This is a genomic window from Nocardiopsis oceani (genome assembly GCF_054777395.1).
Genome location: NZ_BAAHAR010000035.1, coordinates 1 through 55720 on the forward strand (window position 1 = coordinate 1; position 55720 = coordinate 55720).

At 69.5% G+C, this 55720-nt stretch carries 54 protein-coding genes and 1 pseudogene (1 of these 55 cut by a window edge); 39 read left to right on the forward strand and 16 right to left on the reverse strand.

Annotated elements, in window-relative coordinates; genetic code table 11:
• Nucleotides 1–332: 332 nt before the first annotated feature.
• Nucleotides 333–1181, reverse strand: a complete 849-nt coding sequence (locus ACYVDG_RS20960) for a hypothetical protein (protein ID WP_460755967.1) — start codon at nucleotides 1179–1181, stop codon at nucleotides 333–335.
• A gap of 383 nt (nucleotides 1182–1564) precedes the next feature.
• Between ACYVDG_RS20960 and ACYVDG_RS20965 the strand changes: the two are divergent.
• Nucleotides 1565–1801: pseudogene (locus ACYVDG_RS20965) on the forward strand (ISL3 family transposase); the annotation flags it as partial.
• Between the two features lie 178 nt (nucleotides 1802–1979).
• Nucleotides 1980–2759: an ISL3 family transposase gene (locus tag ACYVDG_RS20970; protein WP_460755971.1), complete on the forward strand. Its 780-nt coding sequence runs from the start codon at nucleotides 1980–1982 to the stop codon at nucleotides 2757–2759.
• Here the strand turns inward: ACYVDG_RS20970 and ACYVDG_RS20975 are convergent.
• Both ACYVDG_RS20975 and ACYVDG_RS20980 read right to left on the reverse strand, forming a co-directional pair.
• On the reverse strand, nucleotides 2709–3146 hold the full coding sequence (locus ACYVDG_RS20975; RefSeq protein ID WP_460755975.1) for a hypothetical protein: 438 nt from the start codon (nucleotides 3144–3146) through the stop codon (nucleotides 2709–2711). The genes ACYVDG_RS20970 and ACYVDG_RS20975 overlap by 51 nt on opposite strands.
• A 177-nt stretch (nucleotides 3147–3323) precedes the next feature.
• The gene (locus ACYVDG_RS20980; protein ID WP_460755979.1) at nucleotides 3324–3710 is read right to left on the reverse strand and encodes a hypothetical protein; all 387 of its coding nucleotides are present in this window, start codon (nucleotides 3708–3710) and stop codon (nucleotides 3324–3326) included.
• A gap of 438 nt (nucleotides 3711–4148) precedes the next feature.
• On the opposite strand from ACYVDG_RS20980, the gene ACYVDG_RS20985 reads away from it, so the two are divergent.
• Nucleotides 4149–4583: a hypothetical protein gene (locus ACYVDG_RS20985; RefSeq protein ID WP_460755982.1), complete on the forward strand. Its 435-nt coding sequence runs from the start codon at nucleotides 4149–4151 to the stop codon at nucleotides 4581–4583.
• A 465-nt stretch (nucleotides 4584–5048) separates the two neighbouring features.
• Here ACYVDG_RS20985 and ACYVDG_RS20990 read toward each other — a convergent pair whose 3' ends face one another.
• Together ACYVDG_RS20990 and ACYVDG_RS20995 are read right to left on the reverse strand one after the other, a co-directional pair.
• Nucleotides 5049–6554, reverse strand: a complete 1506-nt coding sequence (locus ACYVDG_RS20990) for a glycoside hydrolase family 32 protein (RefSeq protein WP_460755985.1) — start codon at nucleotides 6552–6554, stop codon at nucleotides 5049–5051.
• 62 nt (nucleotides 6555–6616) lie between these two features.
• Complete coding sequence (locus ACYVDG_RS20995; RefSeq protein ID WP_460755988.1) at nucleotides 6617–8293, reverse strand: putative PEP-binding protein; 1677 nt, start codon at nucleotides 8291–8293, stop codon at nucleotides 6617–6619.
• A 99-nt stretch (nucleotides 8294–8392) separates the two neighbouring features.
• On the opposite strand from ACYVDG_RS20995, the gene ACYVDG_RS21000 reads away from it, so the two are divergent.
• From ACYVDG_RS21000 to ACYVDG_RS21030, 7 genes are all read left to right on the forward strand, one after another.
• Nucleotides 8393–9154 carry a DeoR/GlpR family DNA-binding transcription regulator gene (locus ACYVDG_RS21000; RefSeq protein ID WP_460755991.1) on the forward strand — a complete coding sequence of 254 codons (762 nt, stop codon included), beginning with the start codon at nucleotides 8393–8395 and terminating at the stop codon, nucleotides 9152–9154.
• Nucleotides 9151–10095 (forward strand): 1-phosphofructokinase, encoded by a 945-nt coding sequence (gene pfkB / locus ACYVDG_RS21005; RefSeq protein ID WP_460755994.1) that lies wholly within the window; start codon nucleotides 9151–9153, stop codon nucleotides 10093–10095. Before ACYVDG_RS21000 ends, pfkB begins: the two co-directional genes overlap by 4 nt.
• Nucleotides 10092–10541 carry a PTS sugar transporter subunit IIA gene (locus tag ACYVDG_RS21010; protein WP_460755999.1) on the forward strand — a complete coding sequence of 150 codons (450 nt, stop codon included), beginning with the start codon at nucleotides 10092–10094 and terminating at the stop codon, nucleotides 10539–10541. Before pfkB ends, ACYVDG_RS21010 begins: the two co-directional genes overlap by 4 nt.
• Nucleotides 10538–12034: a PTS fructose transporter subunit IIC gene (locus ACYVDG_RS21015; RefSeq protein WP_460756002.1), complete on the forward strand. Its 1497-nt coding sequence runs from the start codon at nucleotides 10538–10540 to the stop codon at nucleotides 12032–12034. Before ACYVDG_RS21010 ends, ACYVDG_RS21015 begins: the two co-directional genes overlap by 4 nt.
• Before the next feature lie 25 nt (nucleotides 12035–12059).
• Entirely contained in the window at nucleotides 12060–12341 is a 282-nt protein-coding gene (locus ACYVDG_RS21020) for an HPr family phosphocarrier protein (protein ID WP_460756006.1), read from the forward strand.
• A gap of 17 nt (nucleotides 12342–12358) precedes the next feature.
• Nucleotides 12359–13975, forward strand: coding sequence for a glycoside hydrolase family 32 protein (locus ACYVDG_RS21025; protein ID WP_460756010.1), 1617 nt, complete (start codon nucleotides 12359–12361; stop codon nucleotides 13973–13975).
• A 309-nt stretch (nucleotides 13976–14284) separates the two neighbouring features.
• Complete coding sequence (locus tag ACYVDG_RS21030) at nucleotides 14285–14716, forward strand: OmpA family protein (RefSeq protein ID WP_460756013.1); 432 nt, start codon at nucleotides 14285–14287, stop codon at nucleotides 14714–14716.
• Nucleotides 14717–16266: 1550 nt separating this feature from the next.
• Here the strand turns inward: ACYVDG_RS21030 and ACYVDG_RS21035 are convergent.
• Complete coding sequence (locus ACYVDG_RS21035) at nucleotides 16267–17106, reverse strand: hypothetical protein (RefSeq protein WP_460756016.1); 840 nt, start codon at nucleotides 17104–17106, stop codon at nucleotides 16267–16269.
• 300 nt (nucleotides 17107–17406) lie between these two features.
• On the opposite strand from ACYVDG_RS21035, the gene ACYVDG_RS21040 reads away from it, so the two are divergent.
• Nucleotides 17407–17958, forward strand: coding sequence for an NUDIX hydrolase (locus ACYVDG_RS21040; RefSeq protein ID WP_460756020.1), 552 nt, complete (start codon nucleotides 17407–17409; stop codon nucleotides 17956–17958).
• Nucleotides 17959–18350: 392 nt separating this feature from the next.
• On the opposite strand, the gene ACYVDG_RS21045 is transcribed toward ACYVDG_RS21040, so the two are convergent.
• Nucleotides 18351–19211: an alpha/beta fold hydrolase gene (locus ACYVDG_RS21045; protein ID WP_460756023.1), complete on the reverse strand. Its 861-nt coding sequence runs from the start codon at nucleotides 19209–19211 to the stop codon at nucleotides 18351–18353.
• 509 nt (nucleotides 19212–19720) lie between these two features.
• Complete coding sequence (locus ACYVDG_RS21050) at nucleotides 19721–20575, reverse strand: SDR family oxidoreductase (protein ID WP_460756027.1); 855 nt, start codon at nucleotides 20573–20575, stop codon at nucleotides 19721–19723.
• Nucleotides 20576–20740: 165 nt separating this feature from the next.
• Here ACYVDG_RS21050 and ACYVDG_RS21055 point away from each other — a divergent pair, with 165 nt between their 5' ends.
• The 8 genes from ACYVDG_RS21055 to ACYVDG_RS21090 all read left to right on the forward strand — a co-directional run bounded on the left by ACYVDG_RS21055 (nucleotide 20741) and on the right by ACYVDG_RS21090 (nucleotide 28705).
• Complete coding sequence (locus ACYVDG_RS21055) at nucleotides 20741–21637, forward strand: helix-turn-helix transcriptional regulator (protein WP_460756030.1); 897 nt, start codon at nucleotides 20741–20743, stop codon at nucleotides 21635–21637.
• Between the two features lie 428 nt (nucleotides 21638–22065).
• Nucleotides 22066–22908, forward strand: coding sequence for an oxidoreductase (locus ACYVDG_RS21060; RefSeq protein WP_460756034.1), 843 nt, complete (start codon nucleotides 22066–22068; stop codon nucleotides 22906–22908).
• Nucleotides 22909–23024: 116 nt separating this feature from the next.
• A complete protein-coding gene (locus tag ACYVDG_RS21065) occupies nucleotides 23025–23957 on the forward strand; it encodes a helix-turn-helix domain-containing protein (RefSeq protein WP_460756037.1) in 933 nt (310 codons plus the stop codon).
• Nucleotides 23954–24583, forward strand: coding sequence for an Atu4866 domain-containing protein (locus tag ACYVDG_RS21070; protein WP_460756041.1), 630 nt, complete (start codon nucleotides 23954–23956; stop codon nucleotides 24581–24583). The genes ACYVDG_RS21065 and ACYVDG_RS21070 overlap by 4 nt, the downstream gene beginning before the upstream one ends.
• Nucleotides 24584–25064: 481 nt before the next feature.
• Nucleotides 25065–25880: a sigma-70 family RNA polymerase sigma factor gene (locus tag ACYVDG_RS21075; RefSeq protein ID WP_460756047.1), complete on the forward strand. Its 816-nt coding sequence runs from the start codon at nucleotides 25065–25067 to the stop codon at nucleotides 25878–25880.
• 285 nt (nucleotides 25881–26165) lie between these two features.
• Complete coding sequence (locus ACYVDG_RS21080; RefSeq protein ID WP_460756051.1) at nucleotides 26166–26840, forward strand: GAF and ANTAR domain-containing protein; 675 nt, start codon at nucleotides 26166–26168, stop codon at nucleotides 26838–26840.
• Nucleotides 26841–27124: 284 nt separating this feature from the next.
• Nucleotides 27125–27850: a GAF and ANTAR domain-containing protein gene (locus ACYVDG_RS21085; RefSeq protein WP_460756054.1), complete on the forward strand. Its 726-nt coding sequence runs from the start codon at nucleotides 27125–27127 to the stop codon at nucleotides 27848–27850.
• 90 nt (nucleotides 27851–27940) lie between these two features.
• Nucleotides 27941–28705 carry a GAF and ANTAR domain-containing protein gene (locus ACYVDG_RS21090; RefSeq protein ID WP_460756057.1) on the forward strand — a complete coding sequence of 255 codons (765 nt, stop codon included), beginning with the start codon at nucleotides 27941–27943 and terminating at the stop codon, nucleotides 28703–28705.
• A gap of 9 nt (nucleotides 28706–28714) precedes the next feature.
• Here the strand turns inward: ACYVDG_RS21090 and ACYVDG_RS21095 are convergent, their stop codons facing one another.
• Nucleotides 28715–29119 carry a DUF397 domain-containing protein gene (locus tag ACYVDG_RS21095; RefSeq protein ID WP_460756060.1) on the reverse strand — a complete coding sequence of 135 codons (405 nt, stop codon included), beginning with the start codon at nucleotides 29117–29119 and terminating at the stop codon, nucleotides 28715–28717.
• A gap of 324 nt (nucleotides 29120–29443) precedes the next feature.
• On the opposite strand from ACYVDG_RS21095, the gene ACYVDG_RS21100 reads away from it, so the two are divergent.
• Entirely contained in the window at nucleotides 29444–29716 is a 273-nt protein-coding gene (locus ACYVDG_RS21100) for a hypothetical protein (RefSeq protein WP_460756063.1), read from the forward strand.
• 27 nt (nucleotides 29717–29743) lie between these two features.
• On the opposite strand, the gene ACYVDG_RS21105 is transcribed toward ACYVDG_RS21100, so the two are convergent.
• On the reverse strand, nucleotides 29744–30550 hold the full coding sequence (locus ACYVDG_RS21105) for a hypothetical protein (protein ID WP_460756066.1): 807 nt from the start codon (nucleotides 30548–30550) through the stop codon (nucleotides 29744–29746).
• 659 nt (nucleotides 30551–31209) lie between these two features.
• Here ACYVDG_RS21105 and ACYVDG_RS21110 point away from each other — a divergent pair.
• The 6 genes from ACYVDG_RS21110 to ACYVDG_RS21135 are packed head-to-tail and all read left to right on the forward strand — an operon-like array spanning nucleotide 31210 to nucleotide 36651.
• Complete coding sequence (locus ACYVDG_RS21110; protein ID WP_460756071.1) at nucleotides 31210–32739, forward strand: sensor histidine kinase; 1530 nt, start codon at nucleotides 31210–31212, stop codon at nucleotides 32737–32739.
• Nucleotides 32739–33149 (forward strand): roadblock/LC7 domain-containing protein, encoded by a 411-nt coding sequence (locus ACYVDG_RS21115; protein WP_460756076.1) that lies wholly within the window; start codon nucleotides 32739–32741, stop codon nucleotides 33147–33149. Before ACYVDG_RS21110 ends, ACYVDG_RS21115 begins: the two co-directional genes overlap by 1 nt.
• A complete protein-coding gene (locus tag ACYVDG_RS21120; RefSeq protein WP_460756275.1) occupies nucleotides 33149–33553 on the forward strand; it encodes a DUF742 domain-containing protein in 405 nt (134 codons plus the stop codon). The genes ACYVDG_RS21115 and ACYVDG_RS21120 overlap by 1 nt, the downstream gene beginning before the upstream one ends.
• Nucleotides 33554–33581: 28 nt before the next feature.
• A complete protein-coding gene (locus ACYVDG_RS21125) occupies nucleotides 33582–34133 on the forward strand; it encodes a GTP-binding protein (RefSeq protein ID WP_460756081.1) in 552 nt (183 codons plus the stop codon).
• Complete coding sequence (locus ACYVDG_RS21130; protein ID WP_460756085.1) at nucleotides 34130–35413, forward strand: cytochrome P450 family protein; 1284 nt, start codon at nucleotides 34130–34132, stop codon at nucleotides 35411–35413. Before ACYVDG_RS21125 ends, ACYVDG_RS21130 begins: the two co-directional genes overlap by 4 nt.
• Nucleotides 35404–36651: a cytochrome P450 gene (locus tag ACYVDG_RS21135; RefSeq protein WP_460756089.1), complete on the forward strand. Its 1248-nt coding sequence runs from the start codon at nucleotides 35404–35406 to the stop codon at nucleotides 36649–36651. The genes ACYVDG_RS21130 and ACYVDG_RS21135 overlap by 10 nt, the downstream gene beginning before the upstream one ends.
• A 23-nt stretch (nucleotides 36652–36674) precedes the next feature.
• Here the strand turns inward: ACYVDG_RS21135 and ACYVDG_RS21140 are convergent, their stop codons facing one another.
• From ACYVDG_RS21140 to ACYVDG_RS21150, 3 genes are all read right to left on the reverse strand, one after another.
• Entirely contained in the window at nucleotides 36675–37160 is a 486-nt protein-coding gene (locus ACYVDG_RS21140; RefSeq protein ID WP_460756092.1) for a flavodoxin family protein, read from the reverse strand.
• Nucleotides 37157–37594, reverse strand: coding sequence for a hypothetical protein (locus ACYVDG_RS21145; protein ID WP_460756096.1), 438 nt, complete (start codon nucleotides 37592–37594; stop codon nucleotides 37157–37159). Before ACYVDG_RS21145 ends, ACYVDG_RS21140 begins: the two co-directional genes overlap by 4 nt.
• A gap of 160 nt (nucleotides 37595–37754) precedes the next feature.
• Nucleotides 37755–37949 carry a DUF1918 domain-containing protein gene (locus tag ACYVDG_RS21150; RefSeq protein WP_460756101.1) on the reverse strand — a complete coding sequence of 65 codons (195 nt, stop codon included), beginning with the start codon at nucleotides 37947–37949 and terminating at the stop codon, nucleotides 37755–37757.
• A 129-nt stretch (nucleotides 37950–38078) separates the two neighbouring features.
• On the opposite strand from ACYVDG_RS21150, the gene ACYVDG_RS21155 reads away from it, so the two are divergent.
• Nucleotides 38079–38285, forward strand: a complete 207-nt coding sequence (locus tag ACYVDG_RS21155) for a hypothetical protein (protein WP_460756107.1) — start codon at nucleotides 38079–38081, stop codon at nucleotides 38283–38285.
• Nucleotides 38286–38289: 4 nt separating this feature from the next.
• Here the strand turns inward: ACYVDG_RS21155 and fdhA are convergent, their stop codons facing one another.
• On the reverse strand, nucleotides 38290–39510 hold the full coding sequence (gene fdhA / locus ACYVDG_RS21160; protein ID WP_460756110.1) for a formaldehyde dehydrogenase, glutathione-independent: 1221 nt from the start codon (nucleotides 39508–39510) through the stop codon (nucleotides 38290–38292).
• Nucleotides 39511–39678: 168 nt separating this feature from the next.
• Here fdhA and ACYVDG_RS21165 point away from each other — a divergent pair, with 168 nt between their 5' ends.
• Together ACYVDG_RS21165 and ACYVDG_RS21170 are read left to right on the forward strand one after the other, a co-directional pair.
• Nucleotides 39679–41199 (forward strand): MFS transporter, encoded by a 1521-nt coding sequence (locus ACYVDG_RS21165; RefSeq protein WP_460756115.1) that lies wholly within the window; start codon nucleotides 39679–39681, stop codon nucleotides 41197–41199.
• Nucleotides 41200–41206: 7 nt separating this feature from the next.
• The gene (locus ACYVDG_RS21170) at nucleotides 41207–41869 is read left to right on the forward strand and encodes an acyl-CoA-like ligand-binding transcription factor (RefSeq protein WP_460756122.1); all 663 of its coding nucleotides are present in this window, start codon (nucleotides 41207–41209) and stop codon (nucleotides 41867–41869) included.
• 21 nt (nucleotides 41870–41890) lie between these two features.
• Here the strand turns inward: ACYVDG_RS21170 and ACYVDG_RS21175 are convergent, their stop codons facing one another.
• Complete coding sequence (locus tag ACYVDG_RS21175; protein ID WP_460756125.1) at nucleotides 41891–42337, reverse strand: hypothetical protein; 447 nt, start codon at nucleotides 42335–42337, stop codon at nucleotides 41891–41893.
• Nucleotides 42338–42477: 140 nt separating this feature from the next.
• Between ACYVDG_RS21175 and ACYVDG_RS21180 the strand changes: the two genes are divergently transcribed.
• The 4 genes from ACYVDG_RS21180 to ACYVDG_RS21195 all read left to right on the forward strand — a co-directional run bounded on the left by ACYVDG_RS21180 (nucleotide 42478) and on the right by ACYVDG_RS21195 (nucleotide 45609).
• Nucleotides 42478–43272: a DsbA family protein gene (locus ACYVDG_RS21180; protein ID WP_460756131.1), complete on the forward strand. Its 795-nt coding sequence runs from the start codon at nucleotides 42478–42480 to the stop codon at nucleotides 43270–43272.
• 6 nt (nucleotides 43273–43278) lie between these two features.
• On the forward strand, nucleotides 43279–44208 hold the full coding sequence (locus ACYVDG_RS21185) for a cytochrome c biogenesis CcdA family protein (protein WP_460756136.1): 930 nt from the start codon (nucleotides 43279–43281) through the stop codon (nucleotides 44206–44208).
• A gap of 79 nt (nucleotides 44209–44287) precedes the next feature.
• On the forward strand, nucleotides 44288–44665 hold the full coding sequence (locus ACYVDG_RS21190; protein WP_460756139.1) for a BlaI/MecI/CopY family transcriptional regulator: 378 nt from the start codon (nucleotides 44288–44290) through the stop codon (nucleotides 44663–44665).
• Nucleotides 44662–45609, forward strand: a complete 948-nt coding sequence (locus tag ACYVDG_RS21195) for a M56 family metallopeptidase (RefSeq protein WP_460756144.1) — start codon at nucleotides 44662–44664, stop codon at nucleotides 45607–45609. Before ACYVDG_RS21190 ends, ACYVDG_RS21195 begins: the two co-directional genes overlap by 4 nt.
• Nucleotides 45610–45758: 149 nt before the next feature.
• Here the strand turns inward: ACYVDG_RS21195 and ACYVDG_RS21200 are convergent, their stop codons facing one another.
• Nucleotides 45759–47267 (reverse strand): glycoside hydrolase family 30 protein, encoded by a 1509-nt coding sequence (locus ACYVDG_RS21200; protein WP_460756147.1) that lies wholly within the window; start codon nucleotides 47265–47267, stop codon nucleotides 45759–45761.
• Between the two features lie 233 nt (nucleotides 47268–47500).
• Here ACYVDG_RS21200 and ACYVDG_RS21205 point away from each other — a divergent pair, with 233 nt between their 5' ends.
• The 6 genes from ACYVDG_RS21205 to ACYVDG_RS21230 all read left to right on the forward strand — a co-directional run.
• Nucleotides 47501–48130, forward strand: a complete 630-nt coding sequence (locus ACYVDG_RS21205) for a TetR family transcriptional regulator (protein WP_460756152.1) — start codon at nucleotides 47501–47503, stop codon at nucleotides 48128–48130.
• A 75-nt stretch (nucleotides 48131–48205) separates the two neighbouring features.
• Complete coding sequence (locus ACYVDG_RS21210) at nucleotides 48206–48331, forward strand: hypothetical protein (RefSeq protein WP_460756155.1); 126 nt, start codon at nucleotides 48206–48208, stop codon at nucleotides 48329–48331.
• A 469-nt stretch (nucleotides 48332–48800) separates the two neighbouring features.
• On the forward strand, nucleotides 48801–51089 hold the full coding sequence (locus ACYVDG_RS21215; RefSeq protein WP_460756158.1) for a TOMM precursor leader peptide-binding protein: 2289 nt from the start codon (nucleotides 48801–48803) through the stop codon (nucleotides 51087–51089).
• Nucleotides 51086–53050 (forward strand): TOMM precursor leader peptide-binding protein, encoded by a 1965-nt coding sequence (locus ACYVDG_RS21220; RefSeq protein WP_460756161.1) that lies wholly within the window; start codon nucleotides 51086–51088, stop codon nucleotides 53048–53050. Before ACYVDG_RS21215 ends, ACYVDG_RS21220 begins: the two co-directional genes overlap by 4 nt.
• A gap of 86 nt (nucleotides 53051–53136) precedes the next feature.
• On the forward strand, nucleotides 53137–54774 hold the full coding sequence (locus ACYVDG_RS21225) for a SagB family peptide dehydrogenase (protein WP_460756164.1): 1638 nt from the start codon (nucleotides 53137–53139) through the stop codon (nucleotides 54772–54774).
• Nucleotides 54775–54808: 34 nt separating this feature from the next.
• Nucleotides 54809–55720, forward strand: partial view of a lantibiotic dehydratase gene (locus ACYVDG_RS21230; protein ID WP_460756168.1) — the beginning only. Its footprint extends 1935 nt past the window's final position; 912 of the gene's 2847 nt are visible here — the first part of the coding sequence; the start codon lies at nucleotides 54809–54811; the stop codon falls past the right edge of the window.

Consider the following 55720-nt stretch of genomic DNA (forward strand, 5'->3'; position numbering starts at 1 on the left):
ACCAGCGCGGCGAGCTCCTCGTAGGAGGGCGCGGTCTGGTCGGAGGAGGTCACGGGTTCATCGTTGCAGCCCAGGGGTCCCTCTCGCAGGCGAACCGATCAACTCACCCAAAGACCTGAACAGTCACGATCAGTTTTACTCCGAGAGTTATGGAGGCATTGATGTGCAGGGGGCGCTAGCTGTCAATCTCGCAGTGCTAGAACCATTTCATTCGGGTGTTGTGTGTCAGTGGGATGGTGCACTAGCTCAAGACACCAGAGGCGGCCCCAGGTGTGAAAAGTCGTGGTTGCGTTCGACAGCCGAGTTTGTATGGCACGGATGGCAATATCAACTCAGATCTTGCCCCGGCGCTGGACGTTTCCCGAGGCGAACCATGACACCAGCGTGGCGGCAAGCGCGACTCCGGCTCGCGCCTCCTCTTGGTTTACGTCCCGATAGTCGTCCTTGCCGTGACGGTCCACCTGGCCCCTGTACAGGGTGCGCAGCATGTCGACCAGCATCGTGGCAGTCGGCGAGTGCTGGTGCTCGCGGAGTGGCAACCGCCAGTCGCCGTGATTCTGCATCACCGACGCCATGCTGCCGAGCGTGGCCTCCAGGTTGTTTGGCTCGACCAGGGGCTGGGCCGCTGTTTCGACAGCACGGACCGCGTCGGCGTACGCACCCGGAAAGTCAGATGTGAAGGCGTGCACTTTACTCCAGGCACGCGCGAGAATCTGTCCGGAAGTGCCCGAGGAACTGATCGTCGCCTCGACTATGTCTTGCACACCCTCCGGCTCGCGCGCCACCAGACCGGGCTTGCCCATGCGTGTGCCTATCATCCATTTGGAACGGCAGAGCCTAAGTGCATAGTCCAGATCCGTTGTCCGAGTTCCGTGCCACTCCACTGAGAGTGTTGCGTCCACTACCCGGAGCAAGGTTCGATCGTCCATCCTGCGCAAGATACTCGTGTATTCGCTCCACTTGCGGTAGGCGTTCTCACGTACCCCCATTTCAATGCCCGTAAGCATCTCCAAATGTCGACTTCGATCGTTGCGTAGTCGATCGAACTTCGCATGCGACAAGATATGCTCGAACCACGCAACAATCGGCTCACGTAGCGGTCTCGGTACTCCGTCTACCAACACCCTGTACTGCTCGGCATCGTCCTGGCTCAGTCCGAAGGGGACCCATTCATCGATCACGTATTCATCGTACAGGTTGCCTCCGCCAGGTACCGAAACGTGAACTCAATGTCGAGTTCGATTTCGGCTTAGCGGGTCTTCGAAGTTAATGGGGGTGGGGCGGTGACAGGCGGGCTTTCCGGTCACGCTGTGTGAGGCAGTCGGGGGCAGGCGCCCCGGATGCAAGAAGCCCGCAGGTCTTCGTGATCATGGCTGTTGTCGAAGCAACCAAAACGAAAACCCACGGGCTTGAACACAGACGATCCCTCAACCCTGACGCGGCAACACTCCTACTCGGGCTCGAGGGGGCTAGTGTGACCCACTTCAAAGCCGACAGTGCAGGCCAATCGACGGTCTACACCGTCACCAGCGACGACTGCGCACAGGCCTGCCCCTCCTGCGGGATGCTGGCCACCCGGCGCAAGGACTACCGCACCACCACCCCCAGGCATCTGTCCCGCGGCAGCACAGCGGTGCGCATCCGCTGGCGCAAAGCCCGCTGGTACTGCACTGCAGATGTGTACACCCGCGGCTCTTTCACCGAGGCGATCCCGGCAGTGCCCGCCCGGATGCGTACCACCACCGCCCTGCGCGACGCGGCCGGGGCCGCGGCCTGTGACACCGGCCGCACCGTGGTCCGGGCCCGACGCGACCTGGGCCTATCCTGGCCCACCACCTGGCGCTGTTTCACTGACTACGCCGCCCGCCTCCTGCCCGAGGACCCACCCCACACCGAGGCGATCGGGATCGACGAGACCCGCCGCGGCAAGCCGGTCTGGCAACAGAACCCGCACACCCACACATGTGAACTGGTGGCCGATGCCTGGCATATCGGGTTCGTCGACGCCATCGGCGGGCAGGGCCTGTTCGGCCAGGTCGAGGGACGCGGGCGCGGCCCCGGTGGCCGACGGGCACCTGGCCCAGCCCGCCGCCTGGCGCGCGCAGGTGCGCCACGTAGCCATCGACCTGTGCGCCCCTTTCCGCACCGCGATCAACCAAGCTCTGCCCCACGCGCGGATGGTCGACGACTGCTTCCACCTCGTCCAACTCGCCCAGCGCCGCCTCGCCGACCTACGCCGGCGCCTGACATGGAAGCAGTACGGGCGCCGGGCTCACAGGGGTGATGCCGTCTATGCCGTGCGCAGGCTCTTGCGCCGCAACGCCGAAGAACTCAGCGCCGACCAACGCACCTTCCTGCAGGTGACGTTGGAGCACATGGGCACCTACGGCCGACAGATCTACGCCGCCTGGCAGGCCAAGGAACTCCTACGCGATCTGCTGGGCCTGGCCGTAAGCCGTACCCGCGTGAGTCCCGATCGCTCCGCGATCAGCGCGGCCCGCTACCGCTTCCTCTCCCACGTCGCCGACCATGCGCACCTGCCCGAACTCCGCATCCTGGTCCAGACCGTCGAGCAGTGGTGGGACGGCATCGAGGCCCACCTGGCCACCGGGATCACCAACGCCGCCTCCGAGGGCAACAACCACCTCATCAAGCTGGAGGCCCGCAATGCCTTCGGTTTCCGGAACCGGGCCAACCAACGGCTCCGGTCACGCTGTGCAACCACCCGCCGGAGTCGACGAGAGGCCCACCCCCATTAACTTCGAAGACCCGTGTTGGCGGCGCTGGGACAGTTGGCGGGAGATGATGCCTCGGCGCCAGAGGGGGACTCCGTCTTTTTGAGTGTCGCCGTGCTTGGGGGTGAGGCGGCCACGGGAGAGGTCGGAGCGGATGGTGCTGGGGGAGAGGCCGGACTCGGCTGCGATTTCGGCTTTGGTGAGGAGTTCTTCGGGTGGGCCGGTGTGGATGGGCAGGGTGGTGTCGGCCTTGAGGTTGGCTTGGACCCAGGTGTGGACGGCGGTGTGGTCGTACTCGAGGTACCGTCCTCGTCGGCCGGTGGGGGAGGGAAAGCCCTTTGCGCGGGTCCATTCCTTGCTCACGGTGTGCGGGCTGCGGCCGTAGCGGCGGGCGATCTCTGGAACGGTCACGCCCGGCCGGTCTACCATGGACTGGGCCTCTCTTCGGGGTCTCAACTGGTGAGGGTCGGCGCTCTGTGACCCCCGGGCTCGCTCGGGGAAAGCGTCGGCCCTTCATAGTGTGCCCGGCGTGCGGGTGGATGGCATAGCAAAGCCCCGGACCTGGTGGCCCGGGGCTGATCGGGGTCTCTAGGAGGCTTGGGGCTTGGTGCTGGCTTCCTGGTGGTCGTAGTTCTGGATGAAGTGCGCGATGCGTGCGGAGCAGATCTCGGCGGAGATCAGCCGAAGCTTGGTGTGGCCGCACTCCTCGAGAGTGGCCACCAGTTCGTAGAGGGTGTTCCACTCCACGGCCGCGGCGCAGAGCCGGGCGCGCTGGCCGTTCTGCAGCGGCATCTCCCGCAGCAGGTCCATCGTGCCCTCCAGGGCATCCAGGACCGCCATGTGTTCCTCGGGCTCATTGCCCAGGGGCGGGAGTGCGATGGGCAGGGGCAGTGCGGCGAGCCGATCGGCCAGGGTGGCGTAGAGGCCGTGCAGGACCCTCCTGATGCAGGCGAAGCGCTCCTCGAAGGCGTGCATGCGCTATTCCTCTCTTGAGTTCTCAACTGGTCCTGGCTATGGGCTGTGACCCCCGCGGCCAGACACTTCTCATCATGCAGCAATTGATTCTGGTTTTGCAGCGCTTGTGGATAACGCCGGGCTAGGAAGTCGGCCCATGGGTGGGTGTGTGTTCGGTCAAGGGTGGGTCGGGATCCGAAGGCACATGAGGTGGCGGCGGGGGTCGTCGGGGGGTCGTTGGTGTGTGGGGCTGGCAGGCGCTGACATCCCCTGTGGGGTAAGGGTTTGCGGATGTTTGTCAGAAACCCGACATAGATCTCTTCTCTTCTTGAGATCTCTATGAGGGCTGGGGTGAGTGCGGGGGGCTCCTGGAGGTTTTTCGCTGGAGGGCGTCCAAATCGAGGGGGCCGATGGCTTCTTTACGGGGTGAAGGACTTTTCTCAGCGAGGAGGCGATCCCATGCGGCGGTTGGACGAGATGCGGCGGTGCCAGCACCAGAGGCGGATGTACTCGGTGCGCTCTGACGGCCACCACGGCGTGTCCCGGGTCTGGACCAGCTGTGCCGAGGCCGAGGGGTCGGCGGTGCAGGTGGCCGACCAGGTGGAGCGTCGAGGGCTCCTGGAGGATATGCGGGCGATGGTGGTCTTTATGGAGGCCAACCCGCACCTGCCGGTGGGAGAGATGGCCAAGGTGGAGCTCACCTACTTCCCCGAGGGCTGCGATGGGCACAAGGAGGGCGAGGTGGAGCGACTGGCCGCACTCATGGGGGTGGCTCCGCGGTGGGAGGGGGCGCACTTCGTGTGTGAGAAGCGGATCGGCCAGGCCTTCTACCGGGTGGTGGCCATCCCGGAGGCCGTCAGGACGAAGGAGCGGGCATTCCGCTGGGGGAGCTGACCCTTCACGCATCGGGGCCCTGGGCGTCGCCCAGGGCCCTTTCTTTTTCGTGCTGGGCAGAATAGGCGATAACTGTTTTTCGGGTAGTCTGTCCACAGGCATTATTTGAATCGCTTGCGGGAACAGGAACGGAAGCCTAAGCTGAAAACAGATTTCGCCTGAGGGTTGTCCATCCCCTTTGAGAGCGGCGTTTTCGCAGGTCGGATGTGCCCCAATGAGTTATCGCCTTGTAAGCGATAGGTTAGGGGTTCAAGTCCCCTCGTCGGCTCTCACATTGCCTGACCTGGTATCACTCCCATGGCGAGGTCGCTACCACGTAGCTTCGTCGCCTGGAGAGCTATCGCCTATGGGTACCCAGCGTGTTCGTCGGGGGCCGCGCAACATGGCCGCTGGACCCCTGAACCTCCACATCAAGTCCTTCTTATCCGCCTATCCCGTGCTGCTCTGGGGAGCGTGAGCGTGCAGTCAGCGGATCTGCCCCATGGGATGGATCGTCAGGGACTCCAGGTGAGCCCTGCCCCCGGAACTGTAGAGCGTGATCCCGTCGTCGCCAGGGTCGGGGTAGGCGAGCATGGTCCCCGTGAGTGAACCGTCGTCGACGAAGACCTCCACGGAGGACTCGTCCACGTAGCCGCGCATGCGCAGGACCCCGTCCTGCGGCTCGTGGTCCCAGGAGCGCCGTACCCCGAAGTCGACCTCCTCCAGTTCAGGGTCGTACAGCGTCTGCGGGCCGCCGTTGGCGCGGTCCATCACGAACTCGCCGTGTTCGGTGTTGGCCCCCACCGCGAACCACGACTCCTGACCGGAGGCCTCTCCGTCGAAGACCCTCAGGCCCGCCTCTTCGGCCCCGCCCAGGTCGATCTCGGCCTCGAACTCGAAACTGCGCCCCTCGAAGTCCACCGGGCGGAGCCCGTCGATTTCGCCTTCGGGCACGTGTACCGGGTCCCCGCGCAGCTCGTCGAGTTCGGGGACCGGCTTCTGCGCGAGTTCCAGGTCGCCCTCACCGGTGGGGCGCAGCGACAGTTCGCGCGGCACGCTCATGTGGTTGGTCCACCCTTCGGTGGGGGCGGCGTAGGGGTGGGCCCAGTTGCCGACCCAGCCGAGCCACACACGGCGGTCGTCGGGAGCTTCGGCGAAGCTCTGCGCGGCGTAGAAGTCCTGACCGGCGTCGACGATCCGCTCTCGTTCGGGAGGGTCGTGGCTGGTGAAGGACTCCCCGTCGAAGTCGCCCACGAAGTACTGCGCGGTGGAGCCCCCGGTCTCCTCGGAGGCGCCGACGCTGACCGCGAGCACCCACTCGGTGCGTTCGGGGTCTCCCTCAACGGGCAGCTCGAACAGCTCCGGGCACTCCCACACGGCTGTCTGCAGCCCTTGATCTTGGCCGAACTCCGAGAGTTTGTCCCACTCCAGGAGGTCGGGGGAGCCGAAGATCTCTACCGCCGATCCGGTGGCCACGACCATGATCCAGGACTCGCTCTGGTCGTGCCAGAACACCTGCGGGTCGCGGAAGTCCTCACGGCCGTCGTTGGGTACGACGGGGTTGCCTTCGTGGCGCTCGAACGTGCGGCCGCCGTCGGTGCTGTGGGCGATGCTCTGCGCCTCGCCGCCCTCGGTGTTGGTGTAGGCCGCCACGATGCCGCCCTCCCCGTCCGGGAAGAGGCCGCTGGTGTTGTGGTGGTCGACCACCGCGCTGCCCGAGAGAGCCTGGCCCAGCTCGTCGTGCTCCAACGCGGTCGGCAGCTCCTCCCAGTGCACCATGTCGGGGCTGACGGCGTGGGCCCACGTGCCCCACTGCTGGTGGAAGAGGTGGTATTCGCCCGCGTGGTAGACCAGCCCGTTGGGGTCGGCCATGTCCCCCTCGGTGGGGGAGTAGTGGAACTGCGGGCGCAGGTCCTCGGTGTAGGCATCGGGCCCGGTTTCCTCGGTCGGCGGTGCCTCGTCCCCGCCCGGCAGGCTGCAGGCGGTCGCCATCACCGACAGCGACAAAAATGGACAAATAAGGGCATATCTACGCACTCGGTTCACGGTGCCGGTCAGACCCCGCCCTCGGTCTCGGCGGCGAGTTCCCGGGCCGCTGCCTCACGCGCTTCCTGCGGGGAGTCGGCCGCCAGCGCAGCCCGTGCGGCCTGTTCGAAGCCCTTCATGGTGTGGCCCGAGAGCGCGGCGCCCACGGGGGCCAGAGCCGTCGCGGACATCGACAGGCTGCCCACCCCGGTCCCCGCCAGCACCCCTGCCAGGTGCGGGTCGGCGGCGGCCTCACCGCACACGCCGACCGGTACTCCGTGCTCGCGTCCGGCCCGGGCCAGACCGGCCACCAGCCGCAGCAGGGCCGGCTGCCACGGGTCGTTGAGCTCGGCCAGGGCCCCGCTGAGCCGGTCGGCGGCGAACGTGTACTGAGCCAGGTCGTTGGTGCCCACACTGACGAAGTCCACCGCCTCGAACAGGGCGGGGCCGGCCAGCGCGGCCGCGGGGGTCTCCACCATCACCCCTACCCGGTCCAACCCGGCAGCGCGGGCCCGTTCCGCGAACCAGCGCGCCTCGGCAGCCGTGGCCACCATCGGCGCCATCACACTCACCCGCGCTCCGGTGTCGGACGCGGCGCCGGCGATCGCGGCCAGCTGGCGCTCCAGCAACCCGGGCCGGTCGAAGGCCACCCGCAGCCCCCGCACACCCAGCGCGGGGTTGGGCTCTTCGCCCATGGACAGGAACGGAAGCGGCTTGTCGGCGCCCGCGTCGAGCGTGCGCACGATGACGGGCAGGCCCGCGAGAGGTTCCAACACCGCGCGGTAGGCCTCGCGTTGGGCCGCCTCGGAGGGCTCCGCGGCCGCGTTCAGGAAACAGAACTCGGTGCGGAAGAGGCCCACTCCCTCGGCTCCGCCGGCCGCCGCTGCCCGGGCGTCGGCGGGTGAACCCACGTTGGCCAGGACCCGCACCGGGTGCCCGTCGCGTGTGTGTCCCGTACCGTCCCATTCCACGTCCGCCGCTTCGACGGCCCGCGCGGGCACGGGACGGCGGTGGAGGGCGACCTCCCCGGTGAGGCCGTCCACGACCGCGCCTTCGGCCGGGTCCTCCAGCAGGCCGCGGACCGCGACCACGGCGGGGATGCCCATCGCCCGGGCCAGTACGGCGGTGTGCCCGGTCGGGCCCCCTTCCTGGGTGACCAGGGCCAGTACCAGTGACGGGTCCAGGCCGGCGGTGTCGGCCGGGGCGAGGTCCCGGGCCAGGAGGACGCACGGTTCGGTGAGGTGGGGGACCCCGGGCGGGTTGGTGCCGCGCAGTTCGGCCACGATCCGGTCGCGCACGTCGAGTACGTCGCGCACCCGTTCGGCCATGAGTCCGCCGGCGGCCCTCAGCATCTCGGCGAAACCGTCCGCGGCCTCGTGCACGGCACGTTCCGCGGGCAGTCGGTTCTCGGTCACGAGTGACTCGGCCTTGGCGGTCAGGGAGGGGTCGGCGGCCATCTCGGCGGTGGCCGCCAACACCGCCGCGGCCTCTTCGGTGGTCGCCGTGCGCTCCCGAAGCGACCGGGCGACCGTATCGGCGGCCGGTCGGATGCGGGCCGCCTCGGCCGCGGGCTCGTCCGGGGCCGGGCCGACGGCCGGTTCGGGCTGGCGTTCGGTGACGCGCACGATCGGCCCCGCTGCTGTTCCGGGGCTCACACCAGCCCCGTGCAGCACTGAACTCGGGTGGGGGAGCGAACCGTTCGCCATGGTGCCTCCGTGTTTTTCGAGCGTTCACCGATCCTTGACAATATGGCAACACCAGGCAGAATTGGTCAACATCAAACCGGACAACGGAGGGAATCGGGCATGTACGGGGCCGAGCGCCGACAACTTTTGGCGCAGAAGGCAAGCCGGGACGGACGCATCGACGTCTCGTCGGCCTCTGAGGAACTCGCCGTGGCACCGGAGACGATCAGGCGGGACCTCAGTGTCCTCGAACGGCAGGGTGTGGTCCGCCGGGTCTACGGCGGCGCGATCGCCGTCGAACGCCTGGACTTCGAACCCAGCGTCACCCTGCGCGACCAGACCAACGAGGCGCAGAAGGAGCACATCGCCAAGGCCGCGGTCGCCCAACTGCCCCGACGCGGAACCATCCTCCTCGATGGCGGCACCACCACCGCCCGCCTGGCTGGGCACATGATCGACGGTGGCGACCTCACCGTCGTCACCAACTCCCTCCCCACCGCCCAGCAACTCGTGACCCGCCAGGGCTGCGAAGTCCACCTCATCGGGGGCCGGGTGCGGGCCACCACGCTGGCCTCCGTGGGCGCCTGGTCCCAGGACGTCCTGGACGGCCTCACCATCGACGTCGGATTCTTCGGGACCAACGGCTTCTCCACCGACCGCGGCTGCACCACCCCCGACCCCGCCGAGTCCGCCGTCAAGGCCGCCATGGTCCGCGCCTGCCGCCGCCGCGTCCTCCTCGCCGACCACACCAAGTACGGCGACGACCAGTTCAGCCGCTTCGCCCACCTGGACGAGATGGACGTGGTCGTCACCGACGACGGACTCGACGAGCAGGCCCGCAAGGCCCTCGCCGGAGCCGAGCCCGACGTGGTGATCGCATGATCGTCACCGTCACCCCCAACCCCAGCCTGGACCGCACGGTCGCAGTGCACTCCCTCCACCGGGGCGAGGTCCACCGCAGCCTGGACACCCACCTCGACCCCGGCGGGAAGGGCGTCAACGTCGCCCGGGTCCTGGCCGCCGCAGAGCGGCCCACCATCGCCCTCCTGCCCTGCGGCGGCCCCGAAGGCGCACGCCTGGGCGCACTCCTCCAACAGGAACGGGTCTCCGTTGCCGAGGTACCCGTGCACGGCGCGACCCGCAGCAACCTCACCGTGGTCGAGGCCGACGGCACCACCACCAAAGTCAACGAACCCGGAACCGCCCTCACCCCCGGAGAGACCCGCGAACTCGTGGACCGCGCCGCCGCCCTGGCCAAAGGCGCCGACTGGCTCGCCACCTGCGGGAGCCTGCCCACCGGCAGCCCGGACCACATGCACGGCGACCTCGTCGAAGCCGGCCGCAGGGCGGGAGCGCGCACCGCAGTGGACACCTCCGGGACCGCCCTGGCCCGAGCCGTCGACGCCCGCCCCGACCTGGTCAAACCCAATCACGACGAACTCGCCGAACTCGCCGGGCGCCCCCTGCCCACCCTCGGCTCCGTCCTCGACGTCGTCCACGGGCTGCGCCGCCAAGGAGTGGGCGCCGTCCTGGTCAGCCTCGGCGCCGACGGGGCGCTCCTCGTCGAAAACGCCGGCGCCTGGCACGCCCAGGGGCCCGCCACCACGGTCCTGAGCACCGTGGGCGCCGGTGACGCCCTACTCGCCGGGTTCCTCGGCGCCGGCGGTGCCGGCCCCGAGGCCCTGCGTGCAGCCGTGGCCCACGGAACCGCCGCCGTCGGCCTTCCGGGCAGCCGTATGCCAAGCCCTCACGATCCGCGCATCGACACCGTGCACGTCACCGCAGTCGACACCTCCCTCACCCTTACCGGAGCGACACCATGACCGATCTCGTCACCACCGACCTGGTCGACCTCGACCTGGTTTCCACCGACCGGCGCGAGGCCGTCCGCTCCCTGGGCGAACGCCTGCACAGGGCCGGCCGGGTCACGGACCTGGAGCGGTTCCTCGCCGACGTGGAGTCCCGCGAACAGCAGATGTCCACGGGCCTTCCCGGCGGTATCGGAATCCCGCACTGCCGCTCGGCAGCCGTCACCGTCCCGACCCTCGCGATCGGCCGCAGCGCCGAAGGTGTGGACTTCGGAGCCGAGGACGGCCCCGCCCGACTCATCTTCCTCATCGCCGCGCCCGAGGGTGGCGACACCGACCACATGACCGTGCTGGCCAAGCTCTCGCGCCGACTCATGCGCGCAGAGTTCACCGGCACCCTCCTGAGCGCCGACGACCCGGCCCGCGTGGCCGACTACGTGCGTTCGGAGGTGGCGCTGTGAAGATCGTCGCCGTCACGTCCTGCCCCACCGGAATCGCGCACACCTACATGGCAGCCGAGGCCCTCGAACAGGCCGGACGCGCCGCCGGACACGAAGTCTCCGTCGAGACCCAGGGGTCGGCCGGCACCGCCGCCCTCTCGGCCGCGGACCTCGCAGCGGCCGACGCCGTCGTTTTCGCCGCGGACATCGGGGTGCAGGGACGCGAACGCTTCGAGGGCATCCCGTACGTCGAAGTCACCGTCAAGCAGGCCGTCAACGACGCCGCCGGCATCCTCGAACGCGCTGTCGAGGCCGCCGACCAGGCGGAAGGAGCAGGCACCGGCCGGGCCGGGAAGGAAGAGGAAACCGCCGAACCGGCCGCACCGGGGGAGAACACCCCCGAGCCCGGGACCAAGGTCACGGGCACTGGAGGCTTCGGCAGCAACCTCAAGCAGTGGCTCATGACCGGCGTCAGCTACGTCATCCCGTTCGTTGCCGCCGGCGGCCTGCTCATCGCGCTCAGCTTCGCCCTGGGCGGCCATGACATCACCGAGGCACCGTCGGTCACCGAGCACTTCGACGCGCTCAGTCTCACCAGCTGGGCCGCGCTGGCCAACCAGACCGGCGGCCTGGCCATGGACTTCCTCGTGCCGGTACTGGCGGGCTTCATCGCCTACGCCATGGCCGACCGGGCCGCCATCGCACCCGGGTTCGTCGCCGGAGCCGCCGCCGTGACCGTAGAGGCCGGCTTCCTCGGCGGACTCCTCGGGGGCCTGCTCGCCGGTGCGGTCGTCGCCGGCCTGCGCCTCATCCCCGTGCCCCGCGCGGTCTCCGGCGTAATGCCGGTGCTCGTTCTGCCACTCATCGGGACGGCCGTGGTCGGCACCCTGATGTTCGTGGTCGTGGGCGAACCCATCGCCGTGGCCATGCACGCCATCACCGCCTGGCTCAACGGCCTGACCGGGACCAACGCGATCCTTCTGGGCGGCCTCATCGGAGCCATGATGGCCGTCGACATGGGCGGGCCCGTCAACAAGGTCGCCTACACCTTCGCCGTCGGCGGACTCACCACCGGCAGCGAGACCGCGTTGGCGATCATGGCCGCCGCGATGGCCGCAGGCATGACCCCGCCCATCGCCATGGCGCTGGCCACCAAGATCAAGCCCGCCCTGTTCAGCCCCGCCGAACACGCCAGCTCCCGCCCGGCCTGGCTCCTCGGCGCCTCCTTCATCACCGAGGGCGTGATCCCCTTCGCCGCCGTCGACCCGCTGCGTGTCATCCCCTCCATCGTCGTGGGTTCGGCGACCGCGGGTGCCCTGACCATCGGCTTCGGCAGCACCCTCATGGCCCCGCACGGAGGAGTGTTCGTCCTGCCACTGGTCAGTGCGCCACTGCTGTACCTCGTCGCGATCCTGGCCGGGATCGCGGTCTCCGCCGGCGCCGTGCTGCTCGCGAAGAGCATCGCCCGAGGCGAACGCGTCCCCGAGGAACAACCCGTCACCGCCAACGCCTGACCAGACAACCCTGAGAGGAAACCGCATGCACCGCCGAGTCACCATCGCCTCCCCCGTGGGGCTGCACGCCCGCCCCGCCTCGCTCCTGGCCAGGGCCGCCGCCGAGCACGAGGGCCCGGTCCGTCTCGCCAAGGTCGTCGACGGCGTTGCCGGGGACCCCGTCGACGCCGCCAGCGTCCTGGCGCTGATGTCCCTGGGCGCCGCGCACGGAGACGAAGTCGAACTCACCGCCGACGACGACCGGATCCTGGCCGACCTGGCCGAACTCCTGGCCGATGAGCACGAAGGCAGCACCCCCACCGGTTGACCACGAGGAGGACCACTGTGACCACTCACCGCCAACCAGGCCGCATCGGACGACGCCTCTTCCTCGCCGGGAGCGGGGCGCTCGCGGGAGCCGCCGTGCTCGGCGCGGCCTCCCTGCCTCCGGTCCGACCGGCCGCTGCCCGGCCCGAACCCCTACGGCTGCGCCCCCAACTGCACTTCACCCCCGCCGAGAACTGGATCAACGACCCCAACGGGCTCGTGTACCACGACGGCCTCTACCACCTGTACTTCCAGTACAACCCGGAGGGCGACCGCTGGGGCAACATGTCCTGGGGGCACGCCACCAGCACCGACCTCGTGCACTGGGACGAGCACCCGGTCGCCATCCCCTACACCGAAGAGGAGCACATCTTCTCCGGCGGGATCGTCTTCGACGAGCACAACACCAGCGGCCTGGGCACCGCGGACGACCCGCCCCTGGTGGCCGTCTACACCAGCGACTACACCGACGCCTCCGAGTACCCCGGCATCCAGGCCCAGTCCCTCGCCTACAGCACCGACGGCGGCTTCACCTGGGACAAGTACGAAGGCAACCCCGTCCTGGACATCGACCACCCCGACTTCCGCGACCCCAAGGTCTTCTGGCACGAGCAGGACGGCGAGGGCTACTGGGTGATGGCCGTGGTCGTGGCCACGGAGCACGTCGTCCACCTGTACCGCTCCGACGACCTCCTCGACTGGGAGTTCATGAGCGACTTCGGTCCCGAGCACGCCGTGGACGGCATCTGGGAGGTGCCGGACCTGTTCGAGCTGCCCGTGGACGGCGCCCCCGACGACACCCGCTGGGTCATGATCGTCAACCTCAACCCGGGCGCGGTCGCGGGCGGGTCCGGAGCGCAGTACTTCGTCGGGGACTTCGACGGCACGACCTTCACCCCGGAGCACCTCGCCGACTCCGACGACCTGGCCGACTTCGACTGGCTGGACTGGGGCCGCGACTACTACGCCGCCGTCTCCTATAACGACACCCCCGACGGCGCCCGCGTGACCATGGCGTGGATGAGCAACTGGGACTACGCCGAGGAGACCCCCACGTCGCCCTGGCGCGGCGCCATGGCCCTGCCGCGCGAGCTCGCGCTGAAGACCGTCGACGGCCGCCCCCAGCTGGTCCAGAACCCGGCCCACCAGGTCGACGACCTCGTGGGCGAGCCGGTCACGGAGCACCCGGAGGTCACCGTGGAGCCCCACGGCGTCGACCTGCTCACCCCCGAACCCGGACAGGCCTACCAGGTGGAGCTGACCCTGCGCCCGGGAGAGGCCGACAGCATGGGCCTGCGCGTCCACCAGGACGGCGACCAGGCCACCGTCATCGGCTACGACACCGGCGCGGAGGAACTCTTCGTGGACCGCACCGAGTCCGGGGACACCGGCTTCCACAAGGACTTCCCCGGCCGCAGTTCGGCCCCGCTCCCCCTCGAGAACGGCAGCCTGGGCCTGCGCGTGGTCGTGGACTCCTCGTCCGTGGAGGTCTTCGCGGCGGGGGGCCGCGTCACCCTCACCGAACTGGTCTTCCCCGGCCCCGACGCCCATGACGCCACCCTCTACACGGAGGGTGCGACCTCCCTGGTCGAGGACCTCCGGGTCAGCCCGCTGAACGCGGGCGGGGCACGATGAGACCCGTATCCCCCGCGCGACGGAGACCGTGAACGCTCCGTGGCTGGAGCCGCGGGCTTGCGGGTAGGTGCCCACCTGGCTGGTGGGAGGCCTCCCGCGCCCAGCACCCTCTCAGTGTTGGGGGTGGTGAGCCCGGGGGAGCGGAAGAAGGGCGGGCGGTACCTGCGCGGTGCCGCCCGCTTCGTTGCGTCGGGTGAGGTCCGACTTCGCGGCGGATCGGCCCTGAGTGCCAGGACCGGTAGTAGCAGCTGCAGGGTGCCCCCGGCTCTGATTCCCGCATTCCGTGGCCTGGCGGTATCATCTCTCCTCATGTCAAAGGGCTCTCGCAGCGCGGCTGCCGCCATACTTCTCGGCGCGTTTCTGGCCCTGGTAAACCGCCCGGTGGACGCGGGCGAGAACACCGACGTGCTGTTCGAATTCGACGAGGCGGTACTCACCAGCGAGGGCGAGGCGAGCCTCGCCGAGACCGCCGAAGACCTGCGCGAGGATGCCGAGGGTGAGATCGTTTCCATCGACGGCCACACCGATTCCCTCGGGAGCGACGCCTACAACCAGGACCTCTCCGAGCAGCGCGCCGCGGCAGTGGAGGAGTTCCTGAGCGAGGCGCTCTCGGACGCCGAAGTCAGCTTCGAGAGCGCCGGGTACGGCGCCGACGATCCTGTGGCACGCAATGAGATCGCTGGCGCCGACAACCCCGGGGGTCGGGCCCAGAACCGCCGCGTGGAGATCTCCATCGCCTAGTGCTTCATCAAGCAGCGTTCGACCTGTCAATAACTTTGATGCTGCTTCGGTTGGGTTGACACCTGTGCTCTGGGGTCGCGCGCCGGTGGGGGTTGAGGCGGGGTGCTGGTGGTGTGGGGCTCGGGAGGGCTGGGGTTTGTTGTTGGGTGCGGGTGGTTGCCTGCGGGTGCGGGTGGTTTCCCCGTTTCCTGCCGCTTGATGGTGGCCGTCTCCGCTGCGCGCGTCAAGGTCGTCGCCATCGAGCGCTTCGCGCGTCGGTGGCGCTCCACCTTGACCCGCTTCGCTGCGACGGCGGGTGGGCGGCTGTCAGGAAACGGGGGACGTGTGGTCGGGGCCCTGAGGGGCCCTTCGGGCCCCGGGCCTGCGGCCCGGTGGGCCGGGTTTCGCCCGGCCGGGCCGGGTGCCCCGGCCCTCCGGCCGTGGCCGGCCGGACGCCTGCCCGTCCGCCCGGCTCCATCGGCCAGCGCGTCGCAATCCAGTGACCAGCCGGCGACGAAGGACCCGAGCAGGCCGGGGCGGGTGGCCGGGCGCGTCCCACCGGGCTTTCGGTCAGGCTCGGGCCCCCTTTCCAACGATGATCTTGCCCCCAGCTCCACCCTCGACGGCCGAGGGTTGAGCCAGGGGCAAGATCATCGGGGATTAACCGGTTTCGGACGCAACGGACACCCCTACCAGGCCGGTTCCGGACACCGGGGGCCGCCCCGGGGGCGGCCGCTACCCCCGGGGGAGGCACCCGGGACACCGACCCCCCGCCCAGAGGCACCCGGGACGCCGACCCCCGCCCAGAAGCACCCGGGGGCCGGTGAGCCCCCTCCCTGGAGGCAATCTCGGCGCCCAAAATGCCTCCAACAGGGGGGCTCACTGCCCACACCGCACCCGGCCGGGCCACCGGCACCACCCCGCCCCGACCGACCCACCACCGAGCCGCCAGACCGGTGGGACGCGCCCAGCTACCCGCCCCGCCTGATCGGGCTCTTCGTCGCCGGCCAGCCACTGGATTGCGACGCGCCTGCCGACACAACCAGACCCACGGGAAGGAACCCGGCCGGCCACGGCCGGACCGGGCCGCAGGCTCGGAGCAGTTCCCGGCCGAAGGCCGGTTCCGTCGCCTCCCCGACCACACGCCCCCCGTTTCCTGATAGCCGCCGACCCGCCGTCGCAGCGAAGCGGGTCAAGGTGGAGCGCCAATGACGCGCGAAGCGCTCGATGGCGACGACCTTGAGGCGCGCAGCGGAGACGGCCACCATCAAGCGGCAGGAAACGGGGCAACCGGCCGCACTTGTGCGGAGCCTGCACCCCAGCAGGGAACCACCGCACCCAACAACAAACCCCAGCCCTCCCGAGCCCCACACCACCAGCACCCCGCCTCAACCCCCACCGGTGCGCGTACTCGTCCAGCCCCGTGAAAAACCAGTACCGCTGCCTGCGGCAGGTCGTCACGGTCCCCTGCGAACAACAGGGTGGTCGCAACCTCCTGGAAATCAGGGTGTTGCGACCACCGTGAGAACCCGCTTCACGTTGAGCGGGGCGCCTCTTCTTTGCGCGCGGATCTACTCGTCGTCCCCCGCGGCGTCGGCCGTCTTGTGCTTGCGGGACAGGTACAGGGCGCCGCCGCCGGCAGCGGCGGTGGCCAGTGCGGCAGCGACCAGACCGGCGAGCGCGCCACCGGTCACGGGCAGGGTTTGGCCAGCGCCGGCCTCGGCCGGGGCTTCCTTGTCGTCGCCCTCGCCGGGGGTCGTGCCGTCGTCCGGCTTCTCACTCGGGTCCTTGGGGTCCTTCGGGTCGGTGGGGTCCTCGTCCTCGATGATCAGGTCGTCGAAGGACGTGACCTCGACCCAGTGGTGGCGCTCGGAGGCCTCGTTGTACTGGCACTGGATGGCGTTGTCTCCGTAGCCCCAGATCAGCAGCGCGTGGTCGTTCTTGCAGAACTGGCCCGGGTGGATGCCGTCCGGGGCGGGTTCCAAGAGGTCGACGAAGTCGGCCCACTCATCGGGGGTCGGGTCGCCGCTGGGCTCCTCGGTCGGGTCGCCGCTGGGCTCCTCGGTGGGGTCGCCGCTGGGCTCGTCCGTCGGCTCCTCGGTCGGCTCCTCCGAGGGCTCCTCGGTGGGCTCCTTGGTCGGCTCCTCCGAGGGCTCCTCGGTGGGCTCCTTGCTCGGTTCTTCCGTCGGCTCCTCGGTGGGCTCGACGATGACCAGCCAGGCGGGGACGGTTTCGCCCCGCTCGAAACCGCACTCGAGGACGCTGCCGTCGGCGAGCTCGACGGTGTCGCGCAGCTGGGTGCGCTCGCAGTCGTCGCCGGGGGCAGGAGTGTCGGCGCTGGCGGGAGCGGCCAGCGACAGGGCGAGAGCGGCACCCCCGGCAAGTGCAGCGGCGCGGATAGAGAAAGACACAGGTTGCTCCAGGTGTGAGTGAAGTTGGAGGGCCGACGCCGGGGGCAGGGGATGGCGGGGGCGACCCGTGTGCATGTAAGACGCACCTCAAGCCCAGGGGGAGCACGTGCAAAAGAGGTTATTTGCCTACATCAAGGACACATGGGGCGGAGAAACACAACGCCCGCGCGCTTGCGGTAGGCGGGATCAGTAACCCAACCGCGCCAGCCCCGCCCTGGAAACACCGGTAGCTGTTCGGTCGACCCTTCCGGGGCCAGAGAGGGTTCGAGGCCTGCAGCGGACTCTTGGTTGGATGGCTGCATGGCAGAACAAGCACCGCTCTCCGCGGACGAACTCCTGGACATCGTGGATGAGCACGACCGCGTGGTGGGCCAGGCTCCGCGCAGCGAGTCCTACGCCCGCAGGCTGCGTCACCGCTGCACGTTCGTGCTGGCACGCAACACGGCGGGGGAGCTCTTCGTGCATCGCCGCACTGCCCGGAAGCTGGCCTTCCCCTCGCTGTACGACATGTTCGTCGGCGGGGTGGTGGGCGCGGGCGAATCGTACGACGAGGCGGCGCTGCGCGAGGCGGAGGAGGAGCTCGGCGTATCGGGCCTGGCCGCTCCCACACCGTTGTTCAAGTTCCTCTACGAGACCCCGGAGCACACCTGGTGGTCGTCGGTCTATGAGGTTCACTGCGGGGTGCCGGTCGACCCGCAGGCCTCCGAGGTGGCGTGGCACGCTTTCCTCACCCAGGAGGAACTGGATCAGCGGCTCGCCGAGTGGAGCTGGGTGCCCGACGGCATGGAGGCGTACCGCCGACTCCTGGAGTGGAGGCGCGGGGAGACCAAGGGGCCAGGAACGCCCGGGTAGCCACCTGACGCCCCGGGCGCTGTCGGCGTCATGCACCCCACCGTGCATCAGCGCACGGTGGCGGTGCCGCCCTCCGGGATTCTCCGAATGGCGTTCCGGGCGATTGTGGATGAGCCGCGTCGTGGTCCACGTCGCCACCGGTGAACGACACCTCGACGCCGACACCACCTCCGACCTGGACGGGCACAGCAGTGCTGACCTGTCGCTCCCAACGAAGTGGGGCTCGCCCCCGGTTCTGGACACGCTGAACCTGACACGAGTCGGGAGGAATCGAGGATCCAGGTAAAGGCCCGGCCGTTAACGGAAGCACAGGCACCGAGGCTGGAGCAGCTTGGGCCGACGGACACGTCGGCTCCTTCTCTTGTCGTTTTCGATCCCTGTCACCAGCTGGTTCAGATGGCAGCGCGCCAGTCCCTGATGATCCGCACGACCTCGTCCAGGTGGGACTCCAGAAGGAAGTGACCACCGTCGAGGAGTTCGATACGCGCGTCCGGTGCGTCACGGCGGAACGCCGTGGCACCGGCGATGTCGAAGATCTCGTCGTTCTTCCCCCACACGGCCAGCACGGGGACACCGGAGTCAAGCAGCCACCGGTGGACCTGTGGGTACAGGGCTCGGTTGCTGGCGTAGTCGGCGAACAGGGCAAGCTGCGCCCGGTCGACACCGGGCCGAGCCATCAGGGCGATGTCATGCTCCCAGGCCTCAGGGGCGACTGTGGTCACATCGGGCACGCCGTGGGTGTACTGCCATTCGATCGCTTCCCGACCGAGCGCGGGGCGCAACGCTCTCTCGTTCGCTTCTGTCGGGTCGGAGCCGTAGGCCCAGATCGGTTCCCAGAACTCTGGGACGAAGCCTTCGTCGTAGGCGTTTCCGTTCTGGGAGATCACCCCCTCGACCGATACGGGGTTCGCCAGGGCCAGCCGCCAGGCGATCGGGGCTCCGTAGTCCTGGACGTACACCGTGTACTTGCTGACCCCGATCGCTTCGAGGAACGCCGATGTGACAGCGGCCAGAGCATCGAATGTGTAGTCGAAGTCATCGACGGAGGGGGCCGACGAGCGGCCGAACCCGATGTGGTCAGGAGCGATGACGCGGTACCGATCGGCAAGGGCCGGGATCAAGTGCCGAAACATGTGCGAGCTCGTGGGATAGCCGTGCAGCAGCAGGATCACCGGGGCCTCCTGCGGTCCCGCTTCACGGTAGAAGACCTTCAGCCCGTCGACGGGCACGGTGCGGTGGTGTACAGCAGCCACTTCTAACCCCTTAAAGTATTTTTAATGGTTAGGTGACGATAGCAGGGGTTCCTGCGGTCGGCAACGAGACCATGCGGTGCCGATGGCAGAGGCTGATGGTGATCGAGGACTAGGACCTGCTGATGGGGGTGCTCAACAGCGCGCCCGTGCTAGACGGCCATGCCTCCGCGTGAGGTCGGCATATGGCTCTGACCGCCTGCGCGGTTGGCAGGACGGTGATTTCGCTGAGGTTGACGTGTCGAGGAACGGAAGCGGCGAAGGCGATCACTTCTGCGATATCGGTGGGTTGTATGACATCGGTGTTGTCGATCAGCCCGGCCATCACCGTGCTGGCGTCCGGGTCCCCAACGCACCGGCCACGGATGCCCTGGAGGATCTCCAGGGCATCCGTGGCCGGCTACGGCAGTCCCGCCCGTCAACCGCCCCAGCACCCTCCAGATGACTAGAGGGTGCTGGACGCGGGAGGTCTCCCACCAGCCAGGTGGGCACCTACCCGCAAGCCCGCGGATTCAGCCACGGGTAGTTGACTCGCTGTCGGTGTGCGCGGTGGCCGCCGATGCCTCACGCAGCGGCGCGGTCTCGCGCTCGATGCGTTCGGTCACGACGGCGCGACGGTCCAGCGCGTCCTGGCCGACGGACAGGTGCAGCGGAAGCTGCTCACCCGAAGTGATCCGGTAGATGAACGCGGCACCTTTGACAGGGTCGCCGAGCTGGGTGTGGTTGGCCTCGTCCGCCCAATCGAGGGTGACGTGGGCCGGGGTGCCGTCGTAGGCGGCGATGCGCCCCGCGGGCCGTTGTACGGAGGAGGCGTCGAGGAGGTCGGTGCGGAACACTCCCGGCTCGACGACCATGCTCTGGATGCCGAAGGGCTCGAGCTCGGCGGCCAGGGCCTCGCTGATTCCGGCGACGGCGAACTTGGAAGCGGAGTACATGCTCACGCCCGGCTCGCCTTCGAAACCGGAGCGGGATCCGATGTGGACGAGCTTGCCCCGACCGGCTTTCCGCATGAGCGGCAGGACCGCGCGGGTGGTGTTGATCAGGCCGAATACGTTCACGTCGAACAGGGACCGTGCCTCGACGTCCGTGATCTCCTCGAGCGCGCCGAGCAGGGCGCGGCCGGCGTTGTTGACCAGTACGTCGATGGTGCCGAACCGGTCGACGACGTCGTTCACGGCCGTGACGATCTGCGCCGTATCAGTCACATCGAGCCGAACCGGAAGCACGTTCGGGTGGTCGCGGACATCCTCGGGCAGGTTCTCGGGGCGGCGCGCGGCCAGGGCGACCTGCTCGCCTCCGTCCAAGGCGGCGCGGGCGGTCTCGAGGCCGAGACCTCGGGCAGCACCGGTGATCATCCAAACAGACATGTCAGTGGCTTCCTTCCGGAAGGGGTGTCAGGGCTTTGCCGCAGAATCCGCGGCATCCCGATCATTGGTGGCTGCGCGAGGACGGTGAAGGCCCGGAGTTTCCTAGGACGGATTGGGCACCCTTCCGCCCTCGAACCACGCGGTGTCGGCTTGGATAATGGAGTCATGTCCGATCAATTCGAGCCTGGCCTGGCCGGCTTCCTCCGTGCGGCGCGCGGTCGGCTCACACCGGGGCAGGTCGGCATCGTCGATGCCGGGCGGCGACGCGTGGCAGGGTTGCGGCGCGAGGAACTCGCGATGCTGGCTGGTGTGAGTGTGGACTACTACACGCGCCTGGAGCAGGGCCGTAGTAAGAGCGCATCCCCGGAAGTGCTCGATGCCATGGCTGACGCGCTCCGACTCGACGAGGCCGAGCGCGCTCACTTGCACACGATTGCCAGACCCGCACCGGCACGCCGCCGACGGGCAGCCAGGCCGCAGCGGTTGCACCCGGCGACGCAGGACCTGATCAGGACGCTCGAGTCTGCGCTCCGACCGGCCTTCGTGCTCGGGCGCAGGCTGGACGTTCTGGGACAGAACCGGCTCGCCGCGCTTCTGATCGCTGATTTCGAGAGCATGCCTCGGGCCGAGCGGAACCAGGCCCGGTTCGTGTTCCTCGACCCGCACGCCCGTGAGCTCTACGCGGACTGGGAGCAGGTCGCGGCTGACACGGCCGCCATGCTTCGCATGGACGCGGGCCGGTACCCGAAGGACCCCGATCTAGGGCAGCTCGTGGGCGAGCTGTCGATCCAGAGCGGCGAGTTCCGGCGCCTGTGGGCACGCAATCACGTGCACCAGCGCAGCACGGGGGCCAAGCGCTATCATCACCCGCTCGTCGGTGACCTCACGATCACCTATCAGGCGCTGACACCCGGTGACGACGCAGACCAGACACTCATGGTCTATGACACCGAACCCGACTCGCCCTCCGCACACGCCATGCTGCTCCTGGCCGAGAAGGTCACAGCACGCCCAAGACCCCCACTCCGTATGAGTTCCGGTAGCGATCGGGGCCGCTCGTAGGACTATTCGAATGGGTGGACAGGTTTTATTGCGCACCAGCTTCGGAGCGGGGAACCACGGCTTCCTGGGTTGAGCCTGGCTCCTGCTCCTAATCCGTGATCCTGTGCGGTCTCAACGATGTCGCGTTCGACTGGTCAGCGCCATGGGGCGGATGCAAGCAGTCCGGCAACCTCCGTGAATCCGGCCCTGATGGCATGACCGCGTACCCGGCGATCGAGGTCCTGCGCGGAGCCTGACCCGGGGACCCGGCTCTTCCAGCTCCATGGCCCGCCGCCATCGGTAAGTCCGGCGGAGGGCCACAGGGGCACGGCTGTTCCTATGTACATCTATCCCTGGAAGAGCCTCCTGGAAGCGACCAGCATGAAAGACACCGCCGCAAGACATTGCACATCAGGACGCCTGAGTCTTTTCGGTTCAAGGAGTACTTCATGACGACATGGTTCATTACCGGCGCTTCGCGCGGCTTCGGCCTGGAGATCGCCCGTCAGGCACTGGATCGCGGCGACAACGTCGTGGCCACTGCGCGCAACCCCCAGGCCATCACGGATGCACTGCCCGGCTCCGGCGGCCACCTGCTCGAGGTCGCACTCGACGTCACCGACGAGCAGCAGGCACGCACAGCGGTGTCCGCCGCGGTCGAGACCTTCGGCGCGATCGATGTCCTGGTCAACAACGCTGGTCGCGGCCTGCTTGGCGCGGTAGAAGAGTCCTCTGACCCCGCGGTCCGCGCGATCTACGACATCAACGTCTTCGGCCTGCTCAACGTCAGCCGCGCAGTACTGCCGGTCATGCGTGCCCAGCGCTCGGGCAGGATCCTCAACGTCAGCTCGCTCGGCGGTTTCAGCAGTTCAGCAGGGTTCGGGATCTACTGCTCCACCAAGTTCGCCGTTGAAGGGATCTCTGAGGCGATGCACGCCGAACTCGCAGGGCTGGGCATCGCGGTGACCGTGGTCGAGCCGGGCTATTTCCGCACTGACTTCCTCGATGACCGCAGCCTGCACACCGAGGATGCCCTGATCGATGACTACGCGAACACCGCTGGCGCGGTTCGCGGAGCAGTTCCCGGTCTGAATCATGCCCAGCCCGGGGATCCCGTCAAGGGCGCCGCAGCATTCCTGGCCCTTGCCGATGCCGATGCTCCGCCGCTGCGCGCTCAGCTGGGCAGCGACTGCCTCCAGGAGCTGGGGACTAAGATCACCCAGCTGCGCACGGAGTCTGAGACCTGGCGGGACCTGGCAGTCTCCACAGACCACGACGACGCGCTGGTCTGAGAGGACACGTGTACGCGATGCGCGTCCGGAGGTGACGGCCCACAGCCGTCACCTCCGGACGGAAGGCGGGGAGAGGGTGTGTGCGTTGAAAGAGGGCTCCACGGGAAGAGGGCTCTATGACCGAGCTGGGTGACTATCTGCGATCGTGCCGAGCTCAGGTGAGCCCCGAGGCAGCAGGCATGCCGAGTTCCGGCCACCGCCGCGTACCAGGGCTGCGGCGTGAGGAACTGGCCATGCTGGCAGGTGTCAGCGTCGACTACATCGTGCGCCTTGAACAGGGCAGAGCGAAATCCGCATCACCAGAGATCCTCCAAGCCCTCGCACGCGCACTCGACCTGCGTGCCGACGAGGAAGAGTACCTACTGCGGTGCGCGGCCGACGCCGCCGGGCCGACTTCACGCACGAATAAGTCGGCAAGCGGCGCACAGCGCGTCTCCACCGCCACCCGAGTGCTGTTGGACAGCATGACCGGAGTGCCCGCCCTCGTGCTGGGCCGGAGGATGGACATCATCGGCTGGAACACTCTCGGGACAGCGCTCTTTACGGACTTCGGTGTCCTCGCTCCGCAGCATCGCAACCACATCCGACTGGCGTTCTTGGACCCGGGAGTCCGCGGGCTCTACACCGATTGGGAGAAAGTGGCCCAGGAATGCGTCGCCTACCTCAGGATGGATGCCGGCCGCTACCCGGACGACCCTGCACTGGCCCGCCTGGTCGGAGAACTATCTATCAAGGACACCGACTTCCGGCACTGGTGGTCCACCCACCGCGTTCGCGCCCAGCGCTCCGGTCGGAAAGAGTTCCTCCACCCCATAGCAGGCGAACTCTGCCTGGACTTCCAAGTCTTCGACGTGCGAGGCACCGCAGACCAGACTCTGATCACCTACACGGCCGAACCACACTCCCGATCCGCACAGGCTCTGACCTTCCTCAGCGGATGGGCCCACACCGACCACCGCCCGACGGAAGGCGGCCCGACCGCGCAGCGCACGGAGACCCCGGCCGCGACATCGGACGGTGCTGAGCTGAGGAGGCATCGAGAACATTGACTTCTGCGCTGATCATCGCCGGCGCCCGGGTCCACACCAGCCCCGAGCAGACCGTTCAGGCTGATCTGCACGTGGCAGGTACACGGGTCGCGTCCCACGAGGTCTCGCCGGACTCGGCTCGGCTGATCGATGCCACCGGTGCTTCGGTCGTGCCGTTGCTGGTGCACTCCGTCTTCGAGGATCCGGAGCCCCCGGCACCGAGTGCCTTCGATCTGACACCCGGAAGGCCCGCGACCTTCGCAGTGGTACACGGCAAGGTCCGCAGCACCCAGATCACAAGGATGCTGGTAGTCCAGCCCAGAGATCTCCTCGCCGTCGCCGTCGAAGGAGAGCTCATTGCCATCGACGGTGAGCCGACGAGGCCCTCAGGACCGGACGGGCTCGACCCCGGCGATCCCCGGCTGGGCCCGTGGACGGACACCCGGCGCGACATGACGCAGTATCTGCAGTGGGATGGCCGGTACACCGAGACTCGCAACGGGCGCCCCAACGCCTACACCGGGCGTTTCTGGCTCAACAGCGATCGCATCACCTACCTCGACGACACCGGGTTCTGGGCCTTCGGCCAGTACCACCACGGTGTCCTCCACCACGCCGGATACGTCCTGCACTCCGCCGACGCCTGAGTCCGCGAGCTGTTGGCGTCGACCTCACCGAGCTGTCGCGACAGTGTCCGGGCAACAGTGGTGGCTGCGCGAGGACGGTGAAGGCCCGGGGTGTACTGACCACGGAGGTTAGGTGCACCCACCCCACCTGACACAAGCCAAGAGGGCCTCCTGACCTACGTCAGGTGTTGATCTTCGTCGATTCACACCTATGTCGGAGGCCCTCTCTTGCTCTCAAACCACACCCGAGCTGTACTCAACCTCTGTGGTCAGTACAGCCAGGGCACGTTGGCCACCCCGATGACCAACTCCTCCGAGGAGCGCCGCGGGTCTCAGCCGGTGGCTTTTGAGCAGGTTGACGACGGGGTAGTCTCGATAGTGGTCCGACAGCGCGGCCTTCCGAATACCGGGTCGATCAGACAGCGGGTCCTCTGGACCCCTCTCGACCCGGAACGCGACCTCCTGAGCCGAACGAGCGCTCGGGGGTCAGTTAAGGACCGGCATGTCGTATACGCAGACCATGGCGCGCAACCCTGTGCCGACACCGCGCAAGCCCTCCGAGAAGTGGAGCGGGCAAGCCCTGCTCTCTGAGCTGGGGGAGCTACCCCGCGACGGCGAGTCCGCCTCGCGGATTCGGGCCGAGGTCGTAGAGCTCTACCGTCCAGCGGCGCTACGGGAAGCCGACCGGTACCGCAACCGCGGTGTCGATGCGGAGGAACTGCACCAAGTGGCCTCTCTCGGCCTGATGAAAGCCATCGCAGGATTCGACCCCTCCCACAACAAACCGTTCCTGTCCTACTTGCTCCCGACCGTCTCCGGCGAGATCAAACGCCACTTCCGGGACCACCACTGGGCCGTACACGCCCCCCGCTCCTGCCGGGACCGCCGCAGTGAGCTGAACCGCTTCATCGCCGAGTACATCCAGCACAACGCCCGCGAACCGCGGCAGGACGAAATCGGTTCCCACTTCGGCTTGAACGCACAGGCCACCGGTGAACTCCTCAACGGGGCCTCGGCCTATTCGGCGCTCTCACTCGACACCCCTAACGGAGCGGACCGTGAAGAGGACGGTGAACCGCTCGGCCATGCCATCGGAGGCACGGACCGCGAGCTCGAATCAGTCGCTGACAGGGTGACGCTGAGATCCGCGATCGTCGGCCTGACAAGAAGACAACAGCGTGTGGTCGCCCTGCGCTTCTGGGACGAGCTGTCGCAGCTGGAGATCGCGCGCCTCCTGGGGTGTTCCCAGATGCAGGTCTCCCGGATCCTCACAGCGATCCTGAGTCGGCTGCGCTCGAACATCCTCGCTGAGGGCTGACCGTCAACGGGGTCCGGCCCGGTCTCCGGCTTGCCGCTTCGCGGGCGCGTAGTGCTCGAGGATCTCGGGCGCACTGGGGAGCAGGGCTGTCGAGTACTCGTCCGGTGCCGGTATCAGCACAGCTCAGTGGGCCCGATTCGGTGCCCGGACACGCGTGAGACATGTTCTGACGGGTAGCGGAACGGCACACGCACCCGCGACGCGGGTGACGGGGGGATGCGGCGACGGTGGTCGCGCATGGCAGTACGCGGGACTTTTCGCAGGACCCGAGGCTGGGAGCAGTAGGTGAGTGAAGCTCAGAGGATCGCTGCTCTGGTCTCCGTCCCCGTGGCGTGCCGGGACGCACTGGTGACGTTGAGTGTGGATGGCGCGGCCGTCTCCGTCGGAGTCGGCGGTGCACCGGACACGTCGGTGTTCTCGACCAGCGAGAGAGGCCTGAGACTGGAAGACCTGCAGACCATCCTGTGCGAAGGGCCCAGCGTCCATTCCTACTCCAGCCGCACCCCCGTCCTGGTCTCCGACCTCGACTCCCCGGACGTGCGCTGGCCGCTGTTCGGAGCGACCGCGGCGGACCTGGGTGTGGGGTCGCTGTTCGCCTTCCCCCTGCGGTCCGCCGTCGCACCCATCGGCGTGTTCGAGGTGCACCGGGACCGTGCCGAAGCCCTGACCGCGGACCAGTTCGGCGACGCGCTGCTGTTGGCCGACACGATCAGCGTCCTGCTGCTGAGCTACAGCAGCGGAGGGGAGGGGCACACCATCGGGGACGGCTTCCCTCCGACACACCAGAACGAGGTGTACCAGGCCAAGGGCATGCTCTCGGTGCACCTGGGCCTCTCACTCGGCGATGCCCTGGCGCGCCTGCACGGGCATGCCTTCGCCAACGGCGAGTCCGTCTCGGCGGTGGCACACGAGGTCGTGTGCCGACGCCTCACTCTGGACACGGGGGACCCGGTTGACTGAGACGACGCTCCGCTGGTGCAGCGGGATGGTCGGCCCGAGAGCCATTGCGGAAACAGGGACCGGACACATCTCCGGTCCCGTGGACCTCGCGAGACCCGCCTAGGAGCGGCCCGCCCCAACATGGCAGGGAGTGTTCGCGCAACGTGATCCGTCCCAGCACACCCTGTGACAGGCTGAGACGGAACGGCTCTCGGCGCTCTGCTCCTTCCCCAACGGGAGCCCTGCCCCGAAGGTGTCGGCCGCGGCCGTTCCCACTGACGAGAAGGGAAAGCGGTGCCCAGCCAGTGAACGCTCCCGAAAACACGGAGGAATCCCTCCAGGGCTTGTGGTCCGCCGTCACCTCGGCACTCGGCGAGGGAACGGGCGGAACGCACGTGCTGGCCTTGGTCGGGCAGGTGTGCGCACAGCTGCTGCCGGTGGACGGTGTCTCGATCTCGCTGGTGGGCGGTGCCCGGACCAGGGAGGCGGTGTACGGCAGCGACGAGCAAAGTGATCAGATCCAGCGGTTGCAGGGCAGTCTGGGCGAGGGTCCGTCGTTCGAGGCGTACGCGACCCGCAGACCGATCCTGGTCCCCGACCTGGCCGCTGACTCGGGGGCACGTTGGCCGGTGTTCGCCACCGAGATCAGAGCCCACCCGGTCGGGGCGGTCTTCGCCTTTCCGCTGCAGCGCGGAGCGATCGCCATCGGGGCCCTGGACCTCTACCGAAGCGAGCCCGGATGGCTGTCCGCCGAAGAGGTGACCACGGCGCTGCGCATCGTCGATATCGCCACGCTGGCGCTGCTCGCCCTGCGCGTGGACTCACTCCAGGGGGAGTGGGTCGTGGCACTGCCGCTGGACCGGGCGCAGGTGCACCAGGCGACCGGGATACTGATCTCGGGTCTGGGTGTTCCGGCAGAACAGGCCTTGGCCAAACTGCGGGCCCACGCCTTCTCCGTAGGCCGCATGGTGGACGAGATCGCCGACGACCTGGTCTCCGGCCGCATCGCCCCGCTCGACATCGACCTTTGAGGAGCGGGCGTGACAGCACGGACACGGGCCACGACAGCAGCCACCGACTAAGAGCACCGTCGAACCCGGAGCGAGGGAAGAGGCAAGCCCATGAACGACCCACTACCTTCCGGCGAGCGGCTAGAGACAGATCTGGTGGGCGCTTTCGTGCAGTTGGCCGACACCCTGGTCGACGACTACGACGTCCCCGAGGTGTTGCACCAGCTCGCCGCGCACAGCGTGGAGCTGCTCAACGTCGCCGCGGCGGGGCTCATGGTCTCCGACCAGCGGGGCAGCCTACAACTGGTCGCCTCCTCCAACGAGCAGACCCGCCTGCTGGAGCTGTTCCAGATCCAGACCGACGAGGGCCCCTGTGTGGACGCCTTCCGGACCGGGGAGCCGGTCACCGCCCCCGACCTGGCTGCGGCCACGGGCCGCTGGCCGGTCTTCGCACCCCAGGCCAGGGAACAGGGGTTCGCGTCCGTGCACGCTGTTCCGCTGCGGTTGCGCAGCGACCTCATCGGCTCGCTGAACCTGTTCAACCAGCATTCCGGTGCTTTGTCGGCCGAGGACGCGAGGGTGGCGCGGGCGCTGGCCGACATCGCCACGATCGGCATCCTCCAGGAGCGCACGATCCGCCACCGGGAGGTGCTCACCGAACAGCTCCAGGGCGCACTCAACAGCCGGGTCACCATCGAGCAGGCCAAGGGGCTCCTGGCCCACGCGGGGGGTGTGGACATGGAGCAGGCCTTCCAGGCTCTGCGCCGGTTCGCGCGGGCTCAGCACGCCGGTCTCAGCGACACCGCCCACCGGCTCGCCTCCGGGCAGATCCACCCGGATCTGGTACTGGAGCGAGGGCGTACCGACGCGCCGTGAGCCTGACCTTCAGCTGACGAGCGTGCCCTGGGGGTAGGCGCCGCGGAGTTCTCCTGCCTGGGCACCGAGCTTGAAGGCATCCCACTCGGCCTTGTCGTAGACGATGGTCGGTGCTTGCTCGTTGGTGCTCTCGGTGAGGGTGAAGCCGCCCTCCGGTGTGAAGATTGCGCTCACCTCACCGGCCGAGGCCCGCTCATTTCGGGCGACCCGTGTGCAGAACTCGTTCCAGTCGCTGTTGGGGAAGATCAGGGTCGGGCTGTCGGCGCCGAGTTCGTGCTTGCCGACAACGGTCCAGGTGCCGAATCTCTTGATACCGACGCAGGAGCCCTGGCCGCCGGAGAAAGACGATTTCACGAACGGCCGCTGAGCAATCTCCGCGATGTTGGGGCGAGTGTCGTTCTGGCTGTGGGTCATGATGGCAACTCCTCTATGAGCTTCTGGATGTAACGCGCCGAAAGGGGCGGCGCGGTCTGCCCTTGCACTTGCGGGCGATCATCCGTCTGGACCGGGAGCCGGATCTGGGTGAGAGCGGGCTGGAGCTGGCCAGCTGAGAACACGGGCGTGTGGCGAGATCAGGTAGTCGCGGTGGGAAGCGCAGCTTCGGTGCACAGGGGCCATGGACACCCGCGCGCACTCTCTTCGCACGCACCCGGCAGAGACGCAGTGCACCCGGGCCGGTGGATATGGGGTCCATCGGCCCGGGCTGATCAACCCCCTGAAGTGAGCAGGAGGCAGACCATGCAGAACTCTAGCGGTGGCAGGCACCGCAAGCCCAGGGAATCGATGGCCTCGCGGCTGTGGTGGGTGTTCGCCTCGGCGGTGGCCTGGACGATCGCGCAGGTGATCGGTGCACCCACGCGCACCGAACCGAGGCCCGTGCTGGTGGCGGCGCCCAGGCGGCTGGAGCTGGCCCCGGCGCCGGTGTGTACACACAGGATGCCGGTGCAGGTGTGGGCTGACCCCGACGAGGTCGCGGGCGCCCTGGTGCGGCCCTACCTGCTCAGGCAGTGAGACCCGGGAGACGGAAAGGAGCGCGGTCTACCCCTGGCCGTAGCCCGGGTCGGCGAGCCGGGGGCGGGCCTCGGGCGAGCGGACGTGGTGTTCGAGGCAGGCGAGCAGCTCCCGGCCGTCACCGCCCAGTCGCTCGGCCGAATATCCCGCGTCCATTCGGTACCGGCGGCGGTTGATGCCGTGTGCCCACCGGTTCAGACCGGTCAGCGTTATGGCATCGGGGGAACGGGCCTGCAGTCCCACGTAGGACCCAAAGCCGCCCTGGGCGGAGAGGAAGGCACGGTGGAGGTCGTCCCAGCGCACCCAGGCGCGGCCGGCCGGGTTCAGCAGGTACACGCCCTCGGGTAGCAGCGCGATCCCGCCGGGGCGTATCAGTGTGCCGACGAACATCACGGCGAAGCCGCCGAAGAAGGCGATCGAGAGGACCCCCGCCACCGTGAGCCCGACCGGTCCGACCCGAGTGCCCCTGTAGTCGGCCGGTTCCCACGTCCCCACGACCAGCAGCATCAGGACCCCGAGTACCACGAAGAGCAGCGAAGCCGCCAGCGGCAGGAGCACCGAACGGCGGCGGGCGGGGAAGACCAGGCCCGACGTGTACGGGGTGTACCGGTGGGCGCCCGACAGTGTCCCCTGGACCGGTCGGCCCCGGTCCCGGTTCCCGCCGGGGGCGGGGAGGGCGCTGCCCCAGGGGAACGACTGGTACAGGTACGCCGCGCCGCCCAACCCGAACAGGATGATCCCGGCGATGCCGACGAGCAGTTCCCCCGACAGGAGGACGAAGACCGACCCGAGCGTCAGCAGGCCGAAGAGCAGGGCGTGGAGTGACCAGCGCATAGGTGCACGGTAACCCGGAAAGGGTCTCCACCCACGGGACGCGGTCCGACGATCCGGGCCGTCCGGTGCCCGCCGCGAGCGGGAACGCCCTAGGGGCACCGGATGCCGGTTCCTGTGGCCGGGTCCGGCCGCTGCCTGTGACTCCCCCTCCGGTTCCCGCCCGGACCCCGTCCGAGTCCCAGCCGGTCGGGCGAGAATTTTTTCCATGATCCCACCATCGGATCCCGCGCGGTCGAAACCACTGTGATCAGCGCGAACGCCGTCAAGGCCCGTGTGGAACCGGATCCCGGTCCCGCTGGAAGTACTGCAACCCCTTCCGGAGGCCTATGAGTGATGGCAAAATGACCAAACGTACTGCTGCGGCACCCGGTCACCGGGCTGTCGACTCTGCGGTCGCCTTCCAACCGCGTGCGCCCTCCCCCGCCGCGCACGACTGACAGCCCACCCTCCAGCACCGTGCCGACATGGTGCACACCGTCTGGCAACCGGAACGAACCGCGCATGCTCCACCGCGAAAGATCCCCCGAAACGCCAGCTCTCCCCGGTGCGGGCGCGTGTGCGCCCGAGGACCGGCGGCAGTACGTGTGCTGAGACCGGGGTGCTCCGGGCCGACGAGTTCCCGAGCCCTTCGACGTCCCCTTCGTTGAATCGACTGATGCATGCTGTTGACAGAAACCGCCGCCCCCGTGGGGTCCACTCCCGTGGGGTCCACCGCTGACCCGGTCTGGCCCTGGGTCCTGCTCGCGAGCGTCGTCGTGCTCCTCGCGGTGCTGGCCGTCGCCGCCCTCCTCCTGTACCGGGCCCGCGGACAGGCCGACAAAGCCGCCGCCGACCATGTCCGCCTCGTCGAGGAGGCGCGCCGCGACCTTCGGGAAGAACAGGAACGGGTCGGCCGGCTCCGTGCGGCACTCGCCGAACGCGACCGGGTGGCCCGGGCCGTGACCGATGAGGTCCTGCCCCTGGTGGCGCGCCGCGTGCGGGAAGGCGCTTCCCCCGCAACCCTCATGGCGGAGTTCGAAGAGCAGGGCCTGGTGGACCCCGCCACCCGTCCGCTGGCCGAGTCGGTGACCCGGTCGCTCTGGAAGGGCCACCGGCAGCGCGCCAGACTCCTCGGCGTCGTCAAGGGATGCGCCGACCGGGCGCGGGCCGGGGTCTCCCAGCTCCGAGCCGAGGTGCAGGAACGCAGCCAGCCGTACTGGGAGTCCCTCGACGCGACAGGGGCCAGCGAGCGGGTACGGGACGACTTCATGGTCGTGGAGGCCGGGCTCTCCCGGCTGGAGATGCTCATCCAGCGCCTGCTCACCGTCGCGGAGGCGGACCGGATCGGCCGCAACTGGACCCAGCCGCTGCGTGTCGAACGGGTGGTCCGCGCCGCGGTCGGCAGTGTTCCGGAGTTCGCCCGCGTGCAGATGCACGCGCCGACCGCCCCCGTCGTGGTCGAGGGGCGCGCCGTCAACGCGATCATCCAGGTCCTGGCCGAACTGGTCGACAACGCCACGTCCTTCTCCGCGCCCTCCGAAGCGGTCGTGGTGCACTTCGAGAGCACCGCCCTGCGCCTGGGCGTCCACATCGACGACAGCGGGCTGGCCATGGAGGAGGAACAGCTGGCGGAGGTGCGCCGCCGCATGGACCCGGAGCGGCCGCCGGATATCACCGAACTGTCCGCCAACCAGCTGGGGCTGCTCGTGGTCCGCAGGGCCGCGGACCCGCTGGGCATCCGGGTCGACGTCGGCCCCTCCCCGCGCGGGGGCACGCGGGCGACCGTGTGGATCCCCCGCAACGGGCTGCTGCGCACGGACGAGGCGGCCCTGGCCGGAGCCGGTCCCGCCCCCACCGCGGCCGCACCCGCCACTTCCCCCGCCACCTCGGCTTCCCCCGCTGCCTCTACCCCGGCCGGATCCCCCGCCGCCTCCGCGCCGACCACGTCCGCCACCGCCTCCGTACCGGCCGGAGCCGCCCCGGCCGCCTCCGACGGCCCGGAGTCCGCCCCCGAAACCCCCGCCGAGCCGACCGAACGGCCTAGGCACCTGCCCAGGCGGCGCCGAGGGGCCACCCTCCCCGAGAACGCGGGCGCGCCGAAAACCGTCGAGCCGCCCCGGGACCCGTCCGCCACCAGCCACCGCATCGCCCAGTGGCACGCACACACCCGGCTGTCGCCGAACCCTCCTGCTGATCGTGAGGACCCCTGATGCAGACCAATCTGACCTGGCTCATGGACAAGTTGCGCGAGGTGCCCGGCGTACGCCACGTGCTCCTGCTGTCCACCGACGGCCTGGTCCGTTCCGCCGACAGCGGCCTGGGACGGGACGAGGCGGACGGTCTCGCCGCCTCCGCGTGCGGCCTGCTCGCCACCGGCGGTCAGGTCAACTCGGTGTTCGGGATCGCCGACCCGGTCCGGACCGTCGCCGTCGACCTGGACCCGCACCACCTGCTGGTGATGGGCGCCGGATCGGGTTCGGCGCTGGCGGTCCTCTCCGACCTGTCGGGCCCCGCGGCCGACCTGGGCGCGGTGGCCACCGAGATGGGCCGGCTGGTGGAGCGGCTGCCCGAGCAGCTCTCCACACCCAGCCGCCACGGTGGTGGGACCGGCCCGTCGTGATGGACCCCGACGTGCCCGACGGCCTGTACATGGTCGTCGGCGGACGCAGCGGCACCACGTTGCGGCTCGATCCGTTCGCGCTGGTGGTCACCGAACGCGCGGACACCGCGGGCCTGTCCCTGGAACAGGCCGACATCGTACGGATCTGCGACCGGCCGATCGCCCCCGCCGAGCTCAGCGCGCACCTGGGGATCCCGCTGGGCGCGGTCACGATCCTGCTGGCCGACCTCGTCGACCGGGGGCACATCAGCCTGCGCTCCGCGGGCGCGTCCGCGGGTCCGCCGACGGACCGCTCCGGGCCCGAGTCCCAGTCCGCGCCCGCCCAGTCCGCACCCGCGTCACCGGCCGACGACCGTCAACTCTTGGAGAAACTGCGTGTTGGGCTCATCAACCTCGCCCTATGAACCCCTGGCACCCTCCGCCTCGATTCCGATGAAGATCCTCGTCACCGGTGGTTTCGGGGTGGGCAAGACCACGCTGGTGGGTGCGATCAGCGAGATCACCCCGCTCACCACCGAGGCCGAGATGACCCAGGCCGGGGCCGGCGTCGACGAAGGCCTGGAGCTCCGGCCCGACAAGTCCACCACCACGGTCGCCTTCGACTTCGGGCGGTTGAGCATCGACGAGCAGATCGTCCTCTACCTGTTCGGGGCTCCGGGCCAGAAGCGCTTCCACGCGCTGTGGGAGCGGCTCTGCCAAGGGGCCGTGGGTGCGATCGTGCTCGTCGACACCCGCGATGCCGAGGGCTCGTTCGCCGCACTGGACCGGGTGGAGCGGGCCGAGCTTCCCTACCTCGTGGCGCACAACCCCTTCGGGGACGAGGACGAGCGCTGGAGCCTGGAGGAGATCCGCACCAGCCTCGACATCGACCCCGGTACGCCGCTTCTGAGGTGCGACGTCCGCGACCCGGAACAGGTGCGGACCGCGCTCGTCGAGCTGGTGCTGCACCGCCAGCACCTGATGGTCCAGGAGGTGCCCCGATGAGCCACCCGGACCTCCCCTTCTCCCTGCCGGAGACCCACCGGGACGCGCTGCGCCTGGGCGACGAGCGGTTCCAGCGGGACTCACCCGGACTGTTCGCCGAACTGCGCCGCCGCCACGGGCCGGTGGCCCCGGTACTCCTTGCCTGGGACGTGCCGGCTTGGCTGGTGCTGGGCTACTCCGAGCTGCTCCAGGTGACCTCCGACTCCGAACTGTTCGCCCGCTCCTTCCGGCGGTGGAACCTGATCGACCAGCTGCCGGCTGACTGGCCGATGTGGCCGCTGATCGGTGTGGGCTTCGCCAGCGAGGGCTTCCTGTACACCGAGGGGGAGGAGCACCGGCGGCGCGCGGCCGCGGTCAACTCGGCGCTCTCCAAGCTCGACCAGTGGGAGTTCCAGGAGTACTGCCGCCAAGCGTCGCTCCGGCTCATCGAGGAGTTCGCGCAGGCGGGCGAGACGGAGCTGATCCACTCCTACGCCCAGAGGCTTCCCGTGATGGCGCTGGGCTGGGCCGTGGGTGTTCCGGAGGAGTACAACGACGACCTGGTCACCGGTTTCCTGCAGCTCCTGGGCGCCGGCGGCGACCCCAACGAGGGCCTGGCGAACGTGGGCGGTATCTGCGACGAGCTGGCCGAACGCGCTATGAAGGAGCCCGGTCCGGGCATCGCCTCCCACCTGGCGCACAGCGGTCTCGGGTTGACGCACGGGCAGCTCAGCGCCGACATCTTCGTCACCATCATCGCCGGGCACCAGACCTGCGCCAACTGGATCGGCAACACCATCAGGCTGATGCTGACCGACCAGGTGCACACCAACGCGCTGACCAGGGGGCGCCGGTCGGTGGACGACGCCGCCCGCGAGGTGCTCAAGGACGACACGCCGACCCAGATCTTCGCCGGCCGCTGGACCAGCAGGAGCACACAGCTGTCCGGCACGCCCATCCCCAGCGGCGACCTGATCCTCCTCGGGTTCGCCGGGGCCCACCAGGACCCGTTGTTCCGTCCTCCCGGGCAGCCCCGGGCCCGTCACCACAGCCGTGCCTACCTGTCGTTCTCCCATGGCCCGCACGGTTGCCCGCACGCCGCGCGGCCCGTGGCCGAGACCATCACGGTCAGCGGCATCGAGACCCTCCTCACCCACCTCCCCGATCTGCATCTGGCCGTCCCCACGGACCAGTTGCGCTGGCAGCCCCAGGTACTGATCCGTGCTCTGGAATCGCTGCCGGTCCGCTTCACCCCTCCCGTCATCTCCGCCGACCCCTTCGGAGACTCCCTGTGGCTCTGAGCCTGTCCGAACCCGTCCACCACCTCGACCCCCGCAGCACCGATCTCCACGAAGACGCCGTGCGGATGCGCGAGCACGGACCCCTCGTCCCGGTCGAACTCCCCGGCGGCGTGGTCATGTGGGCCGTCACCGGCGACGAGGCCGGACGCAACCTCCTCAAGGACGCGGAGCGCTTCACCAAGAGCCCCGAGCACTGGGCGGCCCTGCAGCGCGGAGAGATCCCTGAGGACTGGCCCCTGCTCAGCCTCGCGGCCCAGACCGGCCGGGCGATCACCACCGTCGACGGCGCCGAGCACCGGAAGCTGCGCCGCCCCTTGGCGCAGGCGCTGACGGCCCGCAGGGTCGAGGAACTGGCCCCGGTGGTCACGTCCCTCGTGGAGCGGCTCCTGGAGGAGCTCGACCAGGCCGGGCGCGACGCCGACGACGGGGTCGTCGACTTCCGTTCGCTGTTCGCGTGGCCGCTGCCGATGGGTGTCATCGGCCACCTGCTCGGGGTGGACGAGGCCGACCACCCCGAACTGGGCCGGCTGTACAGCAACCTGTTCGACGACACCGTCGGGGACGGCCGCGACGCCGAGCTGAGCCTGCACTCCTGGCTCGACGCCCACGTGGCCAAGCTCGAGAAGGAACCCGGGGACGACCTGATCAGCGCCATGCTCGCGCTGCCCCCGGAGGACCGGCTCCCCCGGGAGGACCTGGTGGTGACCATGTACGTGGTGCTGGCCGCCGGACACGAGACCACCACACACCTCCTGGTCAACGCCCTGCGCGCGCTCACCACCAGGCCCGGGCAGCTGGAGCTCCTGACGTCGGGGGAGGTGCCCTGGGAGAACGCGGTGGAGGAGATCATGCGGTGGGACTCGCCCACCGCCAACTTCTTCACCCGCTTCGCCACCGAGGACGTCGACGGCGCGAGCATCCACCCCGGTGCTGAGGGTGTGCGGATCGCCAAGGGCGAGCCGGTGTTCGTGTCCTACATCGCGATGGGCCGCGACCCCCAGCGCTACGGGCCCACCGCGCACGAGTTCGACGTGCGCCGCGGCGAGGCGCACTCGAGCTTCGGGTTCGGTGCGCACTTCTGCATCGGCGCCCCGCTGGCCCGGATGGAGGCCCGCATCGCCTTGGAGCGGATCTTCGCCCGCTGGCCGGAGCTGTCGGTCGTCGGCTCCGTGCCGCGCTCGCCCACGCTGGTGCTGAACTCCCACACCCACCTCAACGTGCGCTTGAACCGGGCCTGAGGCCCCAGGGCGGATCTGCCCGGTCAGGGGAGCTCGTGCACGAGGCCTGCGGCCCAGTCCTCGACGCGTTTGTGCTCCCCGGGATTGAGCGGGCCCGAGCGGCCGCGGACGTGGAAGCTCGGGCCCCGCCCGGCCCGCCGGAACCCCCTCTTGGTGAGCGCCTTGGCGGCCGCCCGGGCCGCGGAACCGCTGAGCCACTTCTCGAAGGACGTGTCGAAGGTCCGGACGGGCAGGTCGCGCGGTTCGAGACCGGCGATCCACTCGCGCGCGCCCGGGCCTTCGCCGTTGCCGCCCTTGGCGACGGCCTGGGTCCGGGTGCCCGCGCTCGGCATCGAGAAGTCGTGGGTGGGCGCCCCCACGAGCAGCAGGTCGACGTCGGCCGGGATCTCCGAGGGTGCCTCGTCGGTGCCCAGGACGGTCGCGGTGTGCGGGGCGAGTGCGGCGGCGAGGGTCTCGGCGACCTCGCGGGTGTTGCCGAAGTAGGACTCGACGACGATCAGGACCTTCACGCCCGCTCCTTCCAGAGCAGCACCACGGCGACGGCCCCCGCCAGGCAGGGCACCAGGGTGAGCAGCGCCCACGGTGCGGGCAGGATCCGCTCCCCGTACTCGCTGACCAGCAGGTTGAACAGGGCGCCCCCGAAGGCGGCGAGGAGGACGGCGGTCGCGGCGGGGGCGGCCCAGGGACGGCGCCGTGCGGCCCCGCGGACGGTGAGGAACCAGGTCAGTACACCTATGGTGCCCGTCGCGTAGAGGTAGGCGAAGAGCAGGTTCGGATCGGGCACGGTGCCGTGCGGTGCGTAGTGGTCCCGGACCCGGTCGGCGATGCCGTGCAGTGCCAGGTGGTCGGCGACCAGGGCCGCGAGGACCACAAGGGTGAGCACGATCCCGGCGGACAGGGCAGTGGTGGAGGCGGGGCGCGTGCGTTCCTCTGTCAGTGGCATGGAGCCCTCTCAAAAGAAAGTTACTGTCAAATAAGAGTGACTTTTATTGTGTGGGAGGCTCTAGGGCCGAACGTCCCTGCCGCGGAGAAGCCCCGGCCCAGTGCGCTGCGCCACCGGGTCGGGGCTTCCCAACTCGATCCTCGTCCGCTCTTCGGGGCGGTCAGTCCCCGGGTTCCCTGGGGTGGACCACAGTGTCGGGGCCCGGATAGATGACCCGCTCCTCGCCGTCGGCGAAGCGGACCAGGTAGGGCGGGCCGTTATTGGATCCGCGGACCTCGATGATCTCGGCCTCGTGTTCGCCCTTGGCGCTGGTGACGCCGTGTGTGTGCAGTAGGTCCCCGACGGTCGCTCGCATCTGCTCCCCCTTGAATCGACGACCGGACTCCCCAAGGCCGGTCACAGTCCGGGGGTACCCGTGGTTCGGCCGGGATGAACCAGGGATACCTGTGCGGATACCGCCCAACGGACGGCCTAGGATGTGCGGGTGAACAAGGTCGTACCGGTCATCGCTTTCGTCGTCTTCATCGTCGTGTTCGTGCTCTCGCGCACCGCCACCCGTGACGTCCTGGAGTCCTGGGTCGACCTACAGGGCGTGGTCCTCGAGCTGGGCTCCCTCGTGGCGTCGATGGGTATCGCCGCTCTCGCCGCGGGGGCGGTGCTCTACGTGAGCCGGATCGTCACCGGAGAGTGACGCCTCAGCCGGTGCCGAGGTAGCCGTTGGGGTCGAGGACGTACTTGCTCGCCGCCCCCTTGTCGAAGGACTGGTAGCCCTCCGGGGCATCCTCCAGCGGGATCGCGACGGCGTTGACCGCCTTGGCGATGTCGATCCGGTCGTTGAGGATCGCCATCATCAGCTGGCGGTGGTACTTCATCACCGGGCACTGTCCGGTGTAGAAGGCGTGCGACTTGGACCAACCGAGCCCGAACCGGATCGACAGCGAACCCACCTTGGCGGCTTCGTCCACCGCACCCGGGTCACCGGTGACGTACAGGCCCGGGATGCCGATCGACCCGCCCGCCTTGGTGACGTCCATGGCGTCGTTCAGGACGCTGGCCGGGGCCTCCTCGCCCGACTTGTCGCCGCTGCCGTGCGCCTCGAAGCCGACGGCGTCCACGGCACAGTCCACGGCGGGCGTACCGAGCAGCTGCTCGATCAGGTCGCCCGTTTCTCCCTCGGAGATGTTGACGGTCTCGCAGCCGAACCTGCGCGCCTGGGCGAGCCGGTCCTCTTGGAGGTCGCCGACGATCACCACGGCGGCGCCCAGGAGCTGGGCGGAGGCGGCGGCCGCGAGCCCCACGGGCCCGGCGCCCGCGATGTAGACCGTTGAACCCGTGGTCACGCCCGCGCTGACGCAGCCGTGGTAACCCGTCGGAAAGATGTCCGACAGCATCGTGAGGTCGAGCATCTTCTCGAGGGCCTGGTCGCGGTCGGGGAACTTCAGCAGGTTCCAGTCCGCGTACGGCACCAGTGCGTACTGCGCCTGTCCGCCGACCCAGCCGCCCATGTCGACGTAGCCGTAGGCCGAGCCGGGGCGGTCCGGGTTGACGTTGAGACAGATCTCCGTCCGCCGGGCCTTGCAGTTCACACAGCGGCCGCAGGCGATGTTGAAGGGTACTGAGACGAGGTCGCCGACCTCGATGAACTCGACGTCGCGGCCCTTCTCGACCACTTCGCCGGTGATCTCGTGCCCGAGGACCAGGCCTTCGGGGGCGGTGGTGCGGCCGCGGACCATGTGCTGGTCACTGCCGCAGATATTGGTGGCGACGACCTTGAGGATCACCCCGTGCGGGACCTGGCGGCCCACGTTGGCCGGGTTGACGCCCGGTCCGTCGCGCAGCACGAACTCCGGATACGCGATGTCCTCGACCTCGACCTTGCCGGGTCCTTGGTAGAGCACGCCTCTGTTGCCGGTCATGTCCTTCCTACCTCTCCGCGCCGGCCGCCTCTTCATACCGGCGCATGTGGAACGTGTCACATCCCTTTCCTGTGCGCGGCCGCGCTAACCCGCTCCAGGGCTCGACAGCCGCGCAATAAAAAATGATAGTGTCTATCAAAAGACAGTCACGTCCATTTTGGAGCGGCGATGACTGACATCCCCCATCGGTGGTGGGCGCTGGCCGCGCTCACGCTGGCCGTCCTGGTTTTCGACCTCAACCTCACGATCGTGAACGTCGCCCTGCCCACGCTGGCAGTGGAGCTGGACGCCACCACGGCCCAACTCCAGTGGCTCCCGAACGCCTACATGCTGATGGTGGCCGCTGCGCTGCTCCCCGCCGGGCTCCTGGGCGACCGGTTCGGCCCCCGGAAGCCGCTGCTGGTGGCGCTCCTCGCCCTCGCCGCGGCGGCTGTGGGCTGCTCACTGGCGACCACCCCCGAAGCGCTCAATATCGGGCAGGGGGTGCTCGGGCTCGCCGCGGGTTTCGTGCCCGCGCTGACCCTGTCCTTGGTCAATGCGCTGTTCCCCGGAAAGGAACGGGCACGGGCCCTCGCGGTCTGGACGGCGGGGCTCACCCTGGGCATCCCGCTCGGGCCGATCGTGGGCGGCGCGCTCCTCGCCCACTTCTGGTGGGGCACGATCTTCCTGGTGAACCTGCCCCTGGTGGCGATCGCGGTGGTGATGATCGCCCTGCTCGTGCCGGGCGCCGGCGGTTCGGACGACGTGCGGTTCGACGCTCCCGGGGTGCTCATGGCCAGTGGCGGTCTGGTCGCCTTCACGTACGGCTTGGTGGCGGCGGGTGAGCGTGGCTGGGCGGCCCCGCTGACGCTGGTGGCGTTGGGCTCCGGCGTCCTGCTCCTCGCGGGGTTCGCCCTGTGGGTGCGCCGGGCACCGCACCCCATCGTGCGCCCCGAACTGTTCCGGAGCAGGGGGTTCGTGGGCGGCGTCCTGCTCGCCACCTTGGTGACCTTCGCCCTGATGGGCGCGATCTATACGCTCCCGCAGTACTTCCAGGCGGTGTTCGGGTCGGGCCCGCTCGGGACCGGGCTGCGGTTGATGCCCGTGGTGGGCGGCCTTCTGGTGGGTGTGCTGCTGGCCAGCCCGGTCCGGGAGCGCTACGGGGCACGGACGGTGATCGCGGCCGGCTTCGCCGTGCTCGCCGCCGGTGCCGGGCTGGGTGCGGTCGCCGGATCCGGCGCGGAGGCGGCAGCCGGGGGTAGCTACGGCCTGATGGCACTGTGGATGGCGGTGGTGGGGGCCGGGGCCGGGCTGGGACTGCCCGCCACCATGGACGCCGCGATGGCCGCGCTGCGGCCGGGGAGCGCGGGCGTGGGATCGGCGGTCATGCAGGCTCTGCGCCAGGTCGGCGGGGCCTTCGGAGTGGCACTGATCGGCGGGGTCCTGGCTGCCGGGTACCGCACGGGCGTCGACGTGGCCGGGTTGCCTTCGGACCGGGCCGAGGCGGTGCTGCGCACTCCGGCGGGCGGCGTTCGGGCGGCCGAGGAGACGGGGTCGGCGGAGCTCTTGGCGTCCGTGCGGGGCGCCTTCGTGCAGGGCATGGCCGGGACGCTGTGTTTGACCGCCGGAGTCGCGGTGGCCGGGGCGGTGACGGCCCTCGTGCTGCTGCCGAAGGTGCGGGATGAGAAACCGAGCCCGGTTGCGCGATGATGTGCCCATGGGCTTGCGAGAGCAGAAGAAGGCCGCCACGCGTGCGGAGATCAGCCGCCAGGCGCTGCGGCTCTTCCAGGAGCAGGGGTACGAGGCCACCACGACCGAACAGATCGCCGCCGCGGCCAATGTCTCGCCGAGCACGTTCTTCCGGTACTTCCCGACCAAGGGCGAGGCGGTGCTGGTGGAGGACGTCTTCCCCGAGGTGTTCCGCCACTTCATGGCCCAACCCGAGGGGACGCCGCTCACCGAGGCTCTGCGGATCGGGCTGCGGGAGACCTACGGGCGTATGGACGAGGCGGGGCGGGAGGCGGACCGGTCCCGGCGCGAGCTGCTGTTCACCGTGCCCGAACTGCGCATGGCGCTGATGGACCGGTACGCGGTGGGGATCGAGGAACTGTGCGCGGCGGCGGCCGACCGGACGGGGCGGGACCGGCAGGACCTGGCCGTGCGCACGTGGGCGGGCGCGATCATCGGGGTGCTGGCGTCGGTGTCCATGGGGATCGGCGACGGCGGCGCGGAGGGTTCGGCGCCTGGCGCATCCGAGGTCCCCGATAGCCCCGATGCCCCCGTAGCCCCCGTAGCCCCCGTTGCCTCCGCGGTCGGCGCGGACTTCGCTGAGGTGTTGGACGACGCGATCGCACTGGTGGAGGCGGGCCTCCCACTCTGAGCGGAGCAGGGTCCGTCCTGATCAGGAAGTGGGGGCGGGGACCGGGCAGGCGGCGTTCGCGCGGAGCCGGGAACGCAGCGCCACGGCCAGCAGGACGAGCCCGGCGGCGGCGAGCAGGGGCTGGAGCGGGGCAAACCAGGCCATGGCACCGCTGGTCCCGAGGGCCAGCAGGACGAGCTTGTTGCAGACCGGGCAGCCGATCGCGAACCAGGCGAGCAGGCCGCCGCCGAGCCCGCGCTTGCTTCCGGGGCCGTCCGAGCCCTCGGCGACCGGGCGGGTGTAGGTGGCGAACAGCAGCCCGGACAGGAGGGCGGTGGCCACCCATACCGGATAGGACCACCACGTGGGATCGATCTCACGGGCGAAGATCCCGTTGGGAATGAGCACCGCGGGCAACCCCAGGACGAGTAGGGTCAGGGCCGCGCCGACCGCCGCGGTGACCCACTGCCGTGTACCCCAGTCACGCATGTTCCGTCCCTCCTGTGCGGCGCCCGAGCGCTCGAGTCCTCGAGTCGTGGCTGTGTGCCACCGTACTGGCACGCCGCCGCTGGTTTCTATGGAGCATAGAGTATTCTCTATGCGTCATAGAAAACGGGGGTGGAAGAAGCATGCCGAAGGACGGCGACGAGTCCAAGGTCGGCACGAAGCCGAAGGGCGCGAAGCCCAAGGGTGCGAAGCCGAAGGCCGCGAAGAAGAAGAGCATCTCACCGCTGCTGCTGGGCGGGGCGGTCCTCGTCTCCCTGGTCGTCGCGGTGATCGTGGGCCTGAACCTGGAGGACGACGGGGACGCCGAGGCACCCGACTCGGCCGCGGTGGTCGACCACGTCGACGAGGAACAGCGCGAGTGGGGGCAGGACCTGGCCCGGCGCAACGCCGACGACCCGATGGCCCTGGGCGACGCGGACGCCCCCGTGGTCCTGGTGGCCTACTCCGACTTCGCCTGCCCCTACTGCGCGACCTGGGCGCAGGAGACCCAGCCGGAACTGGTCGAGCGCTACGTCGACTCCGGTGACCTGCGGATCGAGTGGCGGGAGTTCCCCTACCTGGGCGACGTCTCGCAGACGCTCTCTGTGGGCGCGGTCGCCGCGGGCGAGCAGGAGGCGTTCTGGGAGTACCAGGAGGCGGTGTTCGAACGGCAGGACGACCTCAAGTCCTCCTCGGACCCGGACGAGGACCTCGGTGAGGTGGCAGAGGAGATCGGCCTCGACCCCGACCAGTTCCTGGAGGACCTGCGCTCGGAGCGGAGCGGGATCGAGGTCGGACACGACTTCGTGGAGGGGCAGCAGATCGGGGTCAGCGCGACCCCGGCCTTCATCGTCAACGGAGACCCCATCATGGGCGCGCAGCCCCTCGACGTGTTCCTGGAGAGCGTGGACACGGCGCTCGCCGCGGCAGGGGAGTGACCGGCCGTGGACATCGGATTCGTCGCGGCCGTACTCGGCGGCCTGCTGGTCCTGCTCAGTCCCTGTAGCGCGCTGCTCCTCCCGTCGTTCTTCGCCTACGCGTTCCGTGACACGGGGAGGCTCCTGCTGCGCACCGGAGTCTTCTACGCGGGACTCTGCCTGACCCTGGTGCCGCTCGGAGCGGGATCGGCGATGGTGAGCATGCTCTTCTACGGCCACCGCGACCTGCTGATCAACGCGGCGGGCGGCCTGATCATCGCCTTCGGTGTCGCCCAGATCCTGGGGCTCGGCTTCACCTGGGGCGTGCTGGCCCGCGCCCAGGGCCGGTTCGCGGCCGGCCGGGGCAGCCTGTCCGTCCTGGGCCTCGGAGCGGTCTACGGCCTCGCCGGTTTCTGTTCGGGTCCGATCCTCGGCGCGGTGCTCACCGTCGCGGCCACCGGAACCCCCGTCCGGGGCATGCTGCTCATGGCCGCCTACGGGCTGGGCATGGTGCTTCCGATGTTCTTCCTGGCGCTGCTGTGGGACCGCTACGACCTGGGCAGCCGCCAGTGGCTGCGGGGCCGGACCGTGAGTCTCGGCCCGCTGCGCACCCACACGACCGCGCTGCTGACCGGGGCGCTGTTCGTGGGGATCGGCGTGCTGTTCGTGGCCTTCGACGGCACCGCGTCGATGGTCGGGCTCCCCGGCACCGGCTGGATGGCCGAGGTCGCCGACCAGGCGCAGGGGACGCTCACACAGCTGAGCGGAGCCACCGACACCGTCGCCCTGGTGGCGCTGGTCGGCACGGTCACCCTGGTCGTGGCCGCGACCCTCCTCAACCGCAAGCCGGGCCGGGACGACGAGAACGACGAGGCCGACTCCGCGACCGGGCCCGAGGCCGAGACCGCGACCGGGCCCGGTGCCGAGACCGAGAAGGCGGAGGGCCGTGCCGACTAGAAGCGGTGGCGGAAGCGAGGGGAGGTGAGTGGGAAACGTGCCTATTCTGGACGGAGAAGCGCAGGAGGAACGGCGGTCCATGAGTAACACGGTTCCCGGGCTCGGGTCACTGGAGTCCGCGGTGATGGGGGTCCTGTGGGCCGCGGGGAAACCGATGAGCGTGCGCGAGGTGGTCGATGCGCTACCGGGCCGGGAACCGGCCTACACCACCATCTCCACGGTCCTGGAGAACCTGCGCCGCAAGGACTGGGTCGACCGCGAGCGCACCGGCCGCCTCTGGTTCTACCGGGCGCTGCGCGACCGCGCCTCGCACGCGGCCGAGCGCATGCACGGTGCCCTGGACGACAGCGGCAACTCCCAAGCGGCCCTGCTGCGCTTCGTCGACCGGATGGATCCGGGGGACCTCGACGTCCTCCGTGACCTGCTCGCCGACATCCCCCGGCACGAGGACACATGACCTGGTCCGTCGCGGCTCTGGCCGCCGTACTGCTGTGGAGCGCCGCCGGTCCTTGGGTACTGCGTGCCTTCCACCGGCGCCTGGGCCCCTCGGCCGGGGCGATGCTCGCGCTGTGGACGCTCACCACCGTCACGTGGCTGCTGGCCTGCGGGGTCCTCCTCGCCACCCTGGTCACCCAGGTGATGGGCCCCGGAATCAAGGCGTTCGTCGCCGCCTGCGCCGACCTCCTCCAGGCGGTACACGCCAACGGGGCCGAGAGCGGACTCGTGATCGCGGGGCTCCTGGGCGGGGCGGGGCTGGCACGGTTCTCCTGGACCGCGGTCCGGCGCCGCGGCGCCCGCGTCGCCTGGACGCGGGAGCACGGACGAGAACTGAGCGCCAGCGGCCGCCGCCGCACCCTGCACCTGGACCGGGTCTGGCTGGTGGACACCCCCGAACCCGCCGCCTACTGCCTGCCCGGCCGGGGACTGGGCATCGTCGTCACCAGGGGAGCACTCGATCAGCTGAACGCTTCCGAGCTGCGCGCGGTCCTCGCCCACGAACGCGCACACCTGGACGGGCGCCACCACTTCCTGGTCACTTGGACGAGGCTGCTCGACACCGCCTTCCCCGGTGTTCCGCTGCTCCGCGCGGCGGCGCGGGAGGTTCCCGAGCTGGTGGAGTGGGCCGCTGACGACCGGGCCGCGCGCGAGGTCGGTCCGCACGCGCTGGCCCACGCCCTCGGGATCATGGCGGCGTCGGGGGTGCGCGGGCCCGAACCGGCGCTGTCCGCGTCGGGAGCCTGCCCGGTACGCCGGGTACGCCGCCAGGTCCGGCCGCCCGGACCCTCCGCCGGGCTCGTCGTCAACGCGGCCGCGGCCCTGGTCGTGGTTCTGCCCTTGGCGCTGACGGTGCTGGCGACCGCGCTCAACGTGGCCGTTCCGCACTGCGAGTGCGTGGGCTGACCGACCGAACCGGGGCGGACGCCCTGTTGGCGGGCGCAGCGCTGGCGGGTGCCTTGCCGGTGGGCGCAGTGCTGGCGGGCGCCCTCTCGGAGGCCCGCCAGCTCCCTGCTCTGCTCGATAGTCCCGGCTAGGCCGTACTCACGGCCGGGTCACCAGGTGAAGGTGGCCACCGAACCGGCGGGCAGGGTGTACGACAGCGAGGCCCCGTCCTCGGTGACGGAGAAGGTGTGGTCCTCCTCGGTGTCCGCGTTGACCACGAACGCGGTCTTCCCGCCGTCCGGGTTCTCGAACACCACGTTCTGGACCCCGCCGCTGCCTTCGCTGGTGGAACCGATCCTGGTGGCTCCGGGCTCGACGAACCCGGCCAGGTGGCCGAGTACGTAGTACTCGCCGTTGTAGGTGGTGTCGGAGCCGTCGATCGCCACGACCCCGGTGCACCGGTCGTCGCAGTTGCCCTGGTGCGGGCCGCCGTCGGCGTCCAGCGCGAGGTTCCAGGTCACGGTGGTCTCGCCGCCGTTGCGCATGTTGCCCACCACCAGGTGCTCGGACTGCCACCACAGGGTCTCGGAGAAGACCTCGCCGTCGGGTCCGTCACCGCTGCCCGAGCACTCGGTGAAGTACACGCGCTTGCCCGCGTCCACGACCTCGCTCTGCGCCGAGGGGTCGCCCGCGTAGCAGTGGAACGCGGCGCCCTGGACCCGGTCGATGCCCTCGGTGCCCTCGAACACCTCCAACGGGTACTCCGGCTCGTCCCAGTTGTGGTCGTAGGCGTACAGATCGGTGTCCAGTCCGGCCTCGGTGAGGGCCTCGTCCAGGACGTGGAAGAAGGCGGCCTGCTCGTCGGCGGGGACGTAGGTGGACGGGTAGTCGGTGTCCAGCAGCGGTTCGTTCTGCATGGTGAGGTCGGCGAGGTCGATGCCCTCGTCGGCGTACGCCTCGACCGCGTTGACCAGGTAGTCCGCGTAGTCCTCGTAGTGGTCGGGGTCGAGCCCGCCTCCGTTGAGGGAACCGCCGGTCTTCATCCAGGCCGGGGGCGACCACGGGCTGCCCATGAAGCGGATGTCCGGGTTGTGCTCCAGGGCCTGCTGGACGACCGGGATGATCTCCTGCCGGTCCCGGTCGATGCTGAACTCTCCGGGGGTGTCCTCGTAGGTGTAGAAGTCACCGGCGTTGAAGTCGGTACTGCCCAGCGGCTGGCGCAGGTAGCTCAGTCCGATCCCGTCCTCCGGGGAGAACAGGGTGGCCATCAGCTCGTCGCGTTCGCTCTCGGGCAGTTCGGAGATGAGGTGCGCGGAGGCCTCGGTAACCGAGGCGCCGGCTCCGGTGAAGGTCTGCTCGCGCTGGTCGTCGTCGACCGCGATGTCGATGTCCTCGGGCGAGGACGTGAACGGCACGTCGTCCTGCTGGGTGAGGGTGTGGGAACGGTCCGGCGTGGTCATCCAGACACTCGCCGAGTCCTGCGCGGCGGTCTGCGCGGCGGACTGTTCGGAGGAGGCCGCGACCGCAGTGGCGTCGGTCCGGTCGGAGGCCGAGGTGGCCGCGCCGACAGCGGTGGCGCCGAGGGCGAGGGCGCAGGCCGTGGCCAGGGCGGCGGGGACGCGTCCGCGGCGGGGGCTCCGGTGGTCGGGTTCGGGGGTTCTGGGGGTGGAGCGATTCATGGTTTCTCCCGTTACTGCTGAGCGGGTCGTCTCGGGGGTTCGGGCGTGCGTCCTCCCTTCGTCGCGAGGGGCCCGTGTCACGGGTCCGTGCCGCCTGCATGACAACACACTTAACGAGTGTTCGGTAGGTACCTTTTCGAATTATTTACCAAGTAGTCGGTAGGTAGGCGGAACTGCCCTGTTCGCAGGGGTTCCGGGGGGCATCGGACGAGCAGGGCCGTAGACTCGCCCCCGTGAGATCCAAGCGAGCAGGCAACGGCGGAACCCGACGACGGACACCGCGCGGGGACCGTGCCGAGCGGCGCGCGGACATCCTCCGGATCGCCACGGACGCCTTTGCGACCAAGGGCTACAACAAGGCGTCCCTCGCCGAGATCTCCGAGCGGGCCGGGCTCACCCAGGCAGGGGTGCTCCACCACTTCCCCTCCAAGGAAGCCCTGCTCACCGGGGTCCTCGACCTGCGTGACGCTTCCGCGATCGAGGACCTGGGCGACGAGCGCCCCCGCGGCCTCGACTTCCTCCGCCACCTCGTCGACACGATCCGGCGCAACACCGCACGCGAGGGCATCGTCCAGCTCTACGCAGTGCTCTCCGCCGAGAGCGTCACCGACGACCACCCCGCCCAGGGCTACTTCCGCGACCGCTACGACGGGCTCCGGGGCATCCTCACCGAGGCATTGGAAGAGGCGAAGACGGCCGGAGAGGTCGCCGGGGACATGGACGCCCGTGCCGTGGCGGTCTCGATCATCGCGGTGATGGACGGCCTCCAGGTCCAGTGGCTGCTCGACCCCGAGGGCGTGGACATGGCCGCACACACCCAGCTGACCATAGAGCGCCTGGCCGGGGCCGACCTGTCCCGCTGAGGGACCCGCGCCCCGCCGATCTCCCGGACACCCCCGACGCAACCGGCGACGACCTCGCCCCCCTACCTGGACGCCTTGCGGGGCAGGAACACCCCGCAGGCCCTCTGGGCCCTGGCCGACCTGGTCAGCGAGGTCGCGCACACCACGCCCCGGGTTCGCGACGACCGGGTGGTCACCTGGCTGGCGACCACTCGCGGCTAGCTGGAGAGCGGGTTCTCCGAGAGGGCCGAGTCTGGACGCACGGAGCTGGCCGAGGCCCTCTCTGAGGCGCGCCAGCTCCTGGACCTGGTCACCCTGGAGGAACCGGTCGCCTCAGACCCCGGCAGCCCCGAACCCAGCGGTCCACTCGACCCGACAGGCTCGTCCGAACCGCGCTGAGGTCCCTTCCTGGCATGCCTGGGTGTCTTCCTGGCATCCGGCGGACACCACCCCGGTTCACCTCTTCCCCACGCCCGCTTTGACCTGCCCGGACACGAACAAGACGATGCGGGCACCAGGTGCTATGAGAACGCCAGACAAGTGCAAGGACCCCTTCGGAGGATCGATCGTGCGTCCCGATTCGTGAGGCTTGCTTCGCGCAGGGGACGGTCGACCGGCACCCGCCCCGCCCATGGGTGCGACGCCGCATCGGCCCAACGGACACTGAGACTTGCGAACAGGGGTCACAGCCATGCGAACAGAGCCCGCGGAGCACGCGCCGTCGGACCGTTCCACTACGGGGGAGCGGGAGATCCGGGAGGTCCGACCACGGCTGCGGCACGACGTCCTGTTCGCCGACACCGGCGACGGGGTGCTTTTCCGGCACGCGGAGGCGAGCTTCGCCGTCAAGGGCCGTACCGCCTACCGCTTCTTCACCGCGTTGGCCCCCTTCCTCGACGGCGGGGTCACCGTCGCTGAACTGGAGGGGGTGATCCCCGAGCAGCAGAGGCCGATGCTGCTCCACCTGGTCGGCACACTCCTCGAACGGGGTTTCGCACGGGACAGCCGCCCTTCGCCGGGCACGTTCCTCGATAAGGAGACCACCACCCGGTTCCAACGCCAGATCGACTACGTGGAGCACTACGTCGACGGCGGCCACGAACGTTTCGCGCGATTCCGGGACCTGAGGGTCCTGGTCGTGGGTGAGGGCCCGGTCGCGGAACGGGCCGCGCTCGGCCTGGTCCGCAACGGCGCCGCACACGTCGATACCGCTTCCGAAGCGGGGATCTCCACCGCTCTCCTCGAGGAGGCCGACCAGCTCAAGGGCGAGGGCTGCCCGGTGGAACTGAGGGCCACCGGTCTTCACCTGTCCGGCCTCACCCCCGGGGACCTGGCCAGCTACAACCTCGTCCTCCTCGCCGCGGGGGACCGGTCACTGTCCGATGTGTGGCGACTGTGCGCGCATGAGCGCAGCCCTCCGCTTCTTACTCTGGTAGTTCTGGACGGCAAAGCGGTGATGGGGCCGTTCGACCTCCGTGGTACCGAGTCGTGCTGGAACTGCGCGCTCCTGCGATACACCGAGACCGCGGACGACACAGTGGCGGCGCGGGTCTGGCGCCGACTCCAAACCGGAGGGGAACGCCCGGACGACGTCCGGATCTCGGGCCCGCAGGCCGCGATGCTGGGCAACGCGCTGGCCTTCGAGGCCTTCCGCTGGAGCACCGGTGTGATCGAGGGGGAGACCTTCGGCGCCGCCCTCGTCCAGGACCTGCGCACACTGGACAGCGTCTCCGAGCGGATCCTGCCCCACCCCTCCTGTCCCTGTGGTCATCGCGGCATCGCACACCCACGTGCGGCGCTTACCGACCTCGCCGGGATCTCCCCCGAGCCCGACGTCCCGGAGGCCGTGGAAGAGGCCTACAAGGCCACGGAGGCCATGGTGGGCGAGCACTTCGGGATCGTCCAGGACTTCCTCGACCTCGATCTGGCCCAGTCACCGCTGAAAATGAGCCGGATACTCCTGGCTGGTGAGGACCGGGAAGGGAGGCGGGTCGCCCGCGCGGACCTGCACACCACGCTCCGGGCCCGGTTGCGCACGATCCACGCGGCGGCGCTACGCCACGTGGAGATGGGCGCCGCGCACACCGATCCCGCCGCTGTTCCGGCCCCCGCGCAGTTCGGCGCGCACGGGGACCCCCAGAGCCCGCTCCTGGGGTCCGGCCAGCTCGGCGCGGCCACCGGCGTGCACCTCGGACAGCCCCCGGGACCAGTCGTGACCGGGATCGGCCTGGCCGACGGGGCCGCGTTCCGGGTACCGGTCGCCGCGGTGCACCCTCGTACCAGCGCCAACCGGGACGGGCTCTACGAGCGAACCCACGCGGGCGAGGGGGCCGGATCGACCATCGGACATGCCGTCCACGCCGGACTGTTCGGAGCCGCGGCCCTCGACGCACTCCAACACGCCGCGGCTGGGTCCCCGGTGATCCGTCTTGACCCAGGAACCCCCGAGGCCGGGAGCGAACTGGAGTTCCTGACCAGGGTCATCCGGACCCTTGGCATCGAAACGGTGCACTTCCTGCTGCCGGGCCTGGTCCCCACTGTCCTGGTGCGGAGGAAGGAACAGGAGGAGCAACAAGAGGAGAAGGGGAAGCGGGACGGCGAACCGGATGAGGGAATCCCCGGACTTTGGGCTCTGGGACACGGGTCCACCGAGATCGAGGCCCTGGTCACGGCCCTCCGAGACCTGGTGGCGATGGTGCAGCTGGCGGACGAGGCCGTCCCGGCCGAGGAGATCACCCCGGTCTGGCTGGAGGCCTTCGATCCGCGTGCTATCACGGTCGGTCCCACCCCGCGTGGACCGCGGACGGACGATCCACCCGCCACGGCCGAGCACGTGCTGGACCTGCTGCTCCAGTACGGGCGGGACGTCGTCGTCGTGCCCACCGGCTCTCTGGACCTCGCGGTACGGACCGGCGTCCACACGGTCCGTGCCCTGCTGACCGTGGCGAACGGTACCGTCACTGGGGCGACCGCCGGATGACGGACCGAACTGACGGCATTGTCTCGGATCCCCGCTTGGAACAGGCACGGGTCCGGCTGCAACGGGCCCTGCCCCAGGGGCCGAACGGCCCGTGGGCCGGCGTCGTGGTGCACACCCTCGGGGAACGGGACCTGCTCCGAGAGACCGCCGACCTCTGCTGGCGCGACCCAGGCCCCGACGGTCCGGTGCTCCCCGTTTTCCTCTGTGACGGCGCCGTTTTGTTGGGGCCGGTCCGGAACGGCCCCGCCCTGGCCTCGGGCTGTCTGGTGTGCCTGGCACAGCGCTGGCAGCGCCTGCGTCCGGACGAGGAACGCGACGCCCTCGAACTCGGCGGTCGGATGCGGGCGACCATCGAGCCACCCCACCTCACCGGGTTCGCGCTGGACACGGTCCGGGCTCTGGCCGACGTCCTGGGCGAACCCGGACGCCGGGCTGACGGTGACGCCAACGGCAACCCCTACGTGTACCGCTTGGACCTTGCGAACCTTGGGGTCCGGAGACATCCGCTGCTGCCCCAGGCGCGCTGCCCGGGATGCGCCGAAGACACCCCGGACACACCGTCCGCGGCTGTGATCGAACCACGACGACTCCCCAAACCCGACCCCGGTGCCACCCGGGTGAGACGCCCCGCCGAGTACCGGCTGCCCGTGGCCGGGCTCACCAACCCGGTCTGCGGCGCCCTCGCCGCACGGAGCCTCCCCCGGCTGGACAACACCACCACCGCACCGACTGTGGGATACGTGTCCGTACGCGGGTCCGGCTACCTGCACCAGTCCTACTGGGGCGGCCATGCGGACCGCTACCGGGAGAGCCTTCGGCTCGGCCTGCTCGAAGGACTCGAGCGCTCGGTCGGGCTCGACGCCCGACGAACCCGGCCGACGGTCAGGGGCTCTTACCGGCAGTTCGCAGCCGAGGCGATCGACCCCCGTCAACTCGGCTCCTACGACCCTTCCTTCTACGAACACAACCCCCATTACCAGCCCTTCTGCGAGGAGACGGAGCTGACCTGGGTATGGGGGTACTCCCTACGCGACCGGCGACCCGTCCTCGTCCCCGAGACCTCGGTGTACTACCACGGGAGTGGTGCCGACCGGAAGATCGCCCAAGAGTGCTCGAACGGGTGCGCTACCGGCGGCAGCCGGGAAGAGGCCGTCCTTCACGGGATATTCGAGCGTGTGGAGCGCGATGCCTTCCTGCTGGCCTGGTACGGACGCCTCCCGCTCACCGAGATCACCGCGGACAGTTGGGAGCGCACCCCGACCCGGTGGATGGTGGCCCGGCTCGCGATGTACGGCTACCGCGTGCGGTTCTTCGACGCCAGGCCGGATTTTTCGATCCCCGTCGTCATCGCAGTGGCCGAACGCGTGGACGCGGGTCCGGGCATGCTCTGCTTCGGGGCCGGAGCCAATCTGGATCCAGAGGCCGCCGCCGAGTCGGCGTTGCGCGAGGTCGCCTTCGAGGTGCCCAACGCCGCTGCCCACACCACCCGGTTCCGGGAGCACCTGCTCGCTATGGCCACCGACTTCCGCCGGGTGCGCGATCTGGAAGACCACCCGGGGCTCTACGGGCTTGCGGAGACCCGGGTGCACGCTGACCACGTCCTGGGCCCGCACGCCGGGCCCGACCCTGCCACTGTCCCCGCTGCGGAGGCGTATCGGAAGTGGGGCCGGGACCGGCCGCGCAACCACGACCTCACTGATGACCTGGCGTACTGCCGCGACCAGCTGGCGTCGGCTGGATTCGACACGGTCACGGTGGACCAGACCTCCTCGGAACAACTCCAGATCGGAGTGCACACCATGTGCGTGCTCACCCCCGGCCTGCTCCCCATCGACTTCGGTTGGGATCGGCAGCGGGCCCTGGTCATGCCGAGGATCGGAGAGGTCTCCCGAACTCACGGCCGTGACCGCGGCAGTGTCCGCGCGGCACTCGACTCGGCGGTACCGCACCCGTTCCCCTGAGCCGCCGCGCCTGGGCCGCCCCGGGGTGCCGCCCCCGAGTCTGCCGTGCCCGGCACCCACAGCCAACAGCCAAGAGGAGCCTTTCAGTGACAGCTGTCGCCAGTTACGTCGACGCGATCGTACGCAGGGCGAGAGAACCGATGGAACCGCGGGACTTCGACCCCGACTGGGACGACCAGCCCCGTCGGCACAAGTTCTACGACGGAGCCCGGCACTTCCCCCTGCCCGACGCTGAACCGCTGCCCGGCACCCTCCAGGAAGGGCTTCTCGGCGGTGACCCGCGGGGCGGGGCGGGGACCGAACTGGGCGAGTGGACGATCGAACTTCTGGCCGCCCTGCTCCGCGACTCCTACGGGCTCACCGGGAGACGGCTGGCCGTGCACGGTAACCCCGACCTGCGCGGGATGCCGTGGTTCCCCTCCGCGACCTGGTCCCGGGGCGCGGCCTCCGGAGGCGGCCTCTACCCCCTGGAGATCTACTGGGTGATCGGGAGGGGCGGGCCGCTGGCACCGGGGATCTACAACTTCAGCACACCGCACCACTCCATGCAGCGGCTCCTGGCCGGGGACGTCACCGCCCACGTGCGCTCCGCGCTTCCGGACGACGTGCCCCTCGCAGACCAGTACCTGCTGGTCAGCGTCAAGTTCTGGAAGAACTCATTCAAATACAACAGCTTCGCCTATCACGTCGTGACCATGGACCTGGGCGCGCTGCTCGGCTCCTGGCGCGTGGCAGCCCGGGCCGCCGGACTGCCGATCAGGCCGCGACTGTGGTTCAACGAGCCGGAACTGAACCGGCTCCTGGGGCTGATCACGGACGAGGAAAGCGTGTTCGGGGTGGTGCCGCTGCCCTGGGCCCTGGCACCCTCCGGGACAGCTCGGCCAGAACCTGTCCGGCAGGGAGATACGGGGACGGGACCAACCCGAGCGGTGGACCCCCGTGCGGGGTCCCCGCGGCCTTCCGTGACACTCCGGGAAACGGAGCTCTCCCGGCGTACCCTCCGGTTCCCCCAGGTGACCGGCGCCCACGCGCAGACCCTCACAGCCGACGGGGAGCCCGGGGACGACCGGCTCGCCCCCGCACGTGACTGGCCACCGGTCAGCCCTGGCCCGGTCCACCTTCTCCCTGAACCCACCCGACTGGACTTCCCCGTCACGACCGCACTGCGCGAGCGACGCAGCAGCTTCGGCAGGTTCAGCTCCCCGCCGGAGCTGCCCCAGGCTGACCTCGCCGCGGTGCTCACCGCCGCGGAAAGTGCCTCGACCCTGCTGCACTCCACCGGGCTCAGCCGTGTGAGTGTGCACGTCAATCACGTCGACGGCCTGGCACAGGGCAGTTACGACCACCTGCCGCGAGACGGCGGACTGAGCCCGCTCAACGAACACCCCGTCGGTGAGTTCCTTCAGCGGAACTACTTCCTGAACAACTACAACCTCGAACAGTGCGCGGCGGTACTCACCGTTCTCGCCCGCCCGCGGGCTGTGGTCGAGGCCGCGGGCCCGCGCGGCTACCGGCTGGTGAACGCCGAAGTCGGTGCTGTCACACAGAGCGTGTACCTGGCCTGCGCCGCGCTCGGGATCGGCTGCGGGGCCGCCCTGGGGTTCGACAACGTCTCCTACCGGGAGGAGCTGGGGCTCTCCGACGACCGGGAGTGGCCACTGATCATCCTGATGATCGGTCACGAACGGGACCGACAGCCCGAGTTCGTCTACCGGAACGTCTGAACCCGCCCACGGAGTGAACGAGGAGGCAGAACCGATGACCGGGAACACCGGCACAGTCCCGACCACGACCCGGCGAGGGCCACGGGAGCACTGGACCAGCACCGACGTGTTCATGCTGCGCGTGGGCGGTCTGCCCTGGGACGCCGTACGACCACTCGGCTGCACCGCTACCACTGACTGGGCCGCGGGGATCCTGGCCAGGGAGCACTACCTCCGTGAACGGGCCACGGCGCTCGGGGACACGATCGAGCCACTGGTCACCGAGTACGACGGGAACGTTCGGCGTGCGCTGCTCTCCCTCCGGCGGGACGCACACAACCTGCGGATGCCGCGGAGCCGGGCTCGGCTGGACAAGGCCCTGGAACGCCTTCCCGAAGCGCTCCAGGAGGAGATCGTCGACTGGATCAGCCAACGGCAGGCCCTGGAACGGGAGCTCGCCAACGGCGACGAGGTCCTCGCCCACGAACTGGAGCGCCAGCGCACCCACGTGCACGGGCTGGCCGACGACCCCCGGCTCCGGCACGGGCTCCTGCTCGCCTCGCCCTCGCTGGAGCGCTACCTGCCTACCTATCTCGATGCTGACCCCCGCCGCCTGCCCAAACAGGCCCGCAAGGTCGAACGCTCCCTCCTCGAGTACGTCTTCCGAACCGCCTGCAAAACCAGCCCGTTCAGCACGCTGACCACGGTGGCGGCCGGAACCTTCGCGGACACCGGGCAGATCCTGGAGAGCGGATCGCGGAACCTCGTCGTCCGTAGCCACGTCCGGGTGAACATGGGCACCCTCGGCAGGCTGGCGGCGGCCGTGGGGCAGGACTGGGAACGGCTGGCCGATCTCCCAGTCGCCGTCTCCTCCGGCCACAGCCTCGACCGCGACCGGGTGCGGTACGTACGGCGCACCAAGTCCACCGGGGACGGTGAGGACCCGGTCCTCCTGGAGTCCCTGCGC

Excerpts from the sequence above, each read along its gene's own strand:
- ACYVDG_RS21105 (WP_460756066.1), bottom strand. The coding sequence starts at position 30,550 with ATGCGCTGGTCACTCCACGCCCTGCTCTTCGGCCTGCTGACGCTCGGG.
- ACYVDG_RS21020 (WP_460756006.1), top strand. The coding sequence starts at position 12,060 with ATGCACCGCCGAGTCACCATCGCCTCCCCCGTGGGGCTGCACGCCCGC.
- ACYVDG_RS21125 (WP_460756081.1), top strand. The coding sequence starts at position 33,582 with ATGAAGATCCTCGTCACCGGTGGTTTCGGGGTGGGCAAGACCACGCTG.
- ACYVDG_RS21000 (WP_460755991.1), top strand. The coding sequence starts at position 8,393 with ATGTACGGGGCCGAGCGCCGACAACTTTTGGCGCAGAAGGCAAGCCGG.
- ACYVDG_RS21050 (WP_460756027.1), bottom strand. The coding sequence starts at position 20,575 with ATGTCTGTTTGGATGATCACCGGTGCTGCCCGAGGTCTCGGCCTCGAG.
- ACYVDG_RS20970 (WP_460755971.1), top strand. The coding sequence starts at position 1,980 with ATGCCTGGCATATCGGGTTCGTCGACGCCATCGGCGGGCAGGGCCTGT.
- ACYVDG_RS21065 (WP_460756037.1), top strand. The coding sequence starts at position 23,025 with ATGACCGAGCTGGGTGACTATCTGCGATCGTGCCGAGCTCAGGTGAGC.
- ACYVDG_RS20980 (WP_460755979.1), bottom strand. The coding sequence starts at position 3,710 with ATGCACGCCTTCGAGGAGCGCTTCGCCTGCATCAGGAGGGTCCTGCAC.
- ACYVDG_RS21180 (WP_460756131.1), top strand. The coding sequence starts at position 42,478 with ATGCCGAAGGACGGCGACGAGTCCAAGGTCGGCACGAAGCCGAAGGGC.
- ACYVDG_RS21150 (WP_460756101.1), bottom strand. The coding sequence starts at position 37,949 with ATGCGAGCGACCGTCGGGGACCTACTGCACACACACGGCGTCACCAGC.
- ACYVDG_RS21040 (WP_460756020.1), top strand. The coding sequence starts at position 17,407 with ATGGCAGAACAAGCACCGCTCTCCGCGGACGAACTCCTGGACATCGTG.
- ACYVDG_RS21120 (WP_460756275.1), top strand. The coding sequence starts at position 33,149 with ATGGACCCCGACGTGCCCGACGGCCTGTACATGGTCGTCGGCGGACGC.
- ACYVDG_RS20990 (WP_460755985.1), bottom strand. The coding sequence starts at position 6,554 with ATGGCGACCGCCTGCAGCCTGCCGGGCGGGGACGAGGCACCGCCGACC.
- ACYVDG_RS21060 (WP_460756034.1), top strand. The coding sequence starts at position 22,066 with ATGACGACATGGTTCATTACCGGCGCTTCGCGCGGCTTCGGCCTGGAG.
- ACYVDG_RS21220 (WP_460756161.1), top strand. The coding sequence starts at position 51,086 with ATGACGGACCGAACTGACGGCATTGTCTCGGATCCCCGCTTGGAACAG.
- ACYVDG_RS21215 (WP_460756158.1), top strand. The coding sequence starts at position 48,801 with ATGCGAACAGAGCCCGCGGAGCACGCGCCGTCGGACCGTTCCACTACG.
- ACYVDG_RS21175 (WP_460756125.1), bottom strand. The coding sequence starts at position 42,337 with ATGCGTGACTGGGGTACACGGCAGTGGGTCACCGCGGCGGTCGGCGCG.
- ACYVDG_RS20995 (WP_460755988.1), bottom strand. The coding sequence starts at position 8,293 with ATGGCGAACGGTTCGCTCCCCCACCCGAGTTCAGTGCTGCACGGGGCT.
- ACYVDG_RS21110 (WP_460756071.1), top strand. The coding sequence starts at position 31,210 with ATGCTGTTGACAGAAACCGCCGCCCCCGTGGGGTCCACTCCCGTGGGG.
- pfkB (WP_460755994.1), top strand. The coding sequence starts at position 9,151 with ATGATCGTCACCGTCACCCCCAACCCCAGCCTGGACCGCACGGTCGCA.
- ACYVDG_RS21030 (WP_460756013.1), top strand. The coding sequence starts at position 14,285 with ATGTCAAAGGGCTCTCGCAGCGCGGCTGCCGCCATACTTCTCGGCGCG.
- fdhA (WP_460756110.1), bottom strand. The coding sequence starts at position 39,510 with ATGACCGGCAACAGAGGCGTGCTCTACCAAGGACCCGGCAAGGTCGAG.
- ACYVDG_RS21165 (WP_460756115.1), top strand. The coding sequence starts at position 39,679 with ATGACTGACATCCCCCATCGGTGGTGGGCGCTGGCCGCGCTCACGCTG.
- ACYVDG_RS20985 (WP_460755982.1), top strand. The coding sequence starts at position 4,149 with ATGCGGCGGTTGGACGAGATGCGGCGGTGCCAGCACCAGAGGCGGATG.
- ACYVDG_RS21090 (WP_460756057.1), top strand. The coding sequence starts at position 27,941 with ATGAACGACCCACTACCTTCCGGCGAGCGGCTAGAGACAGATCTGGTG.
- ACYVDG_RS21170 (WP_460756122.1), top strand. The coding sequence starts at position 41,207 with ATGGGCTTGCGAGAGCAGAAGAAGGCCGCCACGCGTGCGGAGATCAGC.
- ACYVDG_RS21095 (WP_460756060.1), bottom strand. The coding sequence starts at position 29,119 with ATGACCCACAGCCAGAACGACACTCGCCCCAACATCGCGGAGATTGCT.
- ACYVDG_RS21200 (WP_460756147.1), bottom strand. The coding sequence starts at position 47,267 with ATGAATCGCTCCACCCCCAGAACCCCCGAACCCGACCACCGGAGCCCC.
- ACYVDG_RS21195 (WP_460756144.1), top strand. The coding sequence starts at position 44,662 with ATGACCTGGTCCGTCGCGGCTCTGGCCGCCGTACTGCTGTGGAGCGCC.
- ACYVDG_RS21010 (WP_460755999.1), top strand. The coding sequence starts at position 10,092 with ATGACCGATCTCGTCACCACCGACCTGGTCGACCTCGACCTGGTTTCC.
- ACYVDG_RS21130 (WP_460756085.1), top strand. The coding sequence starts at position 34,130 with ATGAGCCACCCGGACCTCCCCTTCTCCCTGCCGGAGACCCACCGGGAC.
- ACYVDG_RS21115 (WP_460756076.1), top strand. The coding sequence starts at position 32,739 with ATGCAGACCAATCTGACCTGGCTCATGGACAAGTTGCGCGAGGTGCCC.
- ACYVDG_RS21100 (WP_460756063.1), top strand. The coding sequence starts at position 29,444 with ATGCAGAACTCTAGCGGTGGCAGGCACCGCAAGCCCAGGGAATCGATG.
- ACYVDG_RS21145 (WP_460756096.1), bottom strand. The coding sequence starts at position 37,594 with ATGCCACTGACAGAGGAACGCACGCGCCCCGCCTCCACCACTGCCCTG.
- ACYVDG_RS21190 (WP_460756139.1), top strand. The coding sequence starts at position 44,288 with ATGAGTAACACGGTTCCCGGGCTCGGGTCACTGGAGTCCGCGGTGATG.
- ACYVDG_RS21075 (WP_460756047.1), top strand. The coding sequence starts at position 25,065 with ATGTCGTATACGCAGACCATGGCGCGCAACCCTGTGCCGACACCGCGC.
- ACYVDG_RS21055 (WP_460756030.1), top strand. The coding sequence starts at position 20,741 with ATGTCCGATCAATTCGAGCCTGGCCTGGCCGGCTTCCTCCGTGCGGCG.